44 protein-coding genes and 4 pseudogenes (1 of these 48 only partly in view) are annotated in these 57,671 nt (G+C 69.8%); 18 read left to right on the top strand and 30 right to left on the bottom strand.

The genetic code is table 11. The annotated features are described in order from the left end of the window. The first annotated feature begins 51 nt into the window (after nucleotides 1-51). From IPJ59_RS18945 to IPJ59_RS18930, 4 genes are all read left to right on the top strand, one after another. Nucleotides 52-696, top strand: a complete 645-nt coding sequence (locus tag IPJ59_RS18945; RefSeq protein ID WP_293272787.1) for an RNA polymerase sigma factor — start codon at nucleotides 52-54, stop codon at nucleotides 694-696. Continuing rightward, the gene (locus IPJ59_RS18940) at nucleotides 686-6,100 is read left to right on the top strand and encodes a VIT domain-containing protein (protein ID WP_293272786.1); all 5,415 of its coding nucleotides are present in this window, start codon (nucleotides 686-688) and stop codon (nucleotides 6,098-6,100) included. The genes IPJ59_RS18945 and IPJ59_RS18940 overlap by 11 nt, the downstream gene beginning before the upstream one ends. 257 nt (nucleotides 6,101-6,357) lie before the next feature. Further along, on the top strand, nucleotides 6,358-8,214 hold the full coding sequence (locus IPJ59_RS18935) for an FG-GAP repeat domain-containing protein (protein WP_293272785.1): 1,857 nt from the start codon (nucleotides 6,358-6,360) through the stop codon (nucleotides 8,212-8,214). Nucleotides 8,215-8,323: 109 nt separating this feature from the next. Continuing rightward, nucleotides 8,324-9,823, top strand: coding sequence for a tyrosine-type recombinase/integrase (locus tag IPJ59_RS18930; protein ID WP_293272784.1), 1,500 nt, complete (start codon nucleotides 8,324-8,326; stop codon nucleotides 9,821-9,823). A gap of 68 nt (nucleotides 9,824-9,891) precedes the next feature. On the opposite strand, the gene IPJ59_RS18925 is transcribed toward IPJ59_RS18930, so the two are convergent. The 5 genes from IPJ59_RS18925 to IPJ59_RS18905 form a co-directional block, all read right to left on the bottom strand. Further along, nucleotides 9,892-11,859, bottom strand: coding sequence for a serine hydrolase domain-containing protein (locus IPJ59_RS18925; protein WP_293272783.1), 1,968 nt, complete (start codon nucleotides 11,857-11,859; stop codon nucleotides 9,892-9,894). Nucleotides 11,860-11,999: 140 nt separating this feature from the next. Then, nucleotides 12,000-12,134 carry a hypothetical protein gene (locus IPJ59_RS18920; protein ID WP_293272782.1) on the bottom strand — a complete coding sequence of 45 codons (135 nt, stop codon included), beginning with the start codon at nucleotides 12,132-12,134 and terminating at the stop codon, nucleotides 12,000-12,002. A 68-nt stretch (nucleotides 12,135-12,202) separates the two neighbouring features. After that, nucleotides 12,203-12,742: a hypothetical protein gene (locus IPJ59_RS18915; protein ID WP_293272781.1), complete on the bottom strand. Its 540-nt coding sequence runs from the start codon at nucleotides 12,740-12,742 to the stop codon at nucleotides 12,203-12,205. A gap of 66 nt (nucleotides 12,743-12,808) precedes the next feature. Continuing rightward, nucleotides 12,809-13,708 carry a phosphotransferase gene (locus IPJ59_RS18910; RefSeq protein ID WP_293272780.1) on the bottom strand — a complete coding sequence of 300 codons (900 nt, stop codon included), beginning with the start codon at nucleotides 13,706-13,708 and terminating at the stop codon, nucleotides 12,809-12,811. Nucleotide 13,709: 1 nt separating this feature from the next. Beyond that, nucleotides 13,710-14,156: a hypothetical protein gene (locus IPJ59_RS18905; protein ID WP_293272779.1), complete on the bottom strand. Its 447-nt coding sequence runs from the start codon at nucleotides 14,154-14,156 to the stop codon at nucleotides 13,710-13,712. A gap of 212 nt (nucleotides 14,157-14,368) precedes the next feature. On the opposite strand from IPJ59_RS18905, the gene IPJ59_RS18900 reads away from it, so the two are divergent. Beyond that, nucleotides 14,369-14,614: a hypothetical protein gene (locus tag IPJ59_RS18900; RefSeq protein ID WP_293272778.1), complete on the top strand. Its 246-nt coding sequence runs from the start codon at nucleotides 14,369-14,371 to the stop codon at nucleotides 14,612-14,614. A 49-nt stretch (nucleotides 14,615-14,663) separates the two neighbouring features. Here the strand turns inward: IPJ59_RS18900 and IPJ59_RS18895 are convergent, their stop codons facing one another. From IPJ59_RS18895 to IPJ59_RS18860, 8 genes are all read right to left on the bottom strand, one after another. Beyond that, nucleotides 14,664-15,137: a tetratricopeptide repeat protein gene (locus IPJ59_RS18895; RefSeq protein ID WP_293272777.1), complete on the bottom strand. Its 474-nt coding sequence runs from the start codon at nucleotides 15,135-15,137 to the stop codon at nucleotides 14,664-14,666. Continuing rightward, entirely contained in the window at nucleotides 15,131-16,807 is a 1,677-nt protein-coding gene (locus IPJ59_RS18890) for a tetratricopeptide repeat protein (protein WP_293272776.1), read from the bottom strand. Before IPJ59_RS18890 ends, IPJ59_RS18895 begins: the two co-directional genes overlap by 7 nt. Continuing rightward, the gene (locus tag IPJ59_RS18885; protein WP_293272775.1) at nucleotides 16,741-17,619 is read right to left on the bottom strand and encodes a serine/threonine-protein kinase; all 879 of its coding nucleotides are present in this window, start codon (nucleotides 17,617-17,619) and stop codon (nucleotides 16,741-16,743) included. Before IPJ59_RS18885 ends, IPJ59_RS18890 begins: the two co-directional genes overlap by 67 nt. 338 nt (nucleotides 17,620-17,957) lie before the next feature. Further along, nucleotides 17,958-18,821, bottom strand: coding sequence for a DUF4215 domain-containing protein (locus IPJ59_RS18880; protein WP_293272774.1), 864 nt, complete (start codon nucleotides 18,819-18,821; stop codon nucleotides 17,958-17,960). Nucleotides 18,822-18,832: 11 nt separating this feature from the next. Next, the gene (locus IPJ59_RS18875; protein ID WP_293272773.1) at nucleotides 18,833-19,591 is read right to left on the bottom strand and encodes a hypothetical protein; all 759 of its coding nucleotides are present in this window, start codon (nucleotides 19,589-19,591) and stop codon (nucleotides 18,833-18,835) included. A gap of 427 nt (nucleotides 19,592-20,018) precedes the next feature. Continuing rightward, a complete protein-coding gene (locus tag IPJ59_RS18870) occupies nucleotides 20,019-20,912 on the bottom strand; it encodes a hypothetical protein (RefSeq protein ID WP_293272772.1) in 894 nt (297 codons plus the stop codon). A gap of 235 nt (nucleotides 20,913-21,147) precedes the next feature. Then, on the bottom strand, nucleotides 21,148-22,470 hold the full coding sequence (locus IPJ59_RS18865; RefSeq protein ID WP_293272771.1) for a serine/threonine-protein kinase: 1,323 nt from the start codon (nucleotides 22,468-22,470) through the stop codon (nucleotides 21,148-21,150). A gap of 88 nt (nucleotides 22,471-22,558) precedes the next feature. Further along, entirely contained in the window at nucleotides 22,559-22,948 is a 390-nt protein-coding gene (locus tag IPJ59_RS18860; RefSeq protein WP_293272770.1) for a MerR family transcriptional regulator, read from the bottom strand. Between IPJ59_RS18860 and IPJ59_RS18855 the strand changes: the two genes are divergently transcribed. Beyond that, nucleotides 22,935-23,285 (top strand): hypothetical protein, encoded by a 351-nt coding sequence (locus IPJ59_RS18855; RefSeq protein WP_293272769.1) that lies wholly within the window; start codon nucleotides 22,935-22,937, stop codon nucleotides 23,283-23,285. The two genes, IPJ59_RS18860 and IPJ59_RS18855, sit on opposite strands and share 14 nt — an antisense overlap. A gap of 15 nt (nucleotides 23,286-23,300) precedes the next feature. Here the strand turns inward: IPJ59_RS18855 and IPJ59_RS18850 are convergent. Further along, nucleotides 23,301-25,019: pseudogene (locus IPJ59_RS18850) on the bottom strand (DUF3427 domain-containing protein); the annotation flags it as partial. Nucleotides 25,020-25,477: 458 nt separating this feature from the next. Between IPJ59_RS18850 and IPJ59_RS18845 the strand changes: the two are divergent. Further along, the gene (locus IPJ59_RS18845; RefSeq protein ID WP_293272767.1) at nucleotides 25,478-25,879 is read left to right on the top strand and encodes a hypothetical protein; all 402 of its coding nucleotides are present in this window, start codon (nucleotides 25,478-25,480) and stop codon (nucleotides 25,877-25,879) included. A 95-nt stretch (nucleotides 25,880-25,974) separates the two neighbouring features. On the opposite strand, the gene mukB is transcribed toward IPJ59_RS18845, so the two are convergent. The 7 genes from mukB to IPJ59_RS18810 all read right to left on the bottom strand — a co-directional run bounded on the left by mukB (nucleotide 25,975) and on the right by IPJ59_RS18810 (nucleotide 35,314). Next, the gene (gene mukB, locus IPJ59_RS18840; protein WP_293272766.1) at nucleotides 25,975-30,378 is read right to left on the bottom strand and encodes a chromosome partition protein MukB; all 4,404 of its coding nucleotides are present in this window, start codon (nucleotides 30,376-30,378) and stop codon (nucleotides 25,975-25,977) included. Continuing rightward, nucleotides 30,375-31,049 carry a chromosome partition protein MukE gene (locus IPJ59_RS18835; protein WP_293272765.1) on the bottom strand — a complete coding sequence of 225 codons (675 nt, stop codon included), beginning with the start codon at nucleotides 31,047-31,049 and terminating at the stop codon, nucleotides 30,375-30,377. Before IPJ59_RS18835 ends, mukB begins: the two co-directional genes overlap by 4 nt. Continuing rightward, nucleotides 31,046-31,780, bottom strand: coding sequence for a hypothetical protein (locus IPJ59_RS18830; protein WP_293272858.1), 735 nt, complete (start codon nucleotides 31,778-31,780; stop codon nucleotides 31,046-31,048). Before IPJ59_RS18830 ends, IPJ59_RS18835 begins: the two co-directional genes overlap by 4 nt. Next, nucleotides 31,672-32,340 carry a hypothetical protein gene (locus tag IPJ59_RS18825; RefSeq protein ID WP_293272764.1) on the bottom strand — a complete coding sequence of 223 codons (669 nt, stop codon included), beginning with the start codon at nucleotides 32,338-32,340 and terminating at the stop codon, nucleotides 31,672-31,674. Before IPJ59_RS18825 ends, IPJ59_RS18830 begins: the two co-directional genes overlap by 109 nt. A gap of 262 nt (nucleotides 32,341-32,602) precedes the next feature. Beyond that, the gene (locus IPJ59_RS18820) at nucleotides 32,603-33,208 is read right to left on the bottom strand and encodes a hypothetical protein (RefSeq protein WP_293272763.1); all 606 of its coding nucleotides are present in this window, start codon (nucleotides 33,206-33,208) and stop codon (nucleotides 32,603-32,605) included. After that, nucleotides 33,205-33,876, bottom strand: coding sequence for a hypothetical protein (locus IPJ59_RS18815; RefSeq protein ID WP_293272762.1), 672 nt, complete (start codon nucleotides 33,874-33,876; stop codon nucleotides 33,205-33,207). Before IPJ59_RS18815 ends, IPJ59_RS18820 begins: the two co-directional genes overlap by 4 nt. A 25-nt stretch (nucleotides 33,877-33,901) precedes the next feature. Then, on the bottom strand, nucleotides 33,902-35,314 hold the full coding sequence (locus IPJ59_RS18810; RefSeq protein WP_293272761.1) for a hypothetical protein: 1,413 nt from the start codon (nucleotides 35,312-35,314) through the stop codon (nucleotides 33,902-33,904). 992 nt (nucleotides 35,315-36,306) lie between these two features. On the opposite strand from IPJ59_RS18810, the gene IPJ59_RS18805 reads away from it, so the two are divergent. Both IPJ59_RS18805 and IPJ59_RS18800 read left to right on the top strand, forming a co-directional pair. After that, on the top strand, nucleotides 36,307-36,840 hold the full coding sequence (locus IPJ59_RS18805) for a DUF4365 domain-containing protein (protein ID WP_293272760.1): 534 nt from the start codon (nucleotides 36,307-36,309) through the stop codon (nucleotides 36,838-36,840). After that, a complete protein-coding gene (locus IPJ59_RS18800) occupies nucleotides 36,830-38,008 on the top strand; it encodes a hypothetical protein (RefSeq protein WP_293272759.1) in 1,179 nt (392 codons plus the stop codon). Before IPJ59_RS18805 ends, IPJ59_RS18800 begins: the two co-directional genes overlap by 11 nt. 461 nt (nucleotides 38,009-38,469) lie before the next feature. On the opposite strand, the gene IPJ59_RS18795 is transcribed toward IPJ59_RS18800, so the two are convergent. The 5 genes and pseudogenes from IPJ59_RS18795 to tssD form a co-directional block, all read right to left on the bottom strand. Next, nucleotides 38,470-38,811, bottom strand: coding sequence for a hypothetical protein (locus tag IPJ59_RS18795; protein ID WP_293272758.1), 342 nt, complete (start codon nucleotides 38,809-38,811; stop codon nucleotides 38,470-38,472). A gap of 51 nt (nucleotides 38,812-38,862) precedes the next feature. Next, nucleotides 38,863-39,618, bottom strand: a complete 756-nt coding sequence (locus IPJ59_RS18790) for an AAA family ATPase (RefSeq protein ID WP_293272757.1) — start codon at nucleotides 39,616-39,618, stop codon at nucleotides 38,863-38,865. Between the two features lie 550 nt (nucleotides 39,619-40,168). Continuing rightward, nucleotides 40,169-40,327, bottom strand: a pseudogene (locus tag IPJ59_RS18785) (hypothetical protein); the annotation flags it as partial. Then, nucleotides 40,324-41,469, bottom strand: coding sequence for an AAA family ATPase (locus IPJ59_RS18780; RefSeq protein WP_293272756.1), 1,146 nt, complete (start codon nucleotides 41,467-41,469; stop codon nucleotides 40,324-40,326). The pseudogene IPJ59_RS18785 and the gene IPJ59_RS18780, both read right to left, overlap by 4 nt. Before the next feature lie 61 nt (nucleotides 41,470-41,530). Then, nucleotides 41,531-42,025: a type VI secretion system tube protein TssD gene (gene tssD / locus IPJ59_RS18775; protein WP_293272755.1), complete on the bottom strand. Its 495-nt coding sequence runs from the start codon at nucleotides 42,023-42,025 to the stop codon at nucleotides 41,531-41,533. Nucleotides 42,026-42,236: 211 nt separating this feature from the next. On the opposite strand from tssD, the gene tssB reads away from it, so the two are divergent. The 5 genes and pseudogenes from tssB to IPJ59_RS18750 all read left to right on the top strand — a co-directional run bounded on the left by tssB (nucleotide 42,237) and on the right by IPJ59_RS18750 (nucleotide 47,323). Then, on the top strand, nucleotides 42,237-42,743 hold the full coding sequence (gene tssB / locus IPJ59_RS18770; protein ID WP_293272754.1) for a type VI secretion system contractile sheath small subunit: 507 nt from the start codon (nucleotides 42,237-42,239) through the stop codon (nucleotides 42,741-42,743). A 25-nt stretch (nucleotides 42,744-42,768) separates the two neighbouring features. Continuing rightward, complete coding sequence (tssC, locus tag IPJ59_RS18765; RefSeq protein ID WP_293272753.1) at nucleotides 42,769-44,262, top strand: type VI secretion system contractile sheath large subunit; 1,494 nt, start codon at nucleotides 42,769-42,771, stop codon at nucleotides 44,260-44,262. Nucleotides 44,263-44,267: 5 nt separating this feature from the next. Beyond that, the gene (locus IPJ59_RS18760; RefSeq protein WP_293272752.1) at nucleotides 44,268-45,581 is read left to right on the top strand and encodes a serine/threonine-protein kinase; all 1,314 of its coding nucleotides are present in this window, start codon (nucleotides 44,268-44,270) and stop codon (nucleotides 45,579-45,581) included. Nucleotides 45,582-45,584: 3 nt separating this feature from the next. After that, nucleotides 45,585-45,842 (top strand): annotated as a pseudogene (locus tag IPJ59_RS37940) (FHA domain-containing protein); the annotation flags it as partial. A gap of 566 nt (nucleotides 45,843-46,408) precedes the next feature. Beyond that, nucleotides 46,409-47,323, top strand: coding sequence for a penicillin-insensitive murein endopeptidase (locus IPJ59_RS18750; RefSeq protein WP_463673370.1), 915 nt, complete (start codon nucleotides 46,409-46,411; stop codon nucleotides 47,321-47,323). A gap of 10 nt (nucleotides 47,324-47,333) precedes the next feature. On the opposite strand, the gene IPJ59_RS18745 is transcribed toward IPJ59_RS18750, so the two are convergent. The 4 genes and pseudogenes from IPJ59_RS18745 to IPJ59_RS18730 all read right to left on the bottom strand — a co-directional run bounded on the left by IPJ59_RS18745 (nucleotide 47,334) and on the right by IPJ59_RS18730 (nucleotide 51,828). Next, nucleotides 47,334-47,945, bottom strand: coding sequence for a WD40 repeat domain-containing protein (locus tag IPJ59_RS18745; protein WP_293272749.1), 612 nt, complete (start codon nucleotides 47,943-47,945; stop codon nucleotides 47,334-47,336). Nucleotides 47,946-49,111: 1,166 nt separating this feature from the next. Beyond that, nucleotides 49,112-50,410 (bottom strand): annotated as a pseudogene (locus IPJ59_RS37935) (FHA domain-containing protein); the annotation flags it as partial. Between the two features lie 41 nt (nucleotides 50,411-50,451). Next, nucleotides 50,452-51,075 carry a hypothetical protein gene (locus IPJ59_RS18735; protein WP_293272747.1) on the bottom strand — a complete coding sequence of 208 codons (624 nt, stop codon included), beginning with the start codon at nucleotides 51,073-51,075 and terminating at the stop codon, nucleotides 50,452-50,454. Nucleotides 51,076-51,480: 405 nt separating this feature from the next. Next, nucleotides 51,481-51,828: a hypothetical protein gene (locus tag IPJ59_RS18730; RefSeq protein WP_293272746.1), complete on the bottom strand. Its 348-nt coding sequence runs from the start codon at nucleotides 51,826-51,828 to the stop codon at nucleotides 51,481-51,483. Between the two features lie 693 nt (nucleotides 51,829-52,521). Between IPJ59_RS18730 and IPJ59_RS18725 the strand changes: the two genes are divergently transcribed. The 4 genes from IPJ59_RS18725 to IPJ59_RS18710 form a co-directional block, all read left to right on the top strand. Continuing rightward, nucleotides 52,522-54,024, top strand: a complete 1,503-nt coding sequence (locus IPJ59_RS18725) for a sigma 54-interacting transcriptional regulator (RefSeq protein ID WP_293272745.1) — start codon at nucleotides 52,522-52,524, stop codon at nucleotides 54,022-54,024. A gap of 4 nt (nucleotides 54,025-54,028) precedes the next feature. Then, nucleotides 54,029-55,360 carry a vitamin K epoxide reductase family protein gene (locus IPJ59_RS18720; protein ID WP_293272744.1) on the top strand — a complete coding sequence of 444 codons (1,332 nt, stop codon included), beginning with the start codon at nucleotides 54,029-54,031 and terminating at the stop codon, nucleotides 55,358-55,360. Nucleotides 55,361-55,872: 512 nt separating this feature from the next. Further along, nucleotides 55,873-56,436, top strand: coding sequence for a hypothetical protein (locus IPJ59_RS18715; RefSeq protein ID WP_293272743.1), 564 nt, complete (start codon nucleotides 55,873-55,875; stop codon nucleotides 56,434-56,436). Next, nucleotides 56,433-57,671, top strand: partial view of a TlpA family protein disulfide reductase gene (locus IPJ59_RS18710; RefSeq protein ID WP_293272742.1) — the 5' portion only. Its footprint extends 60 nt past the window's final position; only the first 1,239 of its 1,299 coding nucleotides appear in the window; it begins with the start codon at nucleotides 56,433-56,435; its stop codon lies beyond the right edge, outside the window. Before IPJ59_RS18715 ends, IPJ59_RS18710 begins: the two co-directional genes overlap by 4 nt.

Here is a 57,671-nt window from a genome sequence, read left to right as displayed (position 1 = left end):
CCGCTCGCGACACCTCGCACCCCGCTCGCTGACAATGCCATCCGAGGGCATGTGACCGCCGACCCCGATGACGCCGCGCTCCTGCGCACCGCCGCCGCTGGCGACCAAGGCGCCCTCACGCGGCTCTATGCGGCCCACGTCGACGCCCTCTACGCCTTCGCCTTCTACCGCTCCGGCCGCGACGCCGCGATCGCCGAGGACATCGTCCACGACACCCTCCTCGACGCCCTCCGCCACGCCGCCAGCTTCGACCCGACCCGCGGCGCCCTCCGGGCCTTCCTCCTGACCCGCGCCCGCAACGTCGCCCGCACCCAGCTCCGCGACCACCACCGCAGCCACGCCCTCGCCGCCGCCTGGGCAGAGCGCGAGACAACGCTCGCGCAGATCTTCCAGGCCCTCGGCAACGACACGCCCAGCGAGGAGCTGCTCGCCCGCGCCGAGACCCGCGAGCTCGTCCACCTCGCCATCGCCGGCCTCGCCGACAACCACCGCCGCGCCCTCACCCGCAAGTACCTCCACGGCGACTCCCTCGCCGACCTCGGCCGCCAGCTCGACCTCTCCGACGACGCCGCCAAGTCGCTCCTCGCCCGCGCCAGGCGAGCCTTCCGCGACGCCTTCGACGCCCTCCGCAACGACGCCCCCGCGCCCGCTCGCAGCCCCGCTGCTCACCTCCGGGAGGTCCGCGATGCCCCGTGAAAAACCCCCGCAAGCGCCCGGCGACGCCACCCTCGACCGCCTCCTCGCCATGTCCGCCGACCCCCCTCAGCTCGCGCCCACCGCCCGCGACCGCCTGCTCGCCAGGCTGCAAGCGTCACGCGCCGCCGAGCTGACACCACCCGCCGCCCAGCGCAGCCCCAAGGCCACCATGTCCCCCACGCCCCCGCCGACCCGCCTCCGCATCTCCGCCTACGCCCTCGCCGTCGCCGCCTCCGGCCTCCTGGTGTGGGGCGCCGCCTCGTTCAGGCTGCCTGAAGGGACAGGTCCCGAAGCACATGTCCCCGGGGCCAGCCAGGACGCGATCGCCGGCTTGCGCAACGACGCCGCCCGCCCGCGCCAGGTGACCCTCGCCGACGGCAGCACCGTGCTGCTGCGCCAGGGCGCCGAGCTGCGCCAGGACGGCCCGCGCAGGCTCCACCTCGTCCGCGGCGAGGCGCTCGTCGAGGTCGCCCCCGACCCCGAGCACACCCCCTTCACGATCTCCAGCGCCGCCGGCGACATCACCGTCCTCGGCACCAAGTTCCTCCTGCGCGAGTCCGGCGGCGAGCTGCTGGCCGGGGTCCTGCGCGGCGAGCTGCGCCTCCACAGCGCCGCCGGCGAGGCGATCCTCCAGGCCGGCGAGACCGCCAGCATGGCCCCCGGCGCCGCGCCCCTCAAGCGCCCCAGCGAGCGCCTGAGCCACGAGGTCGCGTGGGCCCGCGACGCCCTGCAGGACGCCAGCGACGAGCTCAAGGCGATCCGCCGCGGCAACCTGATCGCCCGCTTCCCGACCTGGCCCGGCGAGTGGCCGCTGCCGCTGCGCAGCATGGACGTCGACGTCTACGTCGAGGACGGCGTCGCCCGCACGACCATCGACCAGACCTTCTTCAACCACACCGACTACCAGCTCGAGGGCGTCTACAGCTTCCCGCTCCCCGCCGACGCCGCGATCGCCCGCCTCGCCATGTACGTCGACGGCAAGCTGATGGAGGCCGGCATCACCGAGCGCCAGGAGGGCCGCGAGATCTACGAGTCGATCGTCTATCGCCGCCGCGACCCCGCCCTGCTCGAGTGGATGCAAGGCAACGAGTTTCGCATGCGCGTGTTCCCGCTGCCCGCCCGCACCGAGAAGCGCATCCTGCTCAGCTACACCCAGCCGCTCGCCGGCCTCTACGGCGACTACAGCGTGCGCGTCCCGATCCCCGAGCTCGACCTCCCCGTCGGCACCCTGCGCTACCGCATCCACGTCAAGGACCGCACCCTCTCCGTCGACTCCTGCTGCGTCGAGCTGGCCGTCCGCGACGTCGGCGACGAGCGCATCGCCGAGGCGACCCTGCACAACGCCACCATCGGCGAGGACCTCGCGCTCACCCTCTACCCGACCACCAAACCACCCGCCGTCACCACCGCGACAATGGCCGACCCCGGCGGCGACTACTTCATGGTCCGCGCCCGCCCCGAGCTCCCCGGCAGCTCGCAACACACCGCCCGCCGCTGGGTCGTCCTCCACGACACCAGCGCCTCACGCTCCCCCACCGAGCTCGCCGCCCAGTCCCGCTTCCTCCGCCTCCTCCTCCGCGAGCTCGACGAGGCCGACCGCCTCACCCTCCTCGCCTTCGACTCCACCGTCCGCGCCCTCCCCGGCGGCTTCGCCCGCGTCGACGCCCTCGACCTCCCCGCCGTCGACAAGTTCCTCGCCCGCGAGGGCCGCGATCACGTCGGCGCCAGCAACCTCGCCGTCGCCCTCGACCACGCCCTCGCCCTCCTCGACGCCGACCCCGGCAGCGAGGCCCCCCACATCCTCTACCTCGGCGACGGCATCCTCAGCGAACCCGGCGACGCACCCCGCAAGGCCCTGCGCGACCGCCTCAGCAACGGCAACAGCCCGCGCGCGACCTTCATCGCCGCTGCGTTGGGCGACGAGCACGACCTCCCCCTCCTCGACGATCTCAGCGCCGCCACCGGCGGCCTCCGCGTCCAGCTCACCGCCGGCGCCGACCTCCGCTGGCAGGCCCTCGACCTCGCCGCCGCCCTCAACACCGCCCGCGTCCACGACCTCCGCGCCAGCCTGCTCGACGCCAGCGACCAGCCACTCCCCGGCGAGCCGATGCTGTCCGCCCGCTCCGCCGCCGACGGCGAGTCGGTCGTCGTCCTGTCCCGCGGGACAGGTGCTTCAGGACAGGTCCCAAAGACCATGTTGATCGAGGGCCGCCTGGCCGGCGCCGCGTGGTCGCAGCGCGTCCAGCTCCCGCTCGCGAAGACGGACGCCGCCTACCTCCCGCGCCTGTGGGCCCGCGCCCGCGTCGCTGCCGACATCGCCGCCGGCGCCGAGGCCCACAAGGACGAGATCACCGCCCTCGGCCTCGAGCACTTCCTCGTCACCCCCTTCACCTCGCTGCTCGTGCTCGAGAACGAGGCGATGTACCGCCAGTTCAAGGTGCGCCGCCCCGACGCCGCCGGCTGGGCCCACTACGCCGCCCCGGCCGAGATCAAGGTCGTGTATGAGCCCCGCGGCGCCGTCACGGCCAGCCCGGGCCAGATCGTCCTGCGCCAGCCGATCGACCTGGTCGGCGCAGCCCAGCAGTACGGCGGCGACTTCGAGAACGCCCAGGACGTCTGGGGCGGCCTCGGCCTCGTCGGCTTCGGCCGCGGCGGCGGCGGCACCGGCGAGGGCACCATCGGCCTCGGCCTCACCGGCCTCATCGGCCGCGGCGGCGGTGGTGGCTCGGGCTCAGGCTACGGCCGCGGCGCCGGTGCCGGCTTCGGCGGCCGCGGCACCCGCGTCCCCGCCGTGCGCATGGGCGACATCAGCTTCGGCCCCACCGTCCCCGACACCGCCGCGTCGCTCGACGACCGCTTCGTCACCGGCCGCGAACTCAACAAGAAGACCAGCTCCTGGGGCCGCGACGAGGACGCCGCCGGCGCCTCGGCGAGCCCCGCCCCCGAGGCCTCCCGCAGCGCCTCCCGCAGCGCCCACTTCATGCCCGACTTCGCCAACGCCGAGTCCCGCCGCCGCACCGGCGCGAGCATGATCAGCGGCCGCCCCCAGCCGCTCGCGCTCAGCTACCTCGAGGACCCGCGCCTCGGCGACCTCGGCGAGCACGTCCCGGCCCTGTTCGAGGACGGCTTCGACCGCCAGCGCGAGCGCCTCCTCGCCGCCACCGCCGCGGTCGCCGAGGGTGAGATCAGCCCCGCCGCCCGCGAGCTCCTGACCCGCGCCCGCAGCCAGCTCGCCCCGGCCCGCTACACCGTCGACGGCGGCACCCTCGCGATCGAGGCCGACGGCCACTTCACCCGCAGCCGCCGCATCGGCGGCTACCTCGACGAGATCGTCCGCTACGACGGCCAGAGCCTGGTCGCCACCTACCCCGAGCTCGGCCTCGCCGTCGAGCGCCGCGTCGGCCTCGCCGAGCCCGCCCTCCTCAGCCAGTGGGTCCCCTGGCTGCTCCCCTCACCCGACACCCTCGCCCGCTGGTACGTCGTCAGCCTCCACGGCGACCGCACCCTCCGCCTGCAACAGCGCGGCAGCGACGAGACCCTCGACCTCGAGCTCGACTCGGCCCTGCGCCTCTCGATCCTGTCCCAGCGCAAGGGCGACCAGCTGCTCGCCCAGACCCGCTTCGAGTACGACAGCAAGGGCCTCACGATCGTCGCCGACGACCAGCGCACCCGCCTCGAGCTCACCACCATCCCACCGATCTCCAGCACCACCAGCGAGCTCACCACCCTCACCCTCCCGCTGCGCAGCGACGCCGAACTCACCGCCGAGCTCGCCACGATCCAGCCCGAGGACCCGCGCTGGCGCCCGCTCCAGCGCGAGCGCCTCGCCAGCCTCGCCGCCCTCGGCCAGACCCACGCCCTCTCGCCGATCCTCGCCGAGCTCCGCGCCCACAGCCCGCTCACCCGCGGCGAGCTCGTCCTCGCCGGCCCCGGCGTCCTCCTCTACCCCAACAAGACGATCGACGCCGAACTCGCCCAACACAGCGACGACCCCATCGCCGCCTACCTCGCCGCCCTCCGCCGCGCCCGTCGCAACCAGCTCGCGCCGCTCGAGCAGGTCGCCCGCGCCAACCCGGGCTCCCTCGTCGGCCTGCTCGCCAGCCACGCCCGCGTCCTCGCCGACGTCCCGAAAGGCATCAACCCGCAGAGCCTCGCCCGCCTGCAAGACTTCATCACCCGCTACCACCACCCCGAGCTCGCCTACATCGCGACCCAGCAGCTCGTCGGCAACTACTACTGGCGCAGCCCCGGCGCCCCCGCCCCCGCGTGGGAGGCCCTCGCCGCTGCGTACCCCGAGTGGCGCCCCGCCGCCCTGCACGCCGCCGGCGTCGCCTACCAGTACACCGGCAACTGGGCCATGGCCGGCGAACGCTTCGAGCAGGGCCTCGCCGCCGCCGTCGACACCGGCCAGCTCCCGATCGTCGACTGGAGCGTCCGCTCGGCGATCGATCGCGCCGGCGGCCAGGCCGGCTGGCGCCTGCAGTGGAGCCGCTGGCGCGACGCCGTGCAGAAGTCGGGCGACGCCCGCCAGCTCGCCGCCTTCCTCGCCGCCGCCCAGCAGCTCGGCGACACCAGCGAGCTCCACCGCGTCATCGTCGGCGCCAACCTCGAGCACCTCGACCCCGACGACGGCGCCCGCCTGGCCCTCACCCTCACCCGCGCCGGCCTCCCCGCCGACGCCCAGCACGTGCTCCGCCCGCTGCTCGCCGAGCACCCAGGCAACCCCGGCCTGCTCGCCCTCGCGGCGATCCTCGCCGAACACACCGGCGACCTCGCAGGCGCCGCCGACCTCGGCGAGCGCGCCCTCGCCAGCGAGTCCGAGCTCCCCCTCGCCCGCCTCCGCGCCGCCTACCGCAGCCTCTTCGACCTCCGCGCCCGCGCCGCGACCACCCAGGACCTGACCCAAAAGCCAGGTGAACGCGCCCCCCTCGCCGCGACCACCCAGGACCTGACCCAAAAGCCAGGTCAACGCGACCCCCTCGACCTCGCCCTCGACGTCGCCGCCCGCTGGCGCGCCGAGGACCCCGACAACCCCGAGATCGACGAGCGCTGCGCCACCCTGCTGTGGACCGTCGGCCAGCCCGCCGAGGCCATGCGCCACCTCGACAGCATCGTCGAGCGCCGCCCCGCCGAGGGCAGCGCCCACGCCACCGTCGCCCGCCTGCTCGAGCGCGAGGGTCGCTTCGATGAGGCCGATCTCCAGTGGCAGCAGGCCACCGCGGTCGAACCCACCGACCCGACCTGGCTCGTCGGCCGCGCCCACAACCGCCTCGCCCGCGGCGACGCGACCACCGCCCGCGCCCTCGTCGAGCAGGTCGTCGCCGGCAAGTGGCAGGACCGCTTCTGGCAGCCCCAGCAGGAGGCCAAGAGCATGCAGACCCAGCTCGCCGCCCGCAGCCCCTGACGTCCACCGACGCCGCTCGCCGCCCGCAGCTGACCTCAGCATCCACGCCGATGCGCCCACCGGCCCGCAAGCCCGGCGCGGCCAATTGTCCATGTCGGCGACCCACGGCGCTCGCGAGGCCCACGCGTGCGAGCGTCACCACGCGCGTCGAGAAGCCCGCAGATCCGGCGCGGACAGCGTCCCGCGCGATCGTCTCGCTTGACCCGCAAGTCCCTGCCCCGGTAGCGTCGGTGGCAGATCTTTGGAGGATAGTGGGTATGCGGATGGGTACGACGATCTCGAACAATGGTCTTGGTTGGCTGTCTCTCGGCGTGAGCGTGTGCCTCGGCCTCGCCGCGTGCGGCGATGACCAGGTCGGCACCGCCAGCAACGGCGCGACCGAGGCCAGCACCGTCGCCAGCAGCGACACCCAGGGCACCACCCAGGGCACCACCGCGCCCACCAGCGCACCCACCACCGACGGCCCAGGCAGCAACAGCATGGACGCCGACTCCACCCCGACCTCGACCACGCCCCCCGGCACCACCACCGACGTCACCGACACCACCCCAGCCACCACCGACGTCCAGACCGGCACCGACAGCCAGACCTCGGCCGTCAGCGCCTCCACCACCGACAACAGCACCACCACCGGCAACACCACCGATACCACCGGCGGCGGCTCGACCGGCGGCGACGGCCCCTGCACCGTATCCGCGGATTGCCCCAACGGAGAGGTCTGCGCCGTCGGCGTCTGCGTCCCCTTCGACGGCAACTGCGTCGGTGACAAGGATTGCCACGGCGACACCTATTGCTGCAGCAAGAATTGCCTGCCCAAGGGCGAGCAGCCCGGCGTCTGCATCGACTTCGGCCTCGCGCCGATCGGCGACTCGCACCAGGACTGCGAGGGCCTGGTCCCCGTCGGCCTGTTCCAGCCCTCCGTGCAATGTGAGTGGTCGGCCCCGCCGAACAACGACCCCTATATCAATCACCGCAACGTCCTGACCACCCCCCTCGCCGCTCCCCTGCCGCACCTGGGCATGGACAGCACCGAGCTCATCATCGTCACCTACAACTTCACCGACGGCGGCGCCCAGTCGGGCTACGGCTCCGACCCGAATTACTTCGGTGTCATTCGCATCCTCGACACCCGCACCTGCAGCCAGCTCGAGACCATCCACGACCCCAACAACAAGATGGTCGCCGCCAGCCCGCCCGCGATCGGCGACCTCGACGGCGACGGCACCCCGGAGATCGTCACCCACCGGGCCGGCACCGGCCTCGTCGCCTTCAAGTGGGACGGCGCCAAATACCAGACCTACTGGACCTCCCTCAACACTGGCGTCGTCAACCAGATCCGCTGGGACGGCCCCTCGATCCACGACCTCGACAATGATGGTCTCCCCGAGGTCGTCTCCGCCTCCGCCGTCTTCGACGGCGTCACCGGCGACCGCCTGAACCCCGGCCAGCTCATCCCCGGCGCCGGCGCCGGCGTCATCCCAGTCCTCGGCGATGTCGACAATGACGGCAACATCGACCTCATCGCCGGCTCCGTCTGGCGCTGGAACATCGGCATGAGCAAGTGGGAGATGGCCTACGTCGGCGCCCCCGCCAACCGCCACTACGGATACGCCGACTTCGGCACCCCCGGCCCGATGCCCAGCGACTTCGACCCCAAGAAGCTCGACGGCAAGGCCGAGATCGTCAGCGTCGGCTCCAACCTGGTCCGCCTCCACACCCTCAACGGTCAGCTCCTGCTCACCGCCGCGATCGGCAGCGGCGGCCCGCCGACCATCGGCGACTTCGACAAGGACGGCTTCCCCGAGATCGCCGCCGCCGGCGGCACCTCCTACGTCGTCTACGACCTCGACTGCAAGAACGGCGGCCCCGGCTGCGCCGCCCCATATATCCGCTGGACCCGCCCCTCCCAGGACGCCTCCTCCGCCACCACCGGCTCCTCCATCTTCGACTTCGAATTCGACGGCCAGGCCGAAGCCGTCTACGGCGACGAGTGCTTCGCCCGCGTCTACGAAGGCAAGACCGGCGAAGTCCTGTATTCCTCGTACCGCACCTCCTGCACCTGGTACGAGAACCCGATCGTCGCGGACGTGGACAATGACCGAATAGCTGCTTAGATCCGCCCTCCGAGCGCGTATTCGAGAGATTATGTCTTAAAGACCAGGCTATTTTTGTACCACGCGAGCGCTCGATCGTGGTTCGTTTTTTGGGTAGGACGGAGGGGCGATGCTGACGAATACCAAAGCGCGCGAGGCCAAGCCCAAGAGCGCGCGATACGAGATCACATGCGACGCCCTGCCGGGCTTCATCCTGCGCGTGCTGCCGACCGGCAAGAAGGTGTTCTTCGTCCGCTACCGGGACGCGGAGGGGAAGGACCACCGCGAGCGCCTCGGCCTCATGGTGCCCGGCTACGGCGTCGACGAGGCCCGCCGCGCCGCGATGAAGGTGCTCGCCCACGCCGGCGACGCGGACGCCACGCCCGAACCATCGCCGCGCCACGAGGCCCGTGCAGCGCGGAGCGAGCCGTCAGCGCCGCGCGTCGAGGAGCGCCCTGTCGCACGCACCACCAGGCCCGCGCCGCCCGTGCCCCACGTGGTCGAGCCGACAGCGCGCGCCACCAGGCGGCCCGTTGCGCGCACAGCCGAGCCAGAGCTCCACGTCGCCGAGATGACAGCGCGCACCACCAGGCGACCTACATCGCGCGTCGCCAAGTCGCCGCGCTCCGCCGAGCCCTCTCCTCCTCGAAGTCATCCGGCCCCCGACCCGAAGCCCGCGGTCACAGCCCCTGAGCCTGAGCCCGCACCAGCCCCACGCCGCGCCCCGGTGCTCACACTCGCCGCCTTCACCGAGCGCTTCATCGAGGAACACGTCAATGTGTACCTCAAGGGCGAGACGGCCCGGCACTACAAGTCCTCGCTCCGCAATCACATCCTCCCCGCCCTCGGCAGCAAGCCCCTCGACGAGATCTCCACCGCCGACATCGAACGCCTCCACCGCAGCCTCGCCGCCAAACGCAGCACCGCCAACTATGCCCGTACCGTCCTGAGCGTCGTCTTCGCCAAGGCCGAGCGCTGGGACGTGACCACCCGCCGCAACCCGGCGCAGCGCGCCGCTCGCTTCGAGGAGCGGGCCGTCGAGCGCTTCCTGTCCCCCGACGAACGCAAACGCCTCGAGACCCTGCTCACCGACGCCGCCACACACAAGCCCTGCCAGCCCGGCTACATCCAGCCCGACGCCATCTGGGCCATCCGCTTGCTCGCCCTCACCGGCATGCGCCACAGCGAGATCTGCGACCTCAAGTGGGACCAGGTCGACTGGAACCGCGGCATCCTCCGCCTCCCCGACAGCAAGACCGGCAAGCGCGACGTCGTCGTCTCCGACCAGGTCATCGCCCTCCTCCGCGAGATCGCCATGACCAAAAAGAACCCGAAACGCGGCCGCGTCGTCTGCTCCCGCACCGGCGACAAGCTCCACAGCCTCGGCCGCACCTGGCGCCGCCTCCGCGAGCTGGTCGGCATGCCCGACCTCCGCATCCACGACCTCCGCCACTCCGTCGCCAGCGACGCCATCATGCAGGGCGTCCCCCTGGAGGTCGTCGGCAAGATGCTCGGCCACCGCAACTACAAGACCACCCAGCGCTACGCCCACATCGCCGACACGGCCCTCCGCGACGCCGTCAACCTCACCAGCAAGACCATCCTCCAGTCCTCCCGCGGCCCCACATAGAGCTCTCGATACTCGCTACCGCGACTGGAGCGTCTCACCCCATTCAGCTCAGACACCGGTTCACCCGCTCACCACGCCCAGATCCGCAGACCGATGATGCCATGCCAGAGCAGGTAGAGCGTCATGCCGAAGCACGCGCACGCGGCCGCGCTCGGGACCAGACGGGCCGCGAGCGGTAGGGAGCGGCCGACCGCCGCCCGCACGGCCTCGGCGACGGCGGCGGCCGAGCAGGCGGCGAACACCAGCGTGCACACGCACAGGCCGATGCTCAGGGGGGTGGCGGTGGTGAAGGCCTCGCGTCGCACGATCTGCATCAGCAGGATCGGCATGGCCATGAACGCGAGCCCGGCAGCGGCCGGCCAAGCGTGCAGCGCGACTTCTCCGGGCGCCAGCACCCGCCCGCGCAGGCGGCGAATTCCGGCCACCAGCGCCCAGCCGAGGGCCCACAGCGGAGCGAGCTGGATCAGCGCGAGCGCCCCCTGGAGTGCGAGCAGCCGGCCCCGCGCCCACGCGTACGGGCCCGCCTCGAGGTAGGCCATGCCGGCCGCGAGGATCCTTCGCCCCTCCGCGTCGGTGGTCAGGCGAATGCTGGTACCACCCTCTCGCGCGTGGCGGTAACCGCCGTCGCCGGTCGGCACCAACGGGATCGTGCGGCCGCCGAGGAGCGCCTCGAGCTCGATCCCTCCGGGATCGGGGCGGACGCGGAAGCCGACCGTCGCCCGCTCGATGAAGCCGAACAACTCGCTGCGCGGGCTGGCATACCCATAGTAGCCGGTCGCGGCGGCGACCGCCTCCGGGTCCGGCTCGGCCGAGGGCGGCCGCGGCAGAGGGCGCATCCCGGCGGTGAGGTACGCGAACAGCAGCGCCCGAATCTCCACATACGCGCGCGGCGAGTGCGTAGCATTGAGCAGCATCACGTAGCCGACGCCGAGGTCCGGGAAATAGCGATAGCACGATAGAAAACCCGGCAGGCCGCCATCGTGCCCGCGCGCGCGCACCGGATGGAGCACATCACCATAGTTGCCGAGGCCGTAATTGGTGTCGGGGCCGCGATAGGGCACCGTCGCGGTCCGCTCGATGCGGGCGAGCGAATCGGGGCCGACGATCGCCGCTTCCTCGCCAGGGCGCAGCCAGAAGCGCACCAGCCCAGCAAGTTCGCGCGGCGATGACAGCAGCGCCCCGGCCGGCGCGTGGGCGATCGGGCGGAACACCGCCGCCTCCGCCGGGCCCACGTAGCCGGTCGCCAGCCGGTCTGCGAATTCGGGGGTGCGACGAAAGCGGGCCGTCGGCATCCCGAGCGGGCGCAGCACCTCGCGCTCGAGGTAGTCGTTCCACGTGCCGCCGGTGGCCAGCTCGATCGCGTGGCCGGCGATCGTGTAGCCCGGGTTCGAGTACGACATGCGACTGCCAGGCTGCCAGCGGGCGACCCGCGAGCGCGGGTTGATGGCCAGGGCGTCGCGCGGGGCCAGGCCCTCTTCGGCGTACCACTCGTTGAGGCGCATGTCGTCGAAGCCCGCAGTGTGCTCGAGCGCGTGCGCGAGGGTGACGGGCGCGGCGCTGTCCCAGGCGCTCGGCGGCACGACACCGGGCATGAGCTCGCGCAGCGGCTGGTCGAGCTCGAGGCGCCCCTGCTCAACCAGGCGCATGACGCCGAGGGCGACCACGCTCTTGGTGATCGAGGCGACCCGGAACTGGGTGTCGGCGTCGACCGATCTGCCGGTCCTCAGGTCGGCGACGCCGACGCCGCCGGCCCAACGGAGCCCCTCGCTATCGACGAGCGCCAGCCCGACGCCGGGCACGCCCTCACGCTCGAGCACCGCCGCGATGCGGGCCTGGAGCTGCTCGATCGTCGTCGGCGCGACGATCGATGCCTCATCGAACGTCGCCTGCATCAGCGCCGACTCGTCGAGCACCGGCGTGCTCTCCTTCGGGGAGGGCGCGTCGCTCGTCACGCCGACGGCGACCAGCACAAGTAGGAGCAGTGCGAGCGAGAGCCACCTCGCTCGCCTGGCCCGGAGGTCCGCGGCGCGCTTCATACGCGGATCATAACAGGCCGCGCGGAGAGTGCGGCAGCTCCAGTCAGTAAGTACCTGCCCGGAAGACTGACCCGCTGCCCCGATCGCGGCCACCGAGGTCGGCCCGCGCATCGCCGGTCAGCGCGACCCGCAGGTTGCGCCTAATCCTGCAGTTCCATATAGCGCCCGATCGCAACGGCGCTCAATACCAGCCCTTGAACGATGATCGCCGCCGCCACACAATGGCGGCGCGCGAGCGCCACGATGATCGTCGAGACGCCCGTGTGGACGAACACCCGGTATTCATCGTCGGCCTCGCACCCGATGGCAGCCTCGCCGGCGTGCGTGTTCTGGACCTGACGCGTCAGCGCCCGAGCGCCGCGCGCAGCCCGGCGAGCGCCTCGCGCTCGTCCTCCGACCAGTCGTCCGCGGCCGCGGCGAAGCTCTCGAGCGCCCGATCAACCAGCGTCGTGGGCCGCTCCGGATCGTCGGCCCACCCGCGTACATCGTCGAACAGATCCGGCGGGCAGTACGACCGCACAGCCTCGACGAACGTGTCCCACGCGAGCTCGTCGTCGGGGTCCGCGAGCACGGCCTGGGTCGCGTGGCAGGCCGGAATGTCGGCGAGCTCGCCACACACCAGCGCCGAGATCGCCGCCCACGCGTACAGCATCGACGCCGACCGGCCCGCGACCGCGTCGGCCAGCGCCGCGAGCGGCCGGTGCAGCCCCTCGGCGTCGAGGAAGCGCGTGCGCTCGTCCACGGTCAGCAGCGGGGCGAGGTCGTCGATCACCGCCTGCGCTGCCGCAGCGAGGCTCGCTCTCGTGGCGATCCAGTGCTCGAGCGCGCCGGCGCGGCGCGACGCCTTGACCTCGAACAGCCCGATCGGTGACGCGTCGTCCACGACCGAGCGATAGCACGGAGTCGACGCCGCGGTCGTGCTCCAACGCAGCACCTCCATGCGGATGCCTCATTTTCCGAGCGGACCCCGCGAACGAAGGGCCGAGACGGCGTCATGCAGCGTGTTTTGGAGCTCGCCGCCGAGGCGAGCACCGCGGGCGAACTTCAACTCGCGCACCAGCGCAAAGACGACACAAGCCCGAAAAGACTGGCCCCGAGGGCCATGGTCGAGGCCAAAATCGGTCTCGACCACGCCGCGAATCGCAGGGGACAGGTTGGCCCAGAGTAAGGCGTGATCCCAAGCTTCGGGGTGGTCGCCCGCGCACTCCAGATCGACGAGGCGGGCCGAGGCGCCATCGACAATCACGTTCCGTGGGAGCAGGTCTCCGTGCGAACGCGCGAGGATAGGCCAGGCCCTCAGGGCGGCGATTGCGAGTGCCGCGTCGTCGAGGTCGATCAGGCCCAGGGCGGCACCGCGTGCGAGGCCCGCGGTGCACCAGCCGAGGCCATCACAGGGATCCTCGAGCAGACGCGAGCGCACCTCTGCCAGGGTCCTGCCGTCCGGGACGAAGGATGGCCAGGGAGTCGTGGTCTGGGCTAGCCGGTGGCGGGCCCGTAGCGCCGCCGCCACCACGGTCGGGTCCACGTCGCGGGCGAGGCGACCAGGGACGATGGCCGAGCCTGCGATCCGCGCCAGCACCATCCAACGCGGTCCTGAGGCCAGAAGTTCGGGGGTGACGCCGCCCTCGCCAGAAGCGGCGAACGCGGAGAGCAGCTTCTGCTCACGCTCAAAGTACCAGCCCCACGGAGGCTCGGGCCGAGCCAGCCACTTGACCACCACGGAACGACCGTCGAGCGAGGCCGAGAGCACATGGCACTTGAGCGAGCGTGCCAACACGCCATGCACCTGCAGGGTCGGGAGCTGTTCGCGCAGATGGCCGAGGATGTTTGTGGTGTCGATACAGCTCATTCTAAGCTTCGACCTCGTCGAGCTTCATGCGGCGCTCGCGGAGGACACGGGCGGCCTCGGCGAACAGCGGAAAGCTCTCGGCATGGATGCGCACGTGCGAGGTCGCAGCACGCGGCGCCGGGCGCAGAGGCGACCATGAGATCGAGGCATCAACGACCGCCCGGCTGCTCGGGGGTGACAACGCGGCCCTCGCCTCGAGGAGGTTCGCACTGACGCCATCATCGACCAACTGCAGCAGTTCCTCGGAATGACCGCTCTCGTCGTTGAGCACCTGGATCGTCGGCCGCGTCTCGGTCGCGGCGAGAAGGTCGACCACCGCGGACATACGCTCGCGGTAGTCGCTCAGCGTCGAGTCGCCCACCACCCAGGCCCGCACGACCTCCCGGGCGGGAAGATCCGGATCGTCAGGGTCACGCGGCACGTCGACCTCACGAGAGAAGATCGTCACGGGTCCGACGCTCTTCTCCATCGTCCACCCCACGTTGCGCAGGTACGCATGCAAATCACCGGCTCGGATCGACTCGATCCTGGAAGGTCTGGGTGTTCATGGCGGCAACCCCACTACCTGGAGCTCGTATCCTCGGCGGTCCTACCCGAACCTCGCGGGGTTGTCGACCGCCAGCCCTGCGACCGCCACGACCTGTCGACGGCCCCAAGTTCGTGCTCGCCGCCCACGGCGTTCTCCGGCAAATCGCGCGCCCCGCAGACCTGGTCGAGAGCATCGAGCACAGCCGCGTCGAGGCCTACCTCGAGACCGACGCCGTCCGCGCCCACGAGAGCGGCCGCGGCTACGTCCGCCTCCACGGCGTGCTCCACCGCGGCCAGCGGATCGGCCGCATCGACCCGCTCCGCGCCCTGAAGCTCCTCGACGAACAGGCCGCCAACCTGCCGGCCGCCACCGACTGAAGCAGGACCACGAGGCCGTGATCCTCAAGATCGATCGCACGTCGGTCCCTCACGCCTCTGGATGCCCTGCCAACCACCGTTCGGCATCGGCAATCCAGCCGGCCCGCCCTGGGGAGGCGGCCTCGTCACGCAGTCGCTCGACGACCTCGCCGACGAGGGCCCGGGCGCGAACACGATCGCCACCAGCGGACCACAGCGCCTCCGCAAGGGCCAAGCGCAGCTCGGTGTATTCGGCGGGCGGCTCCCAGCCATCGCCGACCAGAGCCAGCGTCCGCTCCAGCGGGGCAAGTGCCTCTGCCGGGCGCCCGCGGGCCAGCGCCAGCAGACCCTGGGCGATCAGCGGCCGCGAAAGCTCGGGGAAACTCGGGCCCTGAGTGCGATCGAGGATCTCCACCGCACGGTCCAACTGCTGCCCCGCGATGGCGAAGTTCCCTTGCAGAATGTGCGCCCGCGCCAGGTGAGCCAGGATATGCGCCACGCGGTCGTGGTCCGGGCCCAGCGTGGCCTCCAGGCTTGTCAGCACCTGATCGCCGAGCTGCTGCGCCGCGCCAGGTCACCACTACGCAGCTCTACCTCTGCGAGGTTGGTGCTGGCGCGAATATAGTCGAGATGATCGGGCCCCTTGCTGCGCGCCACCAGCCGGCGAATGCGCTCGTAGATCTTCCCGGCCGCGGCGTAGTCGCCTTCATAAAGATCGACGGTGGCGAGCCCGTTGAGATGGGACGCCAGCCGCGCGTCCTCCGGACCGAAGGCAGCCTCGACAATCGACACAGAACGACGAAAGTCCATCTCTGCCGCGGCCAGGCGCCCCTGCTTGAGCTGGGTCCACCCACGATAAGAGATCGGTCGCGCAAGAGCGGGATGCTCGGGCCCCAGGCTGATCGCCCCCTGCTCGATCGCCGCCTCATACTCGATCTGGGCCAGCGCTTCATGCCGACGTCTTAGGTGCACGTCACCGAGGTCGGCTCGATATGCGGCGACGCGATAGCTGGTGGCATCGCTATCGAGCGCCACTGCGCGGTCGAGCTCGGCGAGGGCCTCGACGTAGCGCGCGAAGCGGAAGTGGAGACCTGCCAGGTTGGCGTGGAACTCGACCACAAGCTCGGGCGGGCTGCCAAGACGACGGATCACCGCGTGGGCGATCCGACTCCACATCATCCCCTCGGCGTCGTGACTCGGTAGCACGCCGACCGCGCGGATCAGCCGGGTCGCCGCGGCGGCCCGGACCCCGTCCAAACCTGCCTCGTCGGCGAGCTCGTACGCCGCGATCAGGCTGGTAACAGCAGCGCTCAGCGCCTCGTCGGCGAGCTCCGCGAACCCCAGCTGCAGCAGCGCCTCGGCGCGCAGGGAAGCATCGCCGGCAGCATCGGCCTGGGCGAGCGCGGCCCCGGCGAGCTCGCGGGCCCGGCTGTGGCGGCCGGCGTCGTTCTCGACACGCACCCGGGACAGCTCTTCGCTGACCTCGCGTACGGCCGCCTCGGACCCGATCATAGCGCTCTCACGCATGGCTGCCGCGGTGCATCGATTCGGCGGACGCAGATCGCTCGCTGCCTGTACCGCGTACTCAGCGACCCCGGCGTCGGCGTCGGCGAAGATGCCAACCGCGGTCCGCAGATCGGTCAGGTGCTCGTCGAGGCAATCCAGCCGCGCGTCCAGAAGCGGCCGCGGCTGCGTCTGATCGACGTAGGTCGCGTTACACACCGTCGCGTGCGCCTCGCGCCAGGCTTGCGCGTAGCGACCCAACTGCGCCTGGACGAGCGGGCCGGTCGTGCGCGCGTAGGCCAGACCGGTGGCGACCATCGATCGCTCAATGGCTGCCGCACGGCCCGCATTCCACACGCCGGCGATGCGCTGTTCGCCGTCCAGGCAGCGGGCCGCATGGGCCTCGGGCTGGTTGGCCACAAAGTACCCATAGCCGATCGCCACAACCACCGCACCAACGAGACCGGCCCACAGACCCGTGCGACGCGGCGTCCTCGCCCGCTCGAGCGCCCGGGCCAGCTCTTCCATGCTGGCGAAGCGCTGTCCGGCGTCTGCCGCGAGGCCCCGCACCAACACGCGGGTCAGCCGCTGCGGCACGGCGTGCCTTGTCTCCTTGAATTCCAGCGCACCGCGGGAGATCGCCCTCAACAGCTCGGTCGTGTTGTCCCCGTTGTACGGTCGATGCCCGAACAGACCCTCGAAAAGGGCCACGCAGAACGAAAACTGATCAGCACGATGATCGATCGCCGCGCGAGCCAGCCTCCCGGGGCCATGTACGCGGGTGTCCCAACCACCGCGCCGACGCGCGAGATATCGATGCGAAACACATCGGTGCCAGGGATGGCGACGCTCTCATACGATCGCGCGGTCGGCATCTCACCCGCGCTGGCGACCGTGGGGACGCGACGCGCCAGACCGAAGTCGAGGACTCGGACCCGCCCGTCCTTGCCGATCAGCACGTTCTCGGGCTTGAAGTCGCGGTGGATCAGGCCAGCGGCGTGGGCCGCCGACAGGCCACGCGCGGCATCCAGGAACACCGCAAGGGTCTCGCTCCAGCCGCGCGGGGCGCTCGCCCACCAATCTCGCATCGTCTGGCCGTCGACATACTCCATCGTGATATAAATGCGCCCCTCGAAGGTGCCGACATCGAAGACCGTGATGACATTCGGGTGAGACAGTCGGGCGATCGCCCGGGCCTCGCGCAACATACGGACCTGGTCCGCGCCCTCCGCGTCGAACAGCAGCAGCTGGAGCGCGACCCGGCGGCGCAGCTCCGGGTCATAGGCCGCATATACAATGCTCATGCCCCCGGCGCCGAGGCGCTCGAGTACGACATAGCGATTGATGAGCGTGCCGCGGGTGAACTCGAAGGCCGTGCGAACGTCGCCTGGGTCGCTGGCGGCAACGGTATCGCGCATCTCGATCGATGTCGCGGTCATCGTGGGGACTCTACACCAACAAGCCCGTACCCACGACGCCCGTGGATCGTGTCGCCGAGCGCAACGACGCGCACGAGCGCTCATCGCCGCCCAGCATCATCGCCCACACGACGCTCCTTGGTACCGCGAGCTCGTCGCGCTCAAGACGCGAACCCGCCGTGCTCCGCCGAACGATCGCGGCGTCTCCGCCAGCGGCCGCGCCGTCCAGGCCGCCCAGAGCGAGCCGAACCTCAAACTCGTCGACGGCCCCAGGTTCGTCGACATGCTCACCGCCCACGGCGTGCTCCTACAAATCGGCAAGTTCGGCGAGCTCAAGCGCCCCATGCGTGGTCTCGGACCGCAATACCGCGCCGGGCCACGGATCCGACTCGACAACGATCGGCTCCACGATTCCGAACTTTAACCTCGACTTACCCCCACATTCACTGCTCAACACAATAAATGTGCAAATCAGTCCCGCACTCTACGTCGTCGAAGAACGACCAGGTAGCGTCGACATTCTTTGTAAGCCCGGCGGCGCCGAATATCGTCTTTCCTGAGTTATCATCCCAGTCTCCGCAGAACGAGGAGCCGGGTACCGCGTCTCCAGACGCGAGCGTGCCCGTCCAGGCTCCGTAGTCTCGGGTTTGCGACATCTCGTCGACCATGATCGGGTTCTGCAACAGAGCGGTCGTGAGCGCTTCCCAGTTGGCCGCAATAACCAGTCCATTGACCAACTTGTAACGCCCCCACGAGTGAATCAAACGCTCGGCCACGGGCATTTTGGACGTGCTCAGCCATGCTCGGAAGGTCTCGAAACGCGGGAGATTTGCCTTCGCGGCGAGGCTCCGGCAACGTTGATCCGCGCCGTACAAGCCCCCCAACGCGAAACCCTTGTAGATTTCACTGCTAACGAAGACGATCGAGTCTGTCATGCACTTTTGGCAGCCGTCGTCCGGGGTATCGTTGCCATCGTCACAGGCCTCGTCCCCCTCCACCACACCATCGCCACAGACCGGCGCAGGATTGCCCGTACCGCTGCTGCTAGAAACACCGGTCTCTGAGCCCTGGCCCTCGCTTCCAGTCATCGGGTCAACGGACGTGCTTGTATTGTTGTCCTCCCCGGAGGTTCCGTTAGTGCTTGTCGTCGTGCTTGTCGAGGTGTCTAACGCCGCGGATGTCTCCCCGGTGCTGCTGTCCCAGTAGGTAACGCCATGCTCGGCAATAATCTGATCGATGCGCTCGACTGCGCAGCCGGTGCAACCGACGAGGGCGCAGCAGAGAAGGTGGACGACATGGAACTTCATGGTCTCGGTCCTCATTGCTCCACGCAGTACAGCCGATATTTCCAGTTGCAGAGCACAGTCAGGTAGTTGGTCCACTGCCGCTCGTCGTCCCACTGTGTCCAAACGTCAGCCGGTTTTTGGGGAACCGCGTTTCGACCGATCCGTCCCTTATCTTCGGGTGAAGAACTACTCCAACCCTTACAGTGCACCCCATCGAACACTTCCCCACTCGGGGCGGTTCCCGTCCATACTCGCTCCTCGCTCAGTTTCTCCCCGGTGTCTGTGACGACGATGCCATCACCCGGTCCATTGAGGACCAGATCGTTCCAGTCGTCCGCGATGCGCACGCCGTTGGGCAGCACGTAGGCGAGGTCCACGGTATCGATGTCGTGCTTGAAGTCCTGCGCAGGGCTGTGCTGGGCGTCGCTGATCCAGGCCATGAAGCTCGCCGAGTTGTCGAAGCCTGCCTTGTCTGCGAGCGCCTTGCACTTGAGATGGGCACCCTCGACGCCGCCAACCTCGCCGCCCTTGTAGGTCGTGCTGCTGAGAAAGACCAGGCGTGCGTGGTAGCGGCAGCCGCTGTCGCAGGGGACTCCGTTCGCCGGGAACTCGTCCGTGCCGTTGTCGGCTCCGAGGTCGCACTCCTCCGGGCCCTGGACGATGCCGTCGTTGCAGCGATCGCCGAATTGGCACATCGTCGTACAACCGCCATAGAGCTCGTTATTGTTGTTGGGACCGTTGTCGCACGCCTCCTTGCCGGCCCAGATCAGACCGTCACCGCAGGCCGCCAACTTGCACTCCAGGGTGCAAGCCCCCTGGTCGTCGTTCCGCCGTCGCCGAAGCCCTGGTCGCACTCCTCGCCAGGGTCGAACTTCGCGTCACCGCAGGTCGGCGACTGGGGGTCCGTGGTGGAACTGGACGAAGTCCCGGGGTCTGCGCCCGTACTTGTGTTGCCGGTGGCCTCGGTGGCTGTGCTGCCCCCACCCGAACTGGACGCGTCGGTGGTCGGTAGGGTCGTTGTCGGCACGTCAGGGCCCGAGGTCGATGTTGAGGATGTGCCCGTGGTGCCGGTCCCACCGTCGGGCTTTTCACCGGCAGCAGCTTCCCCACCGTGGTTACAGGCGACGGCGAGAAGGATCAAGGGGAGCCACGGCTGGAGCGAGCGATGATTAGGCATGAGAGACCTCGCGGTTATCGTCGGATGTCTCCAGGTTGCGGTCAATGCGCGGCTCCGAGCCGCATGCTGAGGGTCAAGCCGGCACCCCCATGCGTCCACCATGGTGCGAGAGACAGCCTCTGAGTACGCGCCGATCGCCGGGCAAGCACGAACAACATCGTTCCGAGCCCAGTCGCCACACCGGCAGCAACGCCGGTTCCGATCGCCACATAGCGCGCGTTCATGGCGTCGCCGCGAAGGTCGAGGAGTTTCGTGTACTCGTCCGTCGTGAGCGGGCGAGCCGCAGCTTCGGCATCGATGGTATTGGCTTGCGCCTTCCGCTGGGCCTCGACGACGATGCCGTAAGTCATGCCGCCGAGCAGCGCCGCTCCCAGCCCGAACGTGACGCCGCCCGCGATGCGGAGCTGACGCGGGGGGATCGAGTGATCGGTGGGAGCTTGCGCTGGCGGGGGCACGGCGGTGCTGGCCGGGGCGGGAGGGGGCGTGGGCGACGCCGTGATCACGGGTGGTAGCGGCGGTGGCGGTGCGCAAGCGTCTGGCCCGATACCGGCGAGTTGCTGCGTGACCTCTTGATGGCGAGCCCGGGCGCTGCGGATCTCGAGCATCTCGGGATCGTCCGGAAACGCCGTCGTCAGGGCATCCACGTGCGTCTGCAGGACCGCCTGCAAGCGACACAGCGGCCCGGGTTCACCGGTCGCATCGTACAGGTCGAGCAGCGTCGCCCGCATCGAGCCGAGCAGCAGCTCGCGGCCGGCACGATCGCGGCGTGGATCGGGCATGGTATTGTAGGCGGCCTGGAACTCCGCGAAGGCGGGCTCGAGCTGCCGGTTATCGTAGAACTGCATGGCCTTCGTGTTGTGCTCGCCAGCCTCGGGCGACAGCGCCGCAGGCACGGGGGCGATAGCAACGGCCAGGGTGATGACGAATGCGAGCATCACAGTCGGGGCGTAACCTTCACGGTGAACGTATGAATGAATGTAGTCTCGGCGCCGGGCGGCAAGGTCAACCGCTTCAGCGCTGTATCAACGCAGCTGTTGAGCGGGGTTGCCTCCTCTTTGACGACGCTCGCGGCGAGGTGCCCTTCCTGATCCGCGGTCACGCGCACCTGGACCCGCTCGGTGGCGCTCCCGCCACGGTCGACACATCGCTGGATGTCGGGCGTGTGCGCGGTCAGAGTCCTGCGTAAAGCACGTTCGCGGGACGTCGAACTCGCTGGGCGACGTGGTTCGGGGACACGGGTGGGGCTGACAACTTCACTGGACACAGCGGCCACTGGTACCGCGGTAGGCGGCGGTACTTGTGCGTCCGCGAGGGGGGTTCCATCGAGGTCGCGGGTGTTTCCAGCGACGCGGTCGCCGTGAGCGGCAACGTGGCCACGTGAACATCAGAGTGCGAACCAGGCACACGCGGACAATCCGTCCGGGGCGTGAAGAGCCAAGCAACAGCAATGCCCAGGCCGAAGGCCAACAAGACCCAGTTCACCTGCGACACACGGGGACGCGGCACCGCGACAGGGAGCGCCGCCACCGGGAGCGGGGCAGCACCGGCTGCGGCGCGGAGCGCCTCGGCGAACTCGAGCATGGTCTGCGGCCGCGCGGCGGGGTCTTTGCGCAGCGCCGACTCCACCACCGCGGCGACCGCTGGCGGGATGTCGGCCGTCCCGCCCGCCTCGGCGATCAAGGTCGGCTCATAGTGAACATGCCGGGCCAGCATCGCGGCGATGTGCTTCCCGTGGGCCTCGTGAAACGGTAGCCGGCCGGTGAGCACGCGATACAGCGTGATCCCCATCGAATAGACATCCGAGCGGCGGTCGACCGCCCGCCCGAGGGCTTGCTCCGGCGATATGTAGCCTGGAGTGCAGAGCATGCGATTGACGTCGGTCGTCGGCGGACTGTCGATCGTGCGCAGGGCGCGGTCCGCCTTGACCAGGCCGAGGTCGATCACCACCGCGGTCGGAGGACGCCCCGGCTCGCTCGTGACGAGCATGTTGCCGGGCTTGATATCGCGGTGCACATAGCCCCGCTCGTGGACGGCGTGCAGGGCCTCGAGCGCCGGGAGCAGGAGGGACAGCGCCTCATCGCAGGGCAGACGCTGGTCCGGGCGTGCGCGGAGGTACTGGTCGAGGTTCGGCCCGACCAGCAGCTCCATGACGATGAAGGCGGTGCCGTCGAGCGAACCGGTGCCGAATACACGGACAAGGTTGGGATGACGAACCTGGGCGGCAGCGCGGGCCTCCTGGACCATCCGCGCCCGGAGGTCGTCGGAGGCCATGCGCGGCTTGAGCAGCTTGATCGCCACGTCGACGCCGAGGTCCTCGTCGGTCGCCTGGAACACGTCGGCCATGCCACCGCGGCCGATCTGCGAGCGAACGGTATATCGGCCGGCGATCTTGCGACCGATGAAGTCGTACTCGATGGCCCGGTCGGACTGGGGATCAAAGTCGCCGACCGTGACGAGCTCGACGGGACTATGAACGGCTCCGGAGCGGGACATGGGGAACCTCGGAAGCGCGTAAGCCCGCGCAGCGCGAAATCGTATCGACGCCGTGGTCTGCTGTCGAGGGTGCAGCCGGCCGCTGCGGTCAGGTCCCTTGGTCGGCCACTCCGCGGAAGCCGTTGCGCCAAGTGCCGTCCGTCAGCGCCGCGCGCAGGTCGTCGAAGGAGTAGCCGAAGCCGAGCCCCTGCTTGAGGAACAGCGCTCGCGCTGCCGTGTCGGGTGGCCAACGCATCGACCTCCCACGCCGACCGCCCGAGATCAGGACCGGCTCCGGCAAGAGCTCTCGCTGCCGCCAGCGGCTGATCGTGGTCCGGTCGACTCCGGCTGCGAGCGCGACCTCCTCGGTGGTGATCCAGTCGTCGCGGGGGATCAGGGCCACGGCCGCGAGGGTACCAAACACCCCGATCTCGACGGATTGCACTTTGAATCCCTCTGATGCACACTGAAGCACGGAGGACGCGATGATGAAGAACAACGAAACCACAGCATCTGGCGTGAGATTCAGAGTGGCAGCGGGCGACCTGTTCATCTACGTCCCGGGTGCTCTTGGCGTCGCCCTGGTGGCACCGCAGAGCATTGAGGGAAACGCCATTGAGTTGGAGCTGCGCACCCACTGGGGAAACTGGATCGCCCGAGCGAGCTACCGCGACCTGGTGGCGCTGCTGGGTGGCGAGCGCCCCATCGTATGGGCGGTGAGTGCAGATGGCCGAGCGGTGCGCGTTCGACGATCGATCCGGGTATCGCGCACAGAGAAGCAGCGGTGGCGTCTCCGCCTCTGGCGGCAGGGGACTTCGCGCCCGCGAGCACGATGATCGACCTCGGTGCCATCAAGCGACTGCGGCGGCGAACGACGCGAACAGGTCGCCGGGCAGTGGGTGATGCAGGCGCCAGGTGACGGCCATCGGCATCTCGGACTCGTGCTTCACGTAGGTGGCGGGGCCGAGGAACCAGAAGGCTCGATCGTCGCTACGCAGGCGGGCGAATAACATGATCGATGTGCCGCCCGCGACGTGGGTCTGGTAGCGCCGTCCGGTGTCGCTCGTGGCGCGGGTCATCGACTGACTCTCCCAGTGGATGAGCTCGCGGCTGATCGCGTAGTCGCGGTAGCGTGTGGTCGGCGAGAAGTTGCCGCTGGACTTGTCGAGGGTGAAGGCCAGGAGGTCTGCGCGCGCCTCCCTGGCCTGGTAGACCCCCGTCTGCCACGCATGCACCTTCGCCGCGGTGCCGATGCCGAACGCGGCGAGGATCTCGATCCGGGTGTAGCGTCCGTGTACCTGCAGCGGCACGTCCGGATGCGTGACGAGACGGTGGTGCAAGTGGTCGACGCGACCCGCGAGCTCCCCGAGCAGCTCGCGCAGCTCCGCGAGCACCTGCGGGTGCTGCCACAGTAGCGTGCAGGCCTGGGCGAGCGTCGTCGTCTTGCCGAGGGCTCGCTCGGTCACTGCGGCCACCAGCATGCGCAGGAGACGGCGGCTCCGCTCGTCCATCACGGCGAGCACCGGCGGTGCGTCGAGCTCAACGAAGCTGCGAAACGCGGCGATCCGTTCGGGGTCATCGATGTGCAGGAGCCGCGCGCACGCGCTGCGCAGGTCCTTCTCGTGCGGGCCGGCAGCCCGCACCGCGAGTCCGGCGGCCTCGCAGAGGGCGGACCAACCGTCGTCACGGTAGATATCCGCGAGCTCGAGGCCGCTCTCTTCGAGGAAGGCGCGCATCGTGACGCGCCCGCTCTGCGCGAGACGTCGCAGGGCCTCGAGCTTCGCCGGTCGCCGTGAGGGAAGCGCCTGACGCAGGTGGGTGAGCACGATGTCCGCGGCGATGCGGTCGAGCTCCATGTGGCAGCCCGCGGGCAGAAACGGAAAACCGCGCTCGACCTGCTGGATCAACTCGCGGCGAGTCCCGCCTAGCAAGGCCTGGAAGCGCCGGTCGAGGCGAAACTCGGCGCGGTGACGGCCGACGAAGTCCAGCACCGTGCAGGCCTCCTTCCCGTGACTGCGACGCAGGCCGCGTCCGAGCTGCTGCAGGAACAGGGTCGGGCTGTCGGTCGGGCGCAGGAGCAGCAGGGTGTCGACGGCCGGGACGTCGATGCCCTCGTTGAACAGGTCAACCGAGAACACCACGTTGATGCGCCGCTCGGCGAGGGCCCGCAGGGCGTCGCGGCGCTCGTCGTCGGGGCTGTCGCCCCACACCGCGGTCGCGGCGATGCCCGCCTCGTTGAACACGCGCGCCATGTAGCGGGCGTGCTCGACACCGACGCAGAAGCCGAGCGCGCGCATCGTCGCGGGGTCGTCGATGCGGGCGAGCAGCTGTGCGATCACCTGGCGCGCCCAGACGTCGTTCGCAGTCACCAGGTTCGACAAACCCGCCACGTCGTAGCCACGGCCGCGTCGCCAGGGGATCTCGCGCAGATCGAGGCCGTCGTGGATGCCGTAGTAGGTGAAGGGCGCGAGACGGTGCTGATCGATCGCGTCCCACAGGCGCAGCTCGGCGGCGATGCGGCCGTCGAACCATCCGAGCAAGGGCAGGCCGTCGCGAAGGGGAGCTGGCGTTCAGCCGGGCCCCCCGCCGCCCGGGGCAGTCTCGAGCCCGGGAGCAGCTGCCGCGCGCCCCCCCGGGCCGCGCCGCCCCCGGCCCGGCCGCGGGGGGCGCGGGGGGCGGGGCCCCCGGCCGGCCGCGGGCCGCGCCGCCCCCGGCGGCGGGCCGCGGCGCGGGCGCCGCGGCCGGGCCCGGGGGGGGGGGGCGGCCGGCGGCGGGGGGGCGGGGGGGGCCCCGGCCGGCGGGCGGGCGAGCGGCGGCCGCGCGGCCGGCAACGACGCGGCGCGATGTGCCCGGCGGAGATGCTCGGCCAGCGCCCGGGATCAGCAGGGCGGCCGGCCCGGGGGGCGCGCGGCCCGCCCCGCCGGGGGGCGGCCGGGAAAAGGGGCCGGCGCGCCGGCGCCGGGCCTGCGAGTTCGAGGCCTTCCTGCAGCGCCCGCTCGGGCAGCGAGACCTCGCCGAGCACCGCGCGGTGGGCCTCCATGTCGAGCGTTCTGCCCGCACGCTGGAGCTGCATGCCATGGTGCGGACGAACTCGGACGATACCGTCGCGGGTCAGGTCGACGTCGCCGAGCGCCAGGCGGCGCTGCTCTGTGAGCACAGCCTTCGAGTGGGGCCCGACCGCGGCGATCGCAGTGCGCTGATTGAGTCGGGCAGGCAATCGCCCGGGCACGGTGGCCTGGCGCTGCAGATCCTCGAGCTGTTGCAGACCCCGCGGCGTCGGTGGAAGCGCATGGCTATCAAGCGCTACGCCGATCGCTCGCCATCCAGGCCAGACCTTGCCGAGCAGCGTCTCGACCGTCTGTCGGTGCTCCTCGGCGAGCACGAGCTCGCCCTGACGACTGGTCCGCCGCGTCCACCGCATCGTCGATAGTTCGTCCCACGCCTTGCTCTGGTCGTGACGTCGACGAAGGCCGCCGGTGACGACCAGCTCGAGCAGCGCGATGCGATGGAGGCTCTGATCCCACATCACGCGCTCGTCGGTGCGATCCTTCGGCCGGTGACGAGCACCTCCTCGCGGCCGCGGTCGACCTGGCGAACGAGTCGGTAGGTAGTATTCCCCTCCGCCCGGGCCACCTCCGGAGCGGCGAGCAGGAGCTGCAGCTCGAGGCTCTCGCACAGGTCGAACAGGATCGCCAGGTTGTCCTGCGACAGGCGATTCGCCTCGTCGAGAAACAGGATCCGCAGCGTGCCCAGCGAACGCTTCGCGCGCAGCAGATTGGCGTCGCGCTCCCAGGAAGTGAGCACGACCATCATCAGCGCGGCGCCGACCCCGATGGCCTCGCCGGTGGACATGCGGGTCGGGTTGGCGACCTCCCACGTCGGGCTGGCACGGCGCTGGACCTCGACCGCGAGGCCCAGGTACTCGCGGTAGTCGAGCAAGCGATGGCCGCTGATCTTCCCGCCACCGACCTGCCGGAACAGCTCGTCGAGCGCATCCTCGATGGTGAGACTCCGCTGCCACAGGAGCTCCTGCGCGGCGCCCTCCTTGAGCGCGTGCAGCACCTGTTCCATGCGATCCACGCGATCGACCCGGATGCGCACGCCGCAGATGCTGCCGAAGCTGACGCGCGCGAGCTCACCGTTGAGGCGCGAGATCTGCTGGTGAGCCTTGCGGATCGCCGTCTCGATGTTGCGGGCCACGTCGCCGGTCTCACCGCGCAACGCCTGCTCTTGCTCCTCAAGCCGACGTTCGAGCCGTTCCAGGTGCTCGCGCAGGCGGGCGAGGGCCGCGAGCGGATCGTCAACCTCGGCGATCTGGGCCGGGACCCGCCGACGCAGCCAGTCGCGCACCGCGATCCATGCACCGAGCGCCGCGGTCGAGGTCCGGGCCGGGCCAGCCATGGTCTGGCGCACCTGTTCAGCAAGCTCGGTGCCATCGCGGATCTTTCGCAGGCGCTCGGACAGCAGGGTCGTGTAGTTGCTGACCTTGCTCCACAGATTGACGCTGCCCTGGTCGAGCATCTCCTGGACGATGGTCGGCGTGGAGGTGGCCGCGAGCAATCCCTTGTCCTCGGCCTCACGCCGCAGCGACTCCCAGCCGTCACGCTCGGGCTCCCACGCGCGTGTCTTGTCCTCGACGTCGCGCTCGGCGGCCTCGAGCTTGCTCTTCGCGTTCCTTAGTCGCTCGGCCCAGGTGGCCGCCTTGTCGGCGAGGTCGCGCTCGTCGACGGTGAGCTCGGCGACTCGTCGGGACAGCGCGGCGACCTCGGCCTCAGCCGCCGCGAGCGCTGTGTCGCTGGCGTCGTCGATGCCGAGCTCGGCGAGGCGAGCGCGCTGGTCGGCGAGCGCTGCGACGATTGTTTGCAGCTGCGCATCGGTGGCGTTGCAGCGCAGGGTCGCGGACTGCAGCTCGGCCTCGGCACGCTTGGCCGTCGTCTCGGCCCTCTCGAGCTGGTCCCGGGCGATCTCGAGTTGGCGCTCGAGCGCCGGCTTGAGCCGCACCTTCGCGGCCAGGGCAGCCTCGGCATCGGTCCACTCGAGAGCAGCGATGTGGTCGTGGACGAAGCGGAGGGCGGAGACGACGTGCTGGAGGGTGTCCCGGGCCTCGATCGCGGCGGCCTGACGGTGCCGCATGTCCGCAAGCTCAGCTTCAGTCAGCGGCACCGAGCGGAGGGTCTCGAGACCGCGAGCGAGCTGGGTGCGGTCCGCGGCGCAGCGGCGGAGCTCGAGCTCCGCAGCGTCAGCCTCGGCGAGACAGACCGCGAGGCGACTGGCCTCCTCGGTGAAGTCGGGCGGGTCGAGCAGGTTGGCGTCCGGCAGGAGTCGTACGAGCGCGCCGCGACGCGCCTCCGCGGCGGCGAGCATCGGCTTGAGCGCGGCGATCTCCGCGGCGAGGCGGGTAAGCGCATCCGTGGCCACAGCGGCATCACGGCGCGCTCGTGCGAGCTCGGGCTGCGGATCGGTGCGCTCGAGGATCGCCACGTCGGGCATCAAGCCGGCGATGTCTCGCAGCGAGCCCGCGAGCGCGGCCTCCTGTGCCGCGAGCTGCTGGCACTCTGCGGTGAGCGTGGCTTCCTCGCGCCGCAACGACTCGATCTGGCGCTGGCGAGCGCGCTTGCCGAGGGTCGGCTGCTCGGGGATCCGCGTGAGCCGCCACCCCTCCGCGGCCGCCACCAGCAGGTCCCGGCCGAGGCGCTCGGGCGGGTCATTGTCGAGGTCGAGCGCGGCTTCCTGGCCCACGAGCCAGAGCGTCTCGGGCCGGTCCTTGGCAGCCGCGAGCCGCGTCGCGGCGGCGTGTACGTCGTCGACGATGAGGGCCGCGTGCAGCGGGCCGAGGCGGGCCTGGAGTTCACCGGCCTCGGCGAGCGAGACATCGTCGAAGCGCCCCGCGAGCAGCTCAGCGCCAACCAGGTCACGCGCCTTGAGCAGGTCCGGGGCGAACTGCCCTCCGCTTTGTTCGAGGTGGCGCGCCTCGGCGGTGACACGGTCGCGGCGCTCAAGCTGCTCCTCATGCTTGCGGTGCACCGCGTCGCGCTCCGCCTGTAGATGCACACGCAACGCCTCGAGCTCGCCGCGGGTGAAGGTCGGGCGTTCATGTCGGACGCGGAGCTCGTCGGCCCGACGACGAAGCTCGCTCCAGCGCCGACTCAAGGACTCGAGCTCGGCGATCAGCGTGGCCGCGACCTCGGACCGGCGCGTCGCATCTACCGCCGAGCTCTGTGCCGTCCGGAGGCGCTCGGCCAGGTCATGCGCCGAAGTGTCCGCGCTCTCGTGCGCCTCACGCAGCGACTCGCTGCCGAGCGCAGCATCCGCGCCAAGCACCGACCGGGCGCTCTGGCGAACCACGCACTGCTTGCTCTGACGGGCACGCGCATCGGCGAGAGCCTGCTTCAGCGTCGGCTTCTGCTGGGCCAGCGCCTCGCGCTCACGCAGGTCAGCGAGGCACTGCTCGGCCCGCCCGTGGGCATCGCCGTCAGCAATGCGCTCGGGTTGGATGAGCCGCTCCAGCGCAGCCAGCACCCGCGTGAACGCCTCGCGCTGTTCGCCGGCGACGGCGAGCTGGCGGGCGAGCTGGGCCAGCTCGACATCGAGGCCACGCAGGCGCTCGTCGCAGCGACGCGTGACATCCACCAGCGTCGCCGGCTTCACGTCTTCACCGGGCAGCCCGGCCCGCGCGTCCGCAAGCCGCGTGACGACCACCCGGTGCTCCGCCGCGCGACGCTCGAGCTCCTCGAAGCCCTGCTTGAAGTCCGCAAGGCCCTCTGCCGCGCGTGTGTGGGCCGTGCGCGCCGCTTCCCGGCCCTGGCCTGCATCCCGCGCAGCCTGCTCCGCGCCATCCCGCATCGCCATCGCCTCCGCATGCGCGGCAACCCGGGCCCTCTCGACCACCTCGTCCTCGCCGATCCGCAGGTGCAGCTTGTTGGCAGTACGCAGGCGCTCGAGACCTCGCTCGCCGTCCTGCGCTCGCCGGGTCGTCCCCTCGAGCTCGCTGCGGGCCTCGTCGCGCAGCTCGATCGCAGCCTCATGGTCCCCGGTGATCCGAACGTGCTCCAGCTGCATGTCGGATGCGACGCGACGCGCCTCCTTCAACCGGACGAGCGACTCCTCGGCCCGTTCACGGCTCGCATGGACCGCCGCCGCGAACAGCTTGAGCCCCGCCTCGTACACGTCGGAGATCTCGGCCTCAATCTGACGCGCCTCGCCGACCTCGCTGCGCGTGCGACGACACGCGTCGAGGTTCTGGCGCATCCGCTTGAGCGTGTCAGCGAGACCAGTCTCCTCCTTGAGCAAGAACCCGCGCAGGCCGTCGGCCAGGGTCCTCGAGATGCCGCCCATCATGCTGGTGCGCAGCATCTCGTTGTACTTGCGCCGCTCCTCGTCCGCCGCGAGCCGCAGCGGCGTCACGCCGCGCTCAAACAGCTCGGCGAAGTACTCTCGGGCCGACGCGAACATCTTGAGCTTGCCGCCGGCCTGGGCCGCGAGCTCACGCAGGCGCTGGACCTCCGGCACGCGATCCTGCTCCTGGCGATCGAGCAACACATCCTGCAGGGCAACGTCCACGCCCAGCCCGGTGATCACGAACGGCGAGAGCTCGACGCTCGGCTCGGCGCGCCGCTCGAGCAACACGCCGGCAATCAGGCGCTCGTCGCCGATCCGGAGGTCCAGCACGGCATAGGTCGGGCTCCCGGCCTCTCCGAGCCGACCGTGTAGACCGCGATCGCCACCGGTCGCCCCGTGCTCACCCACATTGGTAAACCGCAACAAATTCATGTCCGGCAGCAACACCACATAGGCCGCGATCATCACCGTGGTCTTGCCGGCGCCGTTGCTCCCCTCGAGCGCGGTGACCCGCGGATCCATGAGGTAGCGCTGGTAGAACACGCCACGCCAGTTGACGAGCACGAGGGTGTGGGCAGTGACGCGCTTCATCCGGCGTCGTCCTCGTCGCGCTCGTCGCCGCCTTCCTCGAGCTCGACGATGACGGCGTCGCGGCGCTCGATGAGTCGCTGCAGACCTGCGATGGGGTCGCCCAGTCCTCGAACCGGCTCCGCGAAGCGCAACACCGGCGGCCGCAGGCGCAGCCGCTCGCCGTCCAGCAGCTCGACGAAGCCGAGTCTGGCGAGCGAACGCAGCGCCGTGTCGATCTCCCGACGCACAAGCTCGTGCGCGACCCGTTCGCTGCGCTTCCCGCTGCGCCGACGGTTGAGGGCCTGGACCAGCTTCTCCTTGCCGACGAGGTTGTCGAGGAGCTCGACCACCTGCCCTCGCAGGGCTGCGCCCCCGGACTGCACCGTCGCGGGATCGAGGTACAGCAGCGCGAGCGCCTGCCCGACCAGCATCTCCGCGGCGCTGAGGTGACGCCGCCCGAGCCGATCCCCCGTCGGCCGGAGATAGAAGTAGCCGTCATTCACCTGCACGAGCTCGCAGCCGTAACGACGATACAGCGGCTCGAGGAACACCTGCGCCTCGCGGACAAACGCGAACTCCGCGGGCTCGTCGCTGGCAATATGCCGACCTTCACGCAAAGCCAGGTCGATGACAGGGAACATATCGTCCTGCACGACGGACTCGAGGCTGCTGTACAGCGGCGAGTCGTTCATGCGCTCTCCCTGGGCACGAGCGCCCAGTCCTCGATCTCGATCGAGGCCGGCACGGGCACCCACGCGCGCTCGATCTCCCGGAGCACGCGAACATCCCGGGCCACCAGCTCGGCGATGCGTCCGACCGCCTTGAAGCGCTCATGGCCCGGCAGCTCCGGGAGCAGCGCGCCCACCACCGTGGACAAGCTCCCGGGCCCATCGGCGAGGAGCGCCCGGACGCGGGCCTCGAGCGCCTCCGGGGCCACGTCCGGCGCCTCCACGGCGAGCGCCTCGTCGAGCGGCCGACGCGGGCGCTCGACCGGCGGTCGCTCGACGCGGGCCTCGAGCTCGCGCAGCAGCCGGATCGGCGCCACCGCGGCGACGTGGAGGGCGAAGGGCTGCTCCATCCACCCGGCCAGCTGATCCCGGAGGCGCTGGCTCATCGCCCGCTGAGGATCGAGGCGTACCACCGTTCGCAGGTAGCGCTGGACATATTGATAATACTCCGACCAGGCCCGCTGGCGTTCCCCACCCCAGGCAGCAACGCGCTCCACCTGCTCGGCGACTGCGTGGGCCGCCGCCTCGGCGTCGCGCGCATCGACCATCGCCGCCGCCTGCTCGACCTCCTGCAGCAGCGCGAGCATCAGTCCGGTGTCCCGCATGAGCACCTGATTGAGCTCCTGCAGGGTCGTCGCTGTCTCGTCAAGCAACCGCTCACAGGCATCGATCGCAGCGAACCAGTCATGCCGCAGCAGGTCACCGATCTTGGCCTGGATCTCCTCCTGCTGGGCATCCCGCGCTGGCGACGCTCGATACCGCCGACCAGCTCCGCGACCGTAACCTGTAGCGGCTCGATCACGCGGCTCCTCCAGAGCTCCGCGGAGTCGCACTGCCTGGCGGCGGCCCGGACCTCCGCGAGCTGCGACAGAAGGATGTTCGTGAGCAGCGACAGGCTCTCGCGGGTCAGCTTCTCCTCGCCGGCGAAGAAGTCGACAATCGCCGCACCGAGGCGGGTGATCGAATAATCGCCGGCCCGCACCAGGCCCGCACCGTCGACCCGGGCCAACAACCGCTGCTCGCGCAGCCGCTCAATCGCATGCGTCGCCCGCTTGCGCTTGTTCGGCGCACCCGGTTCGGTCACGTCACAGACCTGCTCAAAGACGTCGACCAGCACACCGTCCTCGAACGACGCAACCGTCGCTCGCTCCGCCTGGGCCCGCAGGGCGACGAGGAAGCACAAGTCCGTCGTGTCGAGCTGCAGCTTTGCGCCTCCGCGGTGAAGCGAGCCGATCGTCCGGTGCACGTCCTCCATGACCCCTGCGGAGTATTGCCGAGGGCGATCTCGCACCGCAAGCAGAAACGAGCCGCTCACGCGGCCTGACCGCGAGTTCCCGGCCTACAAGTGGCCCAGGAAGTCCAGCTGCGCTCAGGCGTCGTCCGCTAGGACCACCTCGAACAGCGAGACGCTGTCGAGGATCCACGAGCGCCGCTCGCGGCGGAGCATGCCAATGGCACGCACCATCCCCGCACGGCCCACGGCGTGCTCGACCCCCGCGCCAACCCAATGCCGCGGCTCAGCGGGCGGCCCCGGCTTCACGCTCGCGGATCGCCCGAATCACCTCCGACTTCGCGTCCCGCAGCTCGGGGAACATCAGCGACCACCGGCGATGGTGGATCTTCCGTACAACCGGGGACAGCCCCGTGAGGATCTGGAGCGCCGCTCGGCCGGTGTGCTCGCCCGGCATGATCCACAGCAGCCCTGCGGCGAACAACCTCGTGAAGACCTCGGTTCGCGCCCCCGAGACGGCCGCGAGGTCGCGACGATATCCCTTCTCGATCGCCGCCCACAGCTCCTGAGCGGTCGCAGCGCCGAGGACCCCGGCGGGGATCTGCGCCGCAACATGAGCGAAGTGCCGACCCACGAGATCATCGAGCGGACGCTCGGGCCGCGGCCGATCTGCCGATCTGCTGGTGCGTCTCCCCGACGCTGCTGCGGGGCGTGCCGTCACAGCAGCACCGGCGTCGATGCCCGCCACATCGGCGACGCTCTCGCGGCGACTTGGCATGACGCGGCCCATCGTCGGCATGTCCTCGAGCCACCGCCCGGCGTCGAAGCTGGCGAGCTCGGCGGGCGCCATGAACTGAGCTCCGCTGAGCACGCCATCGTCCAGATTAATCACGGCGACCCTCTCGCGCGAACAGGCGACGAGTAGCAACTCGTAAGGGGTGCGTGGACGTACCCGATGATCGGCGCGCAGTCGGCGAAGCACCACGGGATCCGGCCGCCCCCGATCGCCAGACTCACCGGGTCACCCTTCCTGAGCTTCGACATGAGCTCTACTAAATCGGGTTCGTCTAGTGTGAGGAGCTGGAACGTGAACCGACCATCGGGGCACACCCGTATCGCCGTGACGACGCCGGGCGTCGTTCTGTCGATGCGGATCTCGCCGCGCTTGCGCGCACACCTGGACAACGGCCCCGAGTCGATCCAGTGGGGTTCGCCCTGCTGCATCGGCCCACCGAAGGGCCCTCCCCGACGGACGAGCTCACGCGCCTTCGCGGCGAGCGCCTCGAACGTCCCCTCGCCGAGTACTCGCTCTCCCCAATCGTCCCAGAGAAAACGCAGCCGCCCTTCGCCCGGAACACCGTCGATCTGGAACTGTCCCTCCCCGTGACGAACCCGCCACGTCCGGAAGTCCCCGCCGCCCAGCTGGTACTGCGTGGTCCAGGGCAGAGTCGCGGCGCGAAACTGCCGGCTGCGCCGGACCCACCGCTCGACGAGGTCGTCGACGCCCTGGATCCCGCCCCGCCGCAGCACGCCGTCGAACCGCTTCAGCTCCGGTGACATCGCCGCCTCCTCTCCACAGTCCCTGTCACGACACCTCGAGCTCACGGATCGCCTGAACGACGTCCGAGTTCTCCTGCCGCAGCTCGGGCAACATCAGCGCCCAACGGCGGTGATGCACCCGGCGGACGATCGGCGAGAGGGCGCCCAGAATCTGCAACGCCGCGCGCCCTGCATGGTCCGCCGGCATGTGCTCGAGCATCCCCGCCGCGTGCAGCTCGCGGAGGATCTCGACGCCGCGGCCCGAGATGGCCGCGAGATCAAGACGATGGGCCTTCCCGATCGCGGCCCATATGGCGCGTGCCGTCGCGGCCCCAACGACATCGCCCGGGATTCTTGCCGCGACGTGGGCGAGATGGCGAGCGATGAGCTCGTCGAGCGGACGCGAGGGCAGCCGACGGGATGACGGCTTGCGCCGCGAACCGCCCTGGCTCCGCATCGATATCGTGGGGGCCGCCTGCTCGCTCGGTGTCGTGGCCGTGGCGGTGGCCGCAGCCTCAGGCGCGGTCTCGGAAGTCGGCACTCGCTCGCCTGGCGTTTCCGAAAGCGAGACCGAGGGCGAGGGTTCCGGCGCGGTCCCGGCTGCCGCCGCCTGCTCGACCGGCGTTGCCGATGGCGCCGCCGTCGAGACCGGCGTCGCCGGTTCCGGCGCCGGGGCAGCGACCGCGGTGGCCACAGCCCCGAGGAGGAAGTCGACGCGGCCGAATACCTGCGCGGGCGTGACAACCCGTGCGCCGATGACGGAACCGTCCGCGACCACGAGGACACCGAGCGCGTCGTCCTCAAGCACGCACATCAGGAACGCCTTGGGGGCTCTCCCGATCATCCCGAATAGAGGGAAGCAGTCGGTGAACGCCCAGGCCAGCCGCTTCTCGCGGACTGCCAGCACCACAGGCTCGCTCTCATCCAGACGGGCCGCCTCCGTCGCCACCTGCGCGAGGTCCGAGAGCAGGCGGAACCCGAACGATCCCGTGGGGCGGATCTGCAGCAGCAGGTAGAGCCCGGGCCGGATCTGCTCGAGCCGAAGCTCCCGGTGCCCGGACCACACGCGCCCCCCTGGCTTGAGCTCCTCGATCGCCTGAGCCAGCTCTGCTGTCGGCGTCGGACTGCCGAACGGCCCGCCACGTTGGACGACGTACTCCGCCAACGACACCATCGCCGCTCCCGTCCCCGTCCCGAGCCGTTGCTCACCGAGTCCCTCCCGCACGTAGTGGAGAATCGCGGAGCCCTCGACCTCCGCGACCCGGAAGTGGTTCGCACCGTGCGCCGCGATCCACGGCCTCTGCTCACCGCCTGGCGACGGCCCCCGCGTCCACTCGAGCGACGTGGACTGAAACTCGGCGGCTCGCCGCGTCCATCGGTCCACCACTTCGGCGATGCCGCCTCCGTGAATCGTCAATCGACGCAGCGCAGCGTCGATCTTCTCGTGTTCGTTGTGCACGCGCCGCCTCCTATTCCGTTGCGACAGCCTCGCCGCACCTGCTTCCGCACCACCCGAGGCGCCCCGGGTGGCGGCTGGACCGGCGCCCCAGGTGGCGGCCCGCCTGGCGTCCTGCTTGCCGCCTCGAAGTCCTGCCTCCTACCATCATGGCCACCCCAACGAGGAGACTATACCTGGAGTCCACCGCCGTCACGCTTGCCGCTTCACGTGCCGTTTCCTTGAGCAGCGCTCGCCGCCGAGCGCCCCGAGCTGCCGCCACACTTGCCGCTTCAGGGCACACTTCCATATCGCGCGCTTGCCGTCATACTTGCCGCGTCGGCTGATGCGCGACATGTCCCGAAGGACATGGGCTGCGGCAGCACCCACGAGCCTATCGCCCCCTCCCTTGCCGCCATACTTGCCGCTTCAGGCGAGGCGCGACATGTCCTGAAGTACAGCTGACGAAACGAGAGGCCAGCATCCTCGCGCGATGGTTGCCGCTACGATTGCCGCCTCGGCTAGAGTGCTCGATCTGCCCCATCAGACAGGTCGCCTGGAACTGGTGCTCGTTCCGGAACCTGCGAAGAATGCGCGTCGAGAACTCCTATGCAGGCCCAGCCTGCCAGGACGTCGCGCGACTTCGCTGCCTCTTCTTGGGACCTTCCGCGACCCCTGTGCTCGGCAGAGCCCGGGCGCCTTCCCTCGCAGATTGTTGACCTCGCCACCGAGATACTTGGCGACATGCAACGCGTCGAAGGCGACCTTGTGCTCACCATCGCGGAGGGCCTCGCGGACAGCAGCGATGGAAGGCCCGTGCATGTCCATCGACGGAGGCGCTGGCCGTCGATGAGACTTCGTTCCGGAGGCGCGTCACCACGACGAAGATCTCCCGCCGTCTCGAGGCCGGTGCTGGCGATGATCGACACGCGCCACGCAGCAGCGATGCCTTGACAGCCTTGCCCGGTCCGGCCACTGTTCGGCACCAGGGCGCCAGCCACGGGCGCCGCCAACGCATGATGGCCCTCCCCGACATCGAGGCGCAGCTCAGCTACGCGTACCTCCACGCCGTGGCCTCCCACGCCGGCATCGCCTGCCAGGAGGCCACGCGCTCGCTGGACAACGCGGGCGTCGACGCGACCCTGCACCTCATCAAGAACTTCGGCCCGACCGCGAAGCTGACTGAGATCTCGCTGCACATCCAGCTCAAGGCGACGGTCCAGCCGCCGACCCGGCAGGCCGGCGGCCTCTCCTATTTCCTCCGCGAGACCGCCCACTACGATCGCCTCCGCAGCGACTCCGCCTTGCCCCCGCGGCTCCTCGCCGTCCTCTTCCTGCCGCCGAACCACCCCGAGTGGTTGACCCACAGCCCCGACCAGCTCGTCCTCTCGCGCGCCGCCTACTGGGTGAGCCTGCTCGACGCGCCCCCGAGCACCAACACCTCCGGCCAGACGATCTACCTCCCGGAGACCCAGCCGCTCTCGCCGGCTGGATTACACGACCTGTTTCGCCGGGTCGCTCACCAGGAGAGGCTGCGTTATGAGCATTGATCAGCAACGCCGCATCCTCGCCAGGCAGCTGCGCCCCCTCGCAGTCCGGCAATATGCAGAGTCGCGGCAATGGACCCCTATCGAGGGCGCCCGGGGCCGCTTCTGGCTGTTTCGTCACCCCGAGCAGCAGCTCCGCCAGCTCCAGATCCCCATGGACGCCGACGACGCCGGCTTCACCGACGCGATGCTCGACGTGGTCCAGCGCCTCGCCGAGCTCGAGCGCCGCCCCATCGACGCCGTGCTCGCCGACCTGCAATGGCCCGACGCCGACGTCCTCCGCGTCCGCATCGCCAGCCGCGACGCCGAGAGCGGCCAGCTCTCCCTCACCGCCGACGTCATGCTCCGTGAGGGCGCCCGCCGGGCCCTGCTCGCCTCCGCCTGCTCTGTCATCAACCCGGTCGCCGTGCACCCCCGCATGAGCCGCGGCGAGGCCGACGCCATGCTCGCGGCCTGCCGCGCCGGCCAAACCGAGGTCGGCAGCTACGTCCTCAAGATCATCTGCCCGCTCCACGCGGTCTCCCGCGACCTCGAGCTCGCCGACCCGATCCCCTTCACCCGCAAGGTGACGACCCACCTCATGCGCGCCACCGCGGACCTGGTCGAGAGCATCGAACACAGCCGCGTCGAGGCCTACCTCGAGACCCACGCCGAGCGCCCCATGCTGAGCTGGAACCTCTGCGACGCCCTGCTGCGCATGCAGCCCGAGCAGAACGCCGGCCAACTCGAGCTCTCGACCACCTGGGCCGCCGACCCGCGCCTGCCCCCGCCGCCGGAGACCGACACACCCTCCCGCGTGGCGATCAAGGCCGAGTACATCCCCGAGATCCAGCGCGCCGCCCAGATCTTGCGCCCGAGCCCCGCGAGCAACCGCGAGGAGATGCTGATCGGCACCGTCGAGATCCTCAGCGGCGTCGTGGGAGCCGACGGTCGCCGCTCGGGCGAGGTGCAGTTCTCCCTCCTGCTCCCCGACAGCGACCCCCTGCGAGTGCGCGCCAACCTCGACCCCGAGCAATACGCCGACGCCGTCCGGGCCCACGAGAGCGGCCGCGGCTACGTCCGCCTCCACGGCGTACTCCACCGCGGCCAGCGGATCGGCCGCATCGATCCGCTCCGCGCCCTGCAGCTCCTCGACGAGCAGGCTGCCTACCTCCCCACCGACACCGCCTGAGCCCCGCACCCGCCGCAGCCAACCTCGAGCCTCACGCAGGCATCGGCGTCCGCCCAGGCGGTAGTACCTTCACCTCAACGCATACCGTTCCCTTCGCCCTGGTATGCGCGCAGGCGCAAGCCTCGCCGTGCGATTCATCGAGGCCGCGAGCTGCGGGGACTGGCCCGCAGTCGAAACGCTCCTCGCCCCCGACGTCATCCTGCACGACGAAGGAGACGAGGTCCGCGGTGTGGCGGAGGCTCTACACCGCTTGCGGCAGGATCAGGGACTGGTCCTGAACGCCGCCACGAGCATCGCCGCGGCCAGCACGGGCGGTGAGCTGGAAGCAAGTCGCGGTGACCTTCGGGGTGTTGCGGCATGCTTCGTTTGCAGCCGTAGAATGGCAGTCGCCTACTGCCTGGAGCACCGCTCGCTCGAGGGGAGGGCGACGGAGTTCGGCCCGATCTTCAGTCGCCTGTGCCTTAGTCCACCGTGATCTCGCAGGTGAACTCCGTGTTCGGAGTCACCGGCGATGTCGACCCCTTCACCGTCAGGTTGTGGGTCCCGCTCCCGAAGCGCCACTTCCCGATCTCCGCCGTGCGTCCCGCCGGCACCACGCGGGTGACCTCGTCGTTGAGTCGCGAGCCGTCGACCGCGTCGAGGTCTGCACGGATCGTCACGTCGATGCCCGGCGGCTCGGTTACCCGACCGCGCACGTCGGCGTAGCGACCGAGCATGACCCCCGCGTAGAACGGGATGTCGATCTCCTCGCGCTTCTCGAAGTTGCCTTGCCCATCCGTCGTAGCCTTCAATGTGAGCTTCACGTTCTCTCTCCTTCGACTGAGTTGCGGTGCGACGCCGGCGCTTCCGGTCGTTCAGGTCAAAGCCAGCTCCCACCCGTCCGCCCCCGACCCCACGTGCAGGCGGGTCGGCTGCTGCCCAGATGCCAGCGCCGTCAGCAGCCGCTGGCTCAGCAGAGGCGTCAGCCAGCTGCGCAGAATATGCTCGACGTTGCGTGCCCCCGTCTCCACCTCGGTGCAGCGCGCCGCCAGCTGGTCGAGCAACTCCGGGGCGAAGGTCGCGGTAATGCGGTGACTGTCCCACAGCCGCCGCGCCAACACCGCGAGCTTCAGCTCCGTCACCTCGCGCAGCACCTCGGCCGGCAGCGGCAAGAACGGCACGATCGTCATGCGTGCCAGGAGTGCCGGCTTGAAGTGCTTGCTCAGCACCGGACGGATCGCCGAGGCGAGCGCCTCGGCCGGCGGAGGCGCCGTGCCCTCTGCCGTCAGCTGCATGATCTTGTCGGACGCCAAGTTGCTGGTGAGGATCACCACCGTGTTCTTGAAGTCGACGACCCGCCCCTCGCCGTCGGACAACGTGCCCTTGTCGAACACCTGATAGAACAGGTTCATCACCTCAAGGTCGGCCTTCTCGCACTCGTCGAGCAGCACTACCGAGTAAGGCCGCTGGCGCACCGCCTCCGTCAAGATGCCACCCTCGCCGTAGCCCACATAGCCTGGCGGCGACCCGATCAGCCGCGACAGCGAGTGCTTCTCCTGGAACTCGGACATGTTGATGACCGTCATGAAGCGCTCGCCGCCATAGATGAGGTCGGCCAGGGCCGTCGCCATCTCGGTCTTGCCGACGCCGCTCGGGCCCACGAACAGCAGCACGCCCCAGCGGCGTGTTCGGGTTCTGCACCCGCGCCGCGGCGATGCGCAGCGTCTCGGCCGCGACCTGCACCGCCCGCGATTGCCCGCGCACACGCGCACCCAGTCGATCCTCCAAGGTGAGCAGCGCCCCCATCGTGTCGCTGCGCATCTTGCCGACGGGGATGCCCGTCCAGGTCGCCACGACCCGCGCCACCGCGTCGGCGTCAACCTCCGCGTGGATCAGTCGGTCGTCGGCGCCCGCCATCGCCAGCAGATGCTCGTCCGCCGCCCGCTTGGCTTGACGTGCCGGCTCTCCGCCGCCCTCTCGCAGCCCCTTGCGAGCTTGTTCGACCGCGACCAAAGCCTCGCGCTCGCGCTGCCAGCGAGCCTGCAGGGTCACCATCGCGTCCTTCGCGGCCGCTAGCGCGCCCTGCACCTCCATCACGCGGGCGTCGTCGATGCCATCGACCTCCGCCTGCTCTCGCTGCAGCAGCGTCAGCTCGCGCTCGAGCGCCAGCACCTGCTGCTCGTGCATCACCACCGCCTCCGGCTTCGCCTCGTGCTCAATGCGTACCCGCGTCGACGCCGTGTCGAGCAGGTCGACCGCCTTGTCCGGCAGCTGGCGCCCAGCGATGTAGCGGTGCGACAGCGAGACCGCGGCCGTCAGCGCCTCGTCGCGGATCGTCACCCGTGCGCCACCTCGTAGGTCGTCCGCAGCCCACGGAGCATCACCAGCGCCTGCTCCTCCGACGGCTCATCGACCTTCACCGGTTGAAAGCGTCGCGAGAACGCGGCGTCCTTCTCGAAGTACTTCTTGTACTCGGACCAGGTCGTCGCCGCGATCGTGCGCAGCTCACCGCGGGCGAGCGCCGGCTTGAGCAGATTGGCCGCGTCGGCCTCCTTGCCGACGATCGTGTGGGCCTCGTCGATGAACAGCACGATCGGCCGCGGCGAGCCCTTAACCTCGTCGATCACCGACTTCAGCCGCTTCTCGAACTCTCCGCGCACCCCGGCGCCCGCTTGCAGCAGGCCCATGTCCAGCTCGAGCAGCTCGACCTCCCGCAGCGGCGAGGGCACATCGCCCGCCGCGATCGCCAGCGCCAATCCCTCGACCAGCGCCGTCTTCCCGACCCCCGGCTCGCCGACGATGATCGGGTTATTCTTGCGCCGTCGCGCCAAGATCTCTGTCAGCTGGCGGATCTCCGCGTGGCGCCCGAAGATCGGGTCGATCTTTCCGGCGCGCGCCTTCTCCGTGTACGAGCTCGTGAAGCGGCGCAGCGCTGACTCCGACCCGCCTGCCGGCGTCGTACCGATCCCGTTCGCAGCCCCCGCGGCGCCAGCCGCGGACTTCAGCGTTGCCTCCCGCGTCCCCGCGGTGATCGTCTCGAGCTCCCGGCGCAGCACCTCGATCGGCAGCGCGTTCAGCTCAGGGAAGCTCTCGGCGCAGTAGCGGTGGCCCCGGCTGGCGAACATCAGCAGCAAGTGCCCGCTGCGGACCTCGTCCGCTCCATACTGCAGCGACGCGAACACCCACGCGTCCTCGATCCACTGAAACACGTTCTCGGCGAACACCGGCCGCCCTGGGTTGCCGCTGCGCAGCAGGTCGGTCGTCCGCTGCACCCGCTGGCGCAGCCGCGCGATGTCCTGCTCCGCGTGGGCGAGGATCGCTCGCGCGTCGCAGTTCTCCTCGCCATTCAGCAATGCCAGCAGCAGCATCTCCGGCGCGATCTCATAGTAGCGCCCGCCCGCGGCCTGGGAGACCGCGGCCTCCAGCATCGCGGTGCAGGTGGTGTTCAACCGACGGACGATGTTCTTCGGCTCGACGCGCATTCGGACCTCGACGCTCGTTCGAATACAACGCGGGGCCGCATCGCGGCCCCGCTCGTTCACGTCAGGAGTCGGACGTGCTCCAGCTGTCTACGAACTCCGCGCCTGACGGCTCGTAAACCCAGCGGATCGTGTGATAGACGAAGCGCACGGTCTCCAGCGGCGGCGCCTTCGAGGCCGCCGGGTCGATCGCGTTCGGAGAGTGGCGCTCGATCGCGTCGACGCGACCCTCCTTGATCTCGATCGTGAAGAACTGCTCGGTGGTCCCGTCGCCCTTCGGGCTCGGGCGGTAGAACTTGAAGGTCCCCTCGATCTTCTCGTTCTTGCACAGCGCCTTCGCCAGCAGCGGGGAGCTGGCGTCGATGCGCTTGATGACCTCGATCGGCTCGTGGACGCGGCGCCCGACGGCCGTGCGGGTGCCCATCTCACGTGCCGTGCGGACATTGTCGCGGAAGACGAGGCACTCGATCGTCTTGTCGCGCCCCAGGTCGCGCTGCGTGCTCTCGCCCTGGATAACGTTGCCGTTCGCTTTCAGAACCAGATGTACTGTCTCAGCCATGCTCGCTGATATACACCTCGTGATCCACCGCGTGCCAGCGATTTCTCCATTAAATCGTACGCGTATCGTGTCAGCGTTTTTGAGGCCGGCTCTGCGGGCAAGATCAGTGGCGAGATAGCATTCGTGGTTGGGTCAACGCAATCTGAGTTGCATGGTCGCCCGCCGCGATTGGCGTGGACGACCCCGCGCCTCCCGTCTAGTATCTGCGACCATGGCGACCAATGATAGAGACGGCTCCGTCGCGCCCAAAGAGCGCGTCAACATCCGCTACAAATCGGCCCTCGACGGCCAGCAGGAGGACGTCGAGCTGCCGCTGCGCATCCTCATGCTCGGCGACTTCAGCGGGCAACAGGACGAAAAGCCGCTCGAGGAGCGCGAGCCGGTCAACATCAACAAGGAGAACTTCGCCGCGGTGATGGCCGACCAGAAGCTCAGCGCGGAGATCCAGGTCCCCAACCACGTCTCGTCCGATACCCCGGACGCCGAGATGAACCTCAAGCTGCAGTTCAACTCGCTCGCGGACTTCCGCCCCGAGGGCATCGTCGGCCAGGTCGACGAGCTGCGCCAGCTCAAGGAGCTGCGCGACGCCCTCAAGTACCTCAAAGGCACCACCGCCAACGTCCCCAGCTTCATCCGCCGCATCCAGGACCTGATGAAGGACCCCAGCAAGCGTGAGCGGCTGATGCGTGAGCTCGGCATCGACGAGAAGACCACCTGAAAGCCCGCTCACCACCAGGCCCATCATGACCGACCTCGACAACGCCCAGACCTCGCGCGACGCGACCCACAACCCGAGCCTCGAAGGGGAAGGCTCGCTGCTCGCGTCCCTCCTCGAGGACGCCCACCTCGACACCACCGCCGACGCCAACAAGCGCGGCATCACCAGCTTCCTCACCGAGCTGCTGCGCTCCAACGAGGCGACCCAGCGGGTCGCCAAGGACCGCATCGACCTCCTCATCGCCGACATCGATCGCCGCCTGACCACCCAGGTCAACGCGATCTTGCACGCCCCAGAGGTCAAGGCGCTCGAGTCGGCGTGGCGCGGCGTCAAGTACCTCGTCGACGAGATCGACTTCCGCGAGAACGTCCGCCTCGAGTTCGTCAACGGCAAGAAGGAGGAGTTCCTCGCCGACTTCCGCGAAGCCCCGGAGATCACCCACTCCTCGCTCTACAAGACCATCTACAAGGAGGCGATCGGCGTCTACGGCGGCAAGCCCTACGGCCTCATCTGCTCCGCCTACGACTTCGGCCCCGGCACCGAGGACGTCGAACTCCTCCGCGGCTTCGCGTCTGTCGGCGCTATGGCCCACGTGCCCTTCCTCGGCAACGCCAACCCCGACATGTTCGGCCGCAAGACCTTCGCGGAGATCCCCCAGCTCAAGGACCTCCAGGCGATGTTCGAGGAGCCCCGCTACCAGCGCTGGAACTCCTTCCGCGACTCGGAGGACGCCCGCTACGTCGGCATGTGCATGCCCCGCTTCATGCTCCGCGCGCCCTACGGCTCCCGCGAGAGCGAGCTGCGCGTCCGCGAGTTCGACTTCAGCGAAGACGTGATCGACAAGCACGACAACTACCTGTGGGGCCCCGCCTCGCTGGCCATGGCCGCCAAGATCGCCGACTCCTTCGCCAAGTATCGCTGGTGCCCCAATATCATCGGGCCCCTCGGCGGCGGGGCCGTCTTCAACCTCCCCCTCCACCAGTACCAGCAGGGCGGCGAGCTCAAGACCAAGAACCCCTGCGAGACCTCCATCGAGGACCGCAAGGAGTTCGAGTTCGCCGAGCAGGGCTTCATCAGCCTCATCCCCAAGAAGGACAGCAACAACGCCGCGTTCTTCTCCGCCAACTCGATCCAGCGCCCCAAGGTGTTCCAGCGCACCGAGGAGGGCCAGGCCGCCCAGCGCAACTTCATGCTCGGCACCCGCCTGCCGTACATGTTCGTCACCACCCGCCTCGCCCACTACCTCAAGGTGCTGCAGCGCGAGCAGATCGGCACCTGGAAGAGCCAGACCGACCTCGAACGCGAGCTCAACACCTGGATCCGCCAGTTCGTCTCGAACATGCCCGATCCCCCGCCCGACGTCCGCTCGCGCAAGCCGCTCCGCGAGGCCCGGGTGCTCGTCGAGGAGGTCCCCGGCCAGGTCGGCTGGTATCGCTGCAACCTCCGCGTCGTCCCGCACCTCAAGTACGAGGGCGCGTCCTTCGAATTGTCGCTCGTCGGCAAGCTTGACAAGGATTGATCACCATGACCGCTGCCCAGCGCGCACCCGCAGAAGGGGCCCTCGTCGGTCGCTACCGGCTCCTCAATCTCCTGGGCAGCGGCCCCACCTCCCAGGTGTTCCGCGCCACCGACCCGAACTCGGAGGCGCCCATCGCCCTCAAGCTGTTCGACCCGACCCGCTGCTCGACCCGCGGCATCCGCCGCTACGCCGAACTGGCCGCGGCTGCGGCCGCGGTCCCGCAGAGCACCGCCACGCGGATGCTCGAGGTTCAAGCCGCCGGTCCCAGCCCATTCGCCGCGCTCGAGCTGGTGCCCGGCCAAAGCCTCGCGCGCATGCGCCAACAGGAGCCGATCCTCTCATGGACCGTGGCCCGGGCGCTCGCGGCCCGCATCGCCGCTGGCCTCGCGGCCGTCCATCAGGCAGGCCTGGTCCACGCTGCCCTCAAGCCGACCAACATTCATATCCTCCTCGGACCATCGCAGCGCCTGCACACCCGCCTGCTCGACTTCGGCGCTGGCGCGCTGCTCGAGCCCGAAGAGGTCGGTGTCACCCGTATCAACGACAATCCCGCCGTCGACTACGTCGCGCCTGAGCAGCTGCAAGGCGAGCAAGAGCGACCCACCGTCGATCTGTACAGCCTCGGCGTGATCCTCTACGAGCTCGTCACCGGCCGGCGCCCTTTCGAGGGTCGCGTCACCGACATCGTCCGTCAGCACCTGCGCACCCCGCCCGCTCCTCCGCGTACCCTGGTCCCTGGCTTGCCGGCGGAGGCCGAGGCGCTGATCCTCGCGCTGCTCGAGAAGTCACCGCATCAGCGCCCGAGCATGGCCGACGTGCGCGCCAGCCTCGCGCCCCCCGTTCGAGCCGCGCCGATGCAAGCACAACCGCAGCCGGCCACCCCGAACCATCACGACGAGCCCGTCACCGCGCTCTGGCAGCGCTCGCAACACGACTGGCCCTCCACCGAGGAGACCGGACCCATCACCCTCAACAGTCAGATGGCCGCTCCGGGCACAGTGCGCACCGAGGTGATCCGCGCGGCACCGCCGTTTCAGGGGCGCCGCGACGAGGTCACGCTGCTCCCAGCCGACATGGGGGGAGACTTCCTGCGCGGTACCACGGTGCGAGAGGAGACCCAGGTGGAAAGGAACTCGAGCGCCACCGTCTTCATCGACCCGGTCGCCCATATCGTCGCCCCGCAGGCGCCCCGCCAGCGCGCCCAACCGGCCTGGCGGGTGTGGCTGGCCTCCCCGTGGAGCTTCGAGAAGAAGCTGCTGGCCATGAACTTCGCGCTCGTCCTCGTGATCGTGATCGGCATGATCACGCTGGCGCTTTGATGCATGGCCAACTGGGGTGATAACTTTCGCCGCGGTAACGTCCCCCTCCGGGTCATCGACGACACGGGGGCCGTCAAGGTCTTCTCGCTGGCCGCTTCAGGCCTCAAGATCGGCAGCGCTTGCGACGCGGAGCTCGTCCTCGACGACCCCCACGTCGCGCCCCAGCACTGCCGCATCATCCGCCGCGGGAGCGACTGGCTCATCATCGATCACGGCACCTCTCCACTCGGCACCTCGGTCAACCATCGCCGCATCCATGAGCCCACCGTCCTCGGCGAGGGCGATCGTATCGGCGTCGGCACGTACATCATCGAGGTCGCCCCAGCCCGCCTGCAGGTCGACCCGGAACTGGTCCCCGACAAGGTCCGCTACTCGGGCGGCCCCTGGGGCGGCGAGAATGACGAACTGCTCCGCCTGGCCCAGTCGGCCGCAGCGTGGGCCAGGCACCGTCGTCCCCGTCGCCTGCTGCCCGATGCGGAGCGCCTGAACCGCGCGGTAGAACTCGACGCCGTCGCTCCGCTCGAGCCGCTGACCCGCACATGGGTGCTCGCCGCGGCCGCGCGCCGCCGTCGCTGGCAAGGCCTGCGCTGGCTCGGCATGGGCCTGCTTCCTGGGCTCGTCGCGGGAGCGATAATCGTCGCCCCCGCGCTCGAGACCCCACCGTCCCCCCCCGAGAAGCAATCAAAGAGGGCCGCGGACCTCGCCCCTCCGGCCTCACAACTCGCTCCTACACCGCAAGCTCCGACCGCTCCGCTCGCGCCGCGCAGGCGATCGAGCACGAGGTCGTCCCTGGCGAGACGCTCGAGAAGATCGCCGCGCTCTACACCGTGCGACCCGAGTGGCTCGTCCGCTGGAACCCAGGACTCGCCCTCGACCGTCCGCTCCAACAAGGCACGCTCCTCCGCGTCGAGACCGACCGCCCCGGCGAGCGCCGGGTACGACGCTGCGTCACCCTCACCCGCCCCGATTCGTGGGAGAGCCTCGCCCGGCGCCTCGGCATCGACGCGGCGACGCTCCGCGCCTACAACCCGCGCGCGCGCGACGTGCTCCGGGGTCGGCGAGGTCGTCACCTACTTCGTCCGCGAGTTCAGCGAACCGACCCCATCCGGAGCGCGAGCGGTGCCCGAGGTCAACGACCTCGCTATCTCCCGTGGCAAGCCGACCCAGGCCGACCTCGGCGACCAGGAGCTCGCCGCGTTCCCCTCTCTCCCTACTACGATCTCCGCTGCCCCGCCCACGCCTACGCCTCGAGCCACACGATCGACAAGCTGCTCGCGGCCCTCACCGACCTGCGCGGCCGCTACGACGGACAACTCATCATCGGCGACCTCAGCCGCGAGGCTGGCGGCGCCTATGGCCACCACGCCTCGCACCAGACCGGCCGCGATGTCGACATTTGGTTGCCAGTCCTCGGCGGCTGCTACCGCGCGACGCCCGACTGCGAACATTGCCGCACCCCGTGGTGCCGACCGCAGACCGACGAGATCGACTGGGCCGCCACCTGGGACCTGATCACCGCGCTGCGGGCCACTGGCGCCGTCCAGAACATCTTCCTCGACCGCTCCCTCCACCCCGAGCTGCGCGCCGCGGCCGAGGCCGCCGGGCTCTCAGCGCCGGACGCCGCCGCGACGATCCGCAGCGAGCCAGGCGCCGTCGCCCCCGTCAGCCACAGCAACAATCACACCCAGCACATCCACGTCCGCTTCCGCTGCGGCCCGGACGAGCCGGGCTGCCAGCGCTGAGGCAGAGCTCTCAGCGCGCCGGACACTGCGACTCGGCCGTCGGTTGGAAGCCCGCGGGCAGCTCCTCCGGTCGCGGGTTGCGACCGACGTGGGCGCAGACCAGGTGCTGCAGCGCGGACACCTCGAGCGGCCACACCCGCACCGTCTGGTCGGCGCCGACCGTGACCACGACGCGGCCGACCACATCCGCGTAGGTCGCGGCGATCGACCCCTTGTGACCGCTCAGAGGGATCTGGCGCTCCGCGTCGCCTTCCATCTGCAGCAGCGCCGCTCCCTCATCATCCGCCACGAAGAGCAGCCCGGGGTCCGAGCCGAACGCCAGCCCCGTGATCCTCCCCTTACGCCGCACCAGAGCGCGCTGCGGCACCTCACGCAGGTCCCCTCGTGTGAACGCCAACACCTCCCCGTCGTCGGACCCCGACGCCAGCATCACCCCCCGACCCGGCAACGCCGCGAGGGCCAGCGCGCTCACGGGCAGCCCGTGACTGTACTGCCGCACGTCGCCGAAGCCCTCGTCACCCAGCTTGCCGAACTTCACGCCGCCGTCGCCGCTGCCCGAGGCCAGGTATTCGCCGGTCGCGTCGAAGGCCAGGCGCTGCACCGCCTTCGCGTGGTCCCACACCGCATCCTCATCCCGCTTGCCCAGCTCCCCGAGCGGCCACACGAACACCTCACCGCGGGTCCCGTCGCCCCCGCCTGTCCCGACCGCCACATGCTCGCGCGACACCGCCAGCGCCAGCACCTTCGGCGGACGCTCCACCGTGTGCTTCGCGTCCAACTCTGGCCCTGCCTCCGACATTCTCCACGAACGCACCGACCCGCGCAGGTCGGCCGAGACCAGCCAGTCGCCGCCAACGCTGAACGCGAGGTGCATAACCTCGTCCGCGTGCCCCACCAGCTCCACCGGCACGACGGCATCGCCAACACCGACGGCACTGCGTCGCTATTGAGGCTCCAAACCTGGATCTGCTTCCCGTCGCTCGTGCTCGCCAGCGTCGTCCCCTCGCGGCTCAGCGCCAGCGTCGGGACCTTCCCGGGCTGCTCGCTAAGCCGGTGCTCGCCCAGCAAATGCGCCCCCGAGCTGCCCCCCTCGAGCAGCAGATCCCACACCCGCAGGCTGCCATCAAACTCCCCCGCCACGACGACCGACTGATCCGACGTCGCCGTGACCACCTTCACCCTCCGCGGCTGCTCTCCGAACCGCATCGACTTCGTCTCGTGCGTCTCGAGGTTCCACAGCTCGGCCACACCGGCGTCGTCGATCGTCAGGGCCCGGCGCCCGGACGGGTCCACCGCCAGGTGTCGCGGCGCCGCCTCGAGCGACCCCAGATGGTACACCGGAGGCCGCGAGCGCTGCCGCTTCGCCGCCGCGAGATCGACCAGCGACAGCGTTCGGTCCTTGGCCAGCGACACGAACCCGTCCTGCCGCGGCCTCAGCCGAATCTCCACGATCTCGCTCGCGTGCGTCGTGCCCGCGCTGCTGGACCACCTGTTGCCGCGCAGCCGCCACACCAGCACCACCCCTCGCGTGTCACCCGTGACGATCTGCGTGCCCTCCTGATCGACCGCCATCGCCACGATCGCCCCGTCCGCCGGCAGCGTCACCGGCCTCCCCAGGCGCACGGCCGGGCCCGGTGGCGCGATCGGCCAGATCCTCACCTTGTCGCCGCTGAGCCCGATCAGACGCGACGCCCCCTCGTTGAACTGCAGCCGCGTCGTCGTGCGCGCGATCTCCTTGAACTCCCCGCGCGGCTCGCCGAGCGCCTCGCCTCCCATGTCCCAGAGCCGCAGGGCGTCTCCGTCCGCGCTCGCCAGCATCCCGCCCTCGGGGCTAAACGCGAGCGCCTGGATCGGCTTGCGGTGCGCCTTGAGCTCCTTGCGCAGCGCCGCCTGCGTCGGATCGTTGACGTCCCACACCGCCACCCCACCGGTGCGCGTGCCGACCGCCAGCCAGCGATCGTCCCCGCTCCACGCCAGGACCTGCGCATCCGCGGCGTAGTCCAGCGGCACCGCCGGACGCTGGCCCTCCACGTCCCAGATCTTCACCCGCCCGCCCGCGGCCGCGGCGACATGACTCCCATCCCGGCGAACCACCGCGTCATCGATCTCCGCGTCGTGGCGATCGAGCAGGCGACTGTGCCGCTTCGCCAGCAGCGCGCGCAAGGTCGGCTCGGCCGTCGCCACGTTTCGACACCCACCGCCCCTCGCCTCCTGCAGCGCGCGACTCGTCAGCAGCAGCGCCGTCGCGTCGTCGCCCTGTTGCAGCGCCGCGGCCGTCAGCGCGTCGACCCGCTCGCGCACGTCCTGGTTGCATTGCGACGCAGGCGGGGGCGGGGGCGGGGGCCCCTCGGGGATGCGCAGCCCCGGTAACCATGCCCACGCGACCGCCGAGCCCGTGAGCGCGGTCGTCAGCGTCACGCCCGCCGCGAGACCCACGCCTCGCAACCAGGACCGCCGAGCCTGGGCGCTGCGCTCGATGAACAGCCGGACCAGTCCGCCGACCTCTCCGAGCTCCGGGCCCACCCGCAACCATGTGCGCCCGCGCTGCAGCATCGGCCCCGAGAGCAGCAGCCCCGCCGGTCGCCCGCGAAGGTCCCAGTGTCGCGCTCGCTCCACGAGGATCGACACGTCCTCGCCCATCGCCGCGTCCGCCAGCGCGACCTGCCGCGCTTGGCTCGGCGTCACCACGCTCGCGCTCACCGGCGCCACCGCCGGGAGCCGTACGATCGGCGGCGCCGCAGGGCCAGGGGCCTCGGCCCTCGGCCCTTGTTTCACCTTTGGCACCGCGGCGACAGGCCCCGGCTTCTCGGCCTCACGCGAACCGACCACGTCCTCGCACACGCGCACCACGCAGTAGCCGAAGCGGATCTCGTCGCCCTCCTCGATCGCCGTCATTCCCTGAGTCTTGCGCCCGTTGACGTAGGTCGGGCTGCGTTCGCTCAGACCCTCGACGAAGCGCCGCCCGCCCGCACACGAGAGCCGGCAATGACGCCGCGACACATCAGGAAATGACAGCTGCCAGTCCACCGGTTCGGCGCCGTCCGTCTCGCCGCGGCCGACCACAACGACTGGTTGCGAGAACACCATGAGCAACGGCGGCTGGTCTGGGCGCTCGAGGACGACGCGGATCATCGGATCTCCTTGCTCGGGTCCAGGACCCCTTGAAACGACGGCTGCGGGTGAAAATCGAGCCCATCACAGTAGAGCGGCACGATCAGCACGTTGCGGTTAATCGTCTTCAGGGTCGCGTCCCACTCCGGACCCGACCGCGACGTCAGGTCGCTCGGGTCGAGGATCCGCCGGGTGACCTCGGCGTCCCAGGACAGGACGGCCCGCACCTTGAGCCGCCGGAATTTCTCCGGCGCCAGCGCGTCCCTCTCCGCGCGCGCCCACGCGTGGATCGGCGGCGCCGCATCTCCGAGCGCGGCCCGCAGCAGGCGCTCCACCAGCGCGATGCGCTGCCCGGCCAGATCCTGATTGATCTCCGCCGTCCCCTCCGGGCTGGCCCGCCCGATGACCAGCAGCGCCCGCGCCTCCAACAACGTCGCCCGGTGCGGCGCGAGCTGCTCGAGGTACCTCCCGAAGACCTCCGGCGCCGGCCATCCACCCCGCGAACCCGGCTCCCCCTGCGGGAAATGCACCGTGAACAGACCCGGCAGAGCCTCGATATACCCAGTAAACGTCGGGTCATCCCGGCTCAGGCGCTCCCACGTCTCGGCTCGTACACGCCGTGATCGGCGCGTCGCCGGCACGTCGGGCCTCAGCACAGCTCCTGCGCAGGTGCTCGAGCGCCGCCCGCGTCGGGTCCGCACGACACATCTCGGGAGCCACCGGCAGCCGCTCCCAACCCACACAGCGTCCGCGAAAACACTCGAGCCCCGCCTCACAGAGATCACCCCCACAGGCCGTCCCTTCTCGACCGGACGAGCCCCGACGCAGCGGCTCACAGATGCCGGCGACGCAGTGCAGCCCGTCGCGGCAGCTGTCCGTGAGTCGCGTCGCATCACACAGGGTCGGCAAGGTGAGCCGCGCCCCCCTGATATCCTCAGTCCCGCCCGGCGCCGCCGCGAGCCGCACCAGCACCGTGAGCGCCAGCGGGACCATCAGCCCCGCCGACCCCAAGGACCACCGCGTCGCCCGCGGCAAGTTCAGCTCGATCAAGGCTCCTCCCGGCAGCGCCCATCCACCAGACACTCGGTCAAACTCCGCAACGAGGCCTCCGTCAGCCACGCGCCAAACGGGGAGATCCGCGGCGGCGAACCGGGGACGACCACAAAGCCCACCGGCGCCTCCACGAATCCATGGCGCCGCGCCGCCTCCGCGTGTGCGGCGAGACGAGCGTCCACCTCGCGCTCCGTGGCCACGCAGCTGCGCAAGGCAGTCACCTCGACCCCCAGCCCAGCCACGCCTGCCAACAGGTCGCGCTCCGGCTGCCACTGTTGGTCGAAGGCGACGCCGATCGCCCGGATCCCGATTCCCGGCGCCAACCGCTCCGCACACTCCACGGTAAGCGCCGCTGTACACCGTTCTGCTCCCCCGAATATCACATGCGCCCGGCGCATGAAGGATGCGAAGCTCCGTCGTCCGCCCGGTCGTGCCGGCGCCGAGCGCACGCGTCACCCGCTGAAAAATCTGCCGCGAGCGGACCGATCCGAGATCGATAAACAAGGCGATCGACACTGTAGGAGCAGCCGCACCGAAGCGGATCGCGTCCGGTAGCGCCATACCAACGCGGATCTCCGGGCACTCACCGGGTTCCCCGGTACAGGTTCCCTCGCGTCGTTCATGCTTTTCGCAACCAGCGCCGCCAACCCGCGTGCGGGCCAACATCAGCACCGCCAGCGTGATCAGCACCACGTTCATCATCAGCAGCGGAACGCTTCCCCTGCGCATTGCGGCCTTATTACATTACGCAATGAATCCGCCGCCAGCTCCAATCTGTATTGGGCCCCACGCCGATTGGGTTTACGCATGCAAACCCTCCCAATCGAGAAATATATGTATTGGATCACAGATTATTTCCTGTTGACCCAACCCGAGTTGCTCTCGAGGCGACCGTAACAGCTCTGGACAATCAAGGAAGAGGCGTGCAGCATGAGCGCGTGGGGTCGATGTTTGAATCAACCCATCACCACTCGCGTTGACTCGAGGCACCACCGCCACGACTGTCTTGGCATATCCATGAGGTGAAAGAGGCCATGGCTCATTATACGACCCGCGACGCGTTCATCCGCGTCTCCTATCCCTTCCCTCCTACCGGTAATATCGTCGGTTACCCGCGCCCGGAGCTGCTTCACGAACCTGCGCCGGTCCCTGGGCTACACGCCGCGTGCCGAGGCATCGGCCGGCTAACCCTGCGCGTATCGTCGCAGCGCCGGGGTAGCGAACAGCTGGACTTCGAGTTCAGCGACTGGCGGGCCCGCAGAATCCTCCGCGGCGGACACAGCCCCTTCAACGACATCACCCTCCCGGACGACGAGCTCGTGCTCGCATCCCACTTCGAGCTGGTGCTCGCCGAGGACCGCATCCTGCTACGCGACCTCGATGACGCGCGAGAGCGGCCGCGCGATGACACCAGCGGCGTGTTCCTCGGCGGTAGCTGGGTGCGTGAGGCGTGGATCGGGCCTGGCGCCGAGTTTCGCGTCGGCAACACCAGCATCGAGGTCCTCGCCCTCGACATCGTCGACATGACGCTGCCTCTGATCGACCACTTCGGCGAGCTGTACGGGCGCAGCACCGCAATGCGCGGCCTGTTTGCCCGCTTCGCCCAAATGGCCGAGCGCGGCGACCAGTCCAACGTGCTCGTCCGCGGCGAGTCCGGCACGGGTCGTCAGCTGGTCGCGCGGGTGCTGCACGTCGGCTCGGCGCGCAGCCACCGTCCCTTCGTCGTGCTTGACTGCGCCAGCGTCGCTCCCGAACTGCTCGCCAGCCATCTGTTCGGTCGCGGCTGCGCGGACGCACCCGGCCGTTTCGACGTGTGCGGCGGCCTCGAAGCGGCCCACGGCGGCACCTTCTTGCTCAAGGCGGTCGACCGCCTGCCGACGGCGCTGCAGAGCCAGCTGCTGGCGGTCCTGCAGCGCGGCGTCCTGACCCGCGAGGGCGAGCAACACACGCGAAAGTTCGACGCCCGGCTGATCTGCGCGACCGACCGCGACATCCAGCGCCTGGTCGCGGAGGGCAAGTTCAACGCCGAACTCTACAACCATTTGATGGGTGTTCAGGTCGAGCTCCCGACCCTGCGCGAGCGCGACGATGATGTTGCGTTCCTCGCCTCCGAGGTCTTCCTCAAGCGCCTGTGCGACGACACTGGACGGACGCGGAGGCTCACACCCGAGGCGCTCGACGCCCTGCGTGCGCATACCTGGCCGCAAAACCTCTCCGAGCTGCGCTGCGCAGTGGAACGGGGCTTCTACGCCCGCGACGACGAGTGGATCCTCCCCGCCGACCTCGGGCTTAATGTCGGCGTCACCTTCCACGATGGACTGTTGCGCAAGCTGGTCGAGATCGAGGCGCTCTTCGCCAGCAACCACGTCAAGGCGGTGGCCGGCTTCGAGCGCCTGTACTTCGCGCACCTGCTCCTCAGCCACCCGAGCAAGGCCAAGGCCACTCGCTTCGCCGAGATGACCAATGAAGGCTTTCGCCTGGCGCTCAAGCGCCTCCGGCTCGGGTCGCGCTGCGCCCCCGGCTCGCCCGCGAGGTGACGGCATGGCGTCCACGAGTTCGCGCAAGCCCGAATCGTCGCAGCAGCTGAACCACGAGCTCGGCGCCTGCGCCTTGCTCTGCCTGCTCAGCGTACCTGGGGTCCTGCTCAGCGTGTTCTTGACGCTGATCAAGTTCGACTCCGACTACCGCTGCGACACCGCGATGCTCTCGGCCTGTTCGATCGGCCAGATCTTCGACTGCACCTACGTGCTGAGCAGCGGCCCCTCGATCCTCTTCAAGCTACCGATCTCCGCCTACTCGACCGGCTTCTACCTCGCCGTGCTGACCCTCGCGGGGACCGCCCTGTGGCGGCCGCGCCTGCTCTCGGCGGTGCGTCCGCTACTGCTCTGGCTCGCCTGGGTCGGGCTCCTCATCGTGCTCGGGCTCGCCGCGTACGCCGGCCTGGTCCTGCGTGAGGCGTGCATCTATTGCTTCCTCATCTACGGGCTGACCGTCGCTATCTTTCTTACCACCGCCGCCATCCACCCCCAGGGCCACCGCGCCGGTCTGCGCGCGTTGTTCGTGCCCTGGCGTCCGCGTCAAGGCGGCCTCCTCGTGCTCACCGGCCTCGCCTTCCTCGCCCTCGTCTCGGTCCAGATGGTCCTCTACCGCCGCGGCGCCGCGATCCCCGACTTCGACGCGAAGTGCCGCGTGAACGACACAGGCTTCCCCGACACCAACCTGCGCACCCGCCCCCAGGGCCCGCGGCTCACGGCCCACGTCAGCCGCTTCGTCGACTTCGCGTGCCCGCACTGCCGCGATGAGTTCGAGGCCTGGCACAAGTTCGTCACCGCCAACCCCGACGCCTATGCCCTCGAGCTCTACCACTTCGCCCGCACCGGCGAGTGCATGGCCTCGTTCAAGCGCGGCAACAGCAAGCAGGCCGACCTCCACTACTCGTGTCTCGCCGCCAGGGCCGCCGAGTGCGCCGAGAAGCTCCGACCCGGCGCCGGCGTCCCCATGGTCGCGGCCCTGTTCGCCCTCCAGGACCGCGGCAAGACCCCCTTCTTCAACGAGGAGAGCATCGGCGAGGCGGCGAGCTCCGTCGGCATCGAGGGCATCACCGACAACTATGTGCACCCCTTCTACGCGTGCGTGAACAACGACCGCAAGGTCACCGCCCACATCGCTCGCCACACGAGCTTCATCCTGGGCCGCGGCGTCTTCGCCCCGCCCGTCACCTTCATCACCTCCTACGACGCCGACGGCCAGGCGCTCGCTGATGTCGCCCAGATCGAGGGCAACAAGGAGCTCACCCGCGAGCAGATCCTGCGCGACGCTCGTCGCCTCGTCACGCCGACCACCATTGGAGCGAATGATGCCGCCTCTCCGTGAACCTGGGACGCAGTCCTCCATCCGCAACCTCGATGCCACGCTCGTGGGTCGCGGCGGCTCCGCGATACGTCGTGACTCGGCCCCGCACGAGGCGCGGGCCTCCCGTCACATGGTCGGCGTGATGCTGGCCATCGCCTGCACCCTCGGGCTCACCACGGCCGCCTTCTTGCAGATGATCCTGACCCTGGTCAAGCCGCCCGAGTATATCGGGACACAGGCCGCCGAATGCGTGGAGGGCGACCCCGAGGGCTGCCCCGCCGATTACACCTGCATGGGCAGCAATTGCGTCCCCGTCCCGGCCCTCGACACCTGCCAGGTCGGTGACTCCTGCGACACGAGCGGGGCGAGCTGTCGCTGCCTGCCGCCGCTCACCTGCCAGGACCAGATGTGCAGCGCCGACCTGCCCACCCCCGCCTGCGAGCTCCCGGCGGTCCAGAAGCTCCTGGCCGAGGTCTACAAGACCTGCGGGAACATTCACAACTGCCCCCGAGGACAAGCTCGAGGACTTCATCGTGAAGTCTGCGGACTTCGACCAGATCGTCACCGCCTTCCCCGGCACCATCACGGTTCATTTCCCGAGCGGCGCGCCGTCGATCGACGGGAAGCGCGAGTGGCCGAGCGCCGAGCAGAGGCACCACTACATCACGATGCTGTCCGCCCCGCACGTCGCCGCGGCGATCCGCGACGCGCAGGACGTCCTCCTCATCGGCCGATCGAGCCCCACCACCAACGTCAACCAGGACCTCGATTACTCGCGCAAGCGCATCGCCAAGGTGACGGAGTGGCTCGTCAGCGCCGCGGGGAGCCCGTCCGCCAGCACCGCCGTCCGCGCGAAGCTCCGCACCACCATCCTCGGCGGCAAGAAGGTCCTGCAGCCCGACTTCTTCATCAAACACTACGCCAACCGCATCATCGCGTGGGACGAGGTCGCCGAGGCGAACCTCCGCGCCAAGCTCCCCGACTTCGCCAACCTCGGCGCCCGGGTGAAGAACGACCTCCGCGGGCAGATCAACCAGGTCGTGTTCATCATCCCGATCTCCTGCAAGGCCCCTGACGCCAGCGTGGTGGTCCCGTGAGCGCTGGCGAGTCTACCGGCGGAGAGTCGACCGACCCGGAGATCATGATCGGCGTGGTCGAGGGACTGACCGACCGGGCCGCCTTCGCCCCGGCGCGCAGCGAGGAGACGCAGATCGTGCACGCCGTAGCCCCGGCGCGGCCTGAGTCGGGCGCCGACCCGGCGGAGACCTCCGAGAGCGTCCATATCCAGACGCGGCCCGCATCGGGCGCAGTCGCGGCCCGGACCTCCTCCACCGAGATCGTCACACCGCTCACACTCGCGGGGTCCGACCCCGATGACCTGCCCGATCTCCCGCGGACTCAGTCGACCGGCGAGACCTCGTGGAACCCGGAGGTCTACCGTCGTCGTCGCCTGATCTACAGCACGAGCGCCGCGGCGCTCGTGCTCATCATCGTCGCCAGCCTCCATCAGCTCCACGGCCTCGGCGAGGTGGACGAGGACCTGCCCCCCACGATCGACGCCCCGGGGGCCGCGCAGGTGCCCGAGGCCGCGTCCGACCCGTCCCTGAGCGAGGAGGAGAAGCAGCAGCTCGAGGAGTCCAAACGCGGCAAAAAGACCCCGCGTCTGCTCGCCCTCAAACTCGACGAGATCCTCCCTGACGGGCGCATCAGCGCCGTCAAGGTCGATGACACGGCGATCGAGGCGAGCGCCGTGACGATCGTCAACCTGTGGGCCACCTGGTGCGAGCCGTGCAAGCAGGAGCTCCCGGGATTCGGCGAGCTGCTGGCCCGCAACGCCTGGGGCGACGATGTCCGCTTCACGCCGATCTTGATCGACGACAAGGACCCCGTGTGGGCGCACTCCAAATTCGCCAGTCTGATGCCCAGAGGCTCGCGCTTCTTCGTCGACCCGCTGCAAGGCGGTGTGGTCGAGGCCTTGCGCGAGCCCAAACTCCTGCAACCGGACAGCGGCCTGCCCGTCACCCTGGTGTACGACTGCAAGCAGCGCGCGCGCGTCGTCTACACCCAGCTGCTGTCCGCGGCGGACCTGCTCAAGCTCGAGGAGATCGTCCAGAACCTGCGCGGCGAGCTCAAGTCCTCCTACTGCAAGAAGCCCCGCCCGAGCACTTGGGTCCAGACCCGCGAGCCACCTGCACCGCTGCTACCACCGCCGCAGAAGCCGCAGAAGCCGAGCCCCTCGCGCTGCGGCAACGGCGTCTGTGAGCTCGGCGAGTCCCCGGACGACTGCTGTGACTGCCGCTGCGCCTGCCTGCGCTGTCTCGAGGGCAAGCGC

Origin of the sequence: Nannocystis sp., assembly GCF_016714285.1 — a bacterium.
Lineage (GTDB): Bacteria > Myxococcota_A > Polyangia > Nannocystales > Nannocystaceae > Nannocystis.
Note: the sequence above shows the minus strand (reverse complement) of the source record. Positions and strands in the feature narration are given on the sequence as shown.

Bases quoted from the DNA above. Each gene is read 5' to 3' on its own strand.
- IPJ59_RS18940 (WP_293272786.1), top strand. From the start codon at position 686: ATGCCCCGTGAAAAACCCCCGCAAGCGCCCGGCGACGCCACCCTCGAC.
- IPJ59_RS18935 (WP_293272785.1), top strand. From the start codon at position 6,358: ATGCGGATGGGTACGACGATCTCGAACAATGGTCTTGGTTGGCTGTCT.
- IPJ59_RS18930 (WP_293272784.1), top strand. From the start codon at position 8,324: ATGCTGACGAATACCAAAGCGCGCGAGGCCAAGCCCAAGAGCGCGCGA.
- IPJ59_RS18925 (WP_293272783.1), bottom strand. From the start codon at position 11,859: ATGAAGCGCGCCGCGGACCTCCGGGCCAGGCGAGCGAGGTGGCTCTCG.
- IPJ59_RS18910 (WP_293272780.1), bottom strand. From the start codon at position 13,708: ATGAGCTGTATCGACACCACAAACATCCTCGGCCATCTGCGCGAACAG.
- IPJ59_RS18885 (WP_293272775.1), bottom strand. From the start codon at position 17,619: ATGAGCGCTCGTGCGCGTCGTTGCGCTCGGCGACACGATCCACGGGCG.
- IPJ59_RS18880 (WP_293272774.1), bottom strand. From the start codon at position 18,821: ATGAAGTTCCATGTCGTCCACCTTCTCTGCTGCGCCCTCGTCGGTTGC.
- IPJ59_RS18870 (WP_293272772.1), bottom strand. From the start codon at position 20,912: ATGCTCGCATTCGTCATCACCCTGGCCGTTGCTATCGCCCCCGTGCCT.
- IPJ59_RS18865 (WP_293272771.1), bottom strand. From the start codon at position 22,470: ATGTCCCGCTCCGGAGCCGTTCATAGTCCCGTCGAGCTCGTCACGGTC.
- IPJ59_RS18855 (WP_293272769.1), top strand. From the start codon at position 22,935: ATGATGAAGAACAACGAAACCACAGCATCTGGCGTGAGATTCAGAGTG.
- mukB (WP_293272766.1), bottom strand. From the start codon at position 30,378: ATGAAGCGCGTCACTGCCCACACCCTCGTGCTCGTCAACTGGCGTGGC.
- IPJ59_RS18835 (WP_293272765.1), bottom strand. From the start codon at position 31,049: ATGAACGACTCGCCGCTGTACAGCAGCCTCGAGTCCGTCGTGCAGGAC.
- IPJ59_RS18825 (WP_293272764.1), bottom strand. From the start codon at position 32,340: ATGGAGGACGTGCACCGGACGATCGGCTCGCTTCACCGCGGAGGCGCA.
- IPJ59_RS18815 (WP_293272762.1), bottom strand. From the start codon at position 33,876: ATGTCACCGGAGCTGAAGCGGTTCGACGGCGTGCTGCGGCGGGGCGGG.
- IPJ59_RS18805 (WP_293272760.1), top strand. From the start codon at position 36,307: ATGATGGCCCTCCCCGACATCGAGGCGCAGCTCAGCTACGCGTACCTC.
- IPJ59_RS18800 (WP_293272759.1), top strand. From the start codon at position 36,830: ATGAGCATTGATCAGCAACGCCGCATCCTCGCCAGGCAGCTGCGCCCC.
- IPJ59_RS18790 (WP_293272757.1), bottom strand. From the start codon at position 39,618: ATGGCGACGGCCCTGGCCGACCTCATCTATGGCGGCGAGCGCTTCATG.
- IPJ59_RS18780 (WP_293272756.1), bottom strand. From the start codon at position 41,469: ATGCGCGTCGAGCCGAAGAACATCGTCCGTCGGTTGAACACCACCTGC.
- tssD (WP_293272755.1), bottom strand. From the start codon at position 42,025: ATGGCTGAGACAGTACATCTGGTTCTGAAAGCGAACGGCAACGTTATC.
- tssB (WP_293272754.1), top strand. From the start codon at position 42,237: ATGGCGACCAATGATAGAGACGGCTCCGTCGCGCCCAAAGAGCGCGTC.
- tssC (WP_293272753.1), top strand. From the start codon at position 42,769: ATGACCGACCTCGACAACGCCCAGACCTCGCGCGACGCGACCCACAAC.
- IPJ59_RS18760 (WP_293272752.1), top strand. From the start codon at position 44,268: ATGACCGCTGCCCAGCGCGCACCCGCAGAAGGGGCCCTCGTCGGTCGC.
- IPJ59_RS18725 (WP_293272745.1), top strand. From the start codon at position 52,522: ATGGCTCATTATACGACCCGCGACGCGTTCATCCGCGTCTCCTATCCC.
- IPJ59_RS18720 (WP_293272744.1), top strand. From the start codon at position 54,029: ATGGCGTCCACGAGTTCGCGCAAGCCCGAATCGTCGCAGCAGCTGAAC.